This is a genomic window from Devosia aurantiaca (assembly GCF_011058215.1).
GTDB classification, from domain to species: domain Bacteria; phylum Pseudomonadota; class Alphaproteobacteria; order Rhizobiales; family Devosiaceae; genus Devosia; species Devosia aurantiaca.
This window is the reverse complement of the sequence record NZ_JAALFG010000002.1, coordinates 113,231-170,149: the sequence shown is the minus strand read 5'-3', so window position 1 is coordinate 170,149 and position 56,919 is coordinate 113,231. Positions and strand designations below refer to the sequence as shown.

Sequence of the window (56,919 nt, the reverse complement as noted above, 5' to 3'; positions counted from 1 at the left end):
GGCGCGGCTCCAGGTGATGCCGATCGAGCGCAGGCCAGCCGCATAGAGCACGTCGAAGGCGTGAAAGTTCGTGTCGATGGCCTCGGCGCCTTCGATGTGGAAGATCGCGGCGTGCTTTTCGATGGCGATGGCGTTGCGGATGTCTGCTGCGGACCGGCAGATCGTGAGCGCACCGGCCTGTTCGAGGCGCAGCAGGATCGCGGCCATGCCCATGGTCGAGGGCGTGGCATCGGCGTTGCTGAGTTCGGGTGGGAGTTCGCCATTGCTCATGGGATTGGTGGCGACGCTTGCGAGATTGCCCTTTAGCGGCGGTGGGAACATCGCGTAAAAACCGCCAACCATGCCGGCCGCCCGGGCGCGCGGCAGGTCAACATGACCATCCTGCGTGCCCTCGACGAAGAGCGCGACCTTGTCGGCGTTGGCGTGCTCGAGGAGGCGCAGCAGCGTATCGTTGTGGCCGTCAAAAAACGGAATGGTCATGCGGCTTCCTTGTGGGTGAAGACGGTCTTGCCGCCGACAAAGGTGCGCATGACCTTGCCCTGCATGCGTGCGCCTTCGAAGCTGGTGTTGCGTGACTTGGAGCGCAGCTCGCGCTCGGTAACCTGCCAGGGATATTCGAGGTCGACCAGGATCAGATCGGCCGGCGCACCGCGCGCGATGCGACCACTGGCAAGACTGAGGATTTCGGCCGGCCGGCTGGTCATGGCGCGAAGGATGGTCAGGAGGTCGACATCGCCGGAATGAACGAGGCGCAAGGCCGCGGCGAGGAGGGTTTCGAGCCCGATGGCGCCGTCGGAGGCTTCAGCGAAAGGCTGGCGCTTGACCTCGGTGTCCTGCGGATCGTGATCGGAGTGGATGGTGTCGATGACGCCGGTTTTCAGCGCTTCGATCATGGACTGCCGGTCATCCTCGCTTCGCAGCGGCGGGTTGAGCTTGAAGTAGGTGCGATAGCGGCCGATGTCGTTTTCGTTGAGGCAGAGATTGTTGATCGAAATGCCGGCTGTAACCTGCGGGTTACGCGATTTTGCTGCCTTCAGCAGCGCCGCCGAGCCTTCGGTGGAGATTTGGGCGGCATGGTAGCGGACGCGGGTGAGCGCCGCGAGTTGCATGTCGCGCGCAAGGGGTATGGTCTCGGCTTCGCGCGGAATGCCGCGCAGGCCGAGCACGGTGGAGAAGAGACCGGCATTCATGACGCCGTCGCCGACCAGCTCGCTATCGGAGGGTTGATGGACGAAGGGCATGTCGAAATTGGCGGCGTAGTCCATGGCGCTGCGCAAGAGCGCAGTCGATTGGATCGAGTGCGATCCGTCGGTGAGGCAGACCGCGCCAGCTTCCTTGAGGAGACCGAACTCGGTCATCTCCTTGCCATTGAGGCCGCGGGTGATGGCGGCAGCGGGAAGAATGCGGGCAAGGGACTGCGCTTCGGCGCGGCGGATCAGGAAGTCCACCAGGGCGCCGTCGTCGACCACGGGGTCGTATCCGGCATCATGACGAAGCTTGTGACGCCGCCGGCAACGGCTGCAGCCCCGGCGGAGGCGAGGGTTTCGCGATATTCCTTGCCGGGCTCGCCGACGAAGACGCGCATGTCGATCAGGCCGGGTGCCAGGACGTGGCCCTTTGCATCAACGACTTCGGCGTTGTCAGGCACGCCGACCGGGCCACACCCAGCGCCAAGTCGACGATCTTGCCGTCTTCGACCAGCACCGCACCGCGACGGTCGGTGCCCGATGCCGGGTCCACGATGCGGGCATTTTCGATCAGCAGCGGACGGGTCATGGCTCGTTCCTCGGCGGCAGGAGGGCATCAAGGACGGCCATGCGCACGGCGACCCCCATTTCCACCTGGTCGGTGATCACCGAGCGTTCGCTGTCGGCAATGGCCGGGTCGATCTCGACGCCGCGGTTCATCGGGCCCGGATGCATGACGATGGCGTCGGGCTTGGCATGGGCGAGCTTTTGTTCGTCGAGGCCGTAGAAGCGATAATATTCGCGCACGGACGGGATCATCTTGCCATTGGCGCGCTCGTGCTGAAGCCGCAGCATCATCACCACGTCGGCGCCCTTGAGGCCCTCTTCCATATCGGTGAAGACTTCGGTGGCAAGATTTTCTATGCCCGGCGGCAGCAGGGTTTTTGGGGCGATCACCCGGGTGCGGACATTGAGCGCGCCGAGCAGCAAGAGGTTGGAACGGGCGACGCGGGAATTGGCGATATCGCCGCAGATGGCGACGGTCAGCCCGGCGAGGCGCCTCTTGTGATTGCGGATGGTCAAGGCATCGAGCAGCGCTTGCGTCGGATGTTCATGGGCGCCGTCGCCGGCGTTGCACACCGAGCAGCCGACCTTTTGCGCCAAAAGCTCGACCGCCCCGGCGGCCGAGTGCCGTACGATCAACACGTCCGGGCGCATGGCGTTCAGCGTTGCGGCCGTGTCGATCAGCGTCTCGCCCTTGCTCACCGAGCTGGTCTTGACCGACATGTTGACCACCAGCGCTCCGAGCCGCTTGCCGGCGATTTCGAAGGACGATTGCGTACGGGTCGACGGCTCGAAGAAGAGATTGATCTGCGTCTTGCCGCTCAGCGTCGGCAGGGATTTTCGCTCCTGCCGGCTGATCTCGATCATGCGCTCGGAGCGATCCAGCAGGTCGAGGATCTCGTGCTGCTTGAGGTCGGCAATGGAGATCAGGTGGCGCTGGGCGAACGGGGGAAGTCACCGGCAAGGCCGGCTGGAGAAACATGGGGCATGTCGCATCCCTTGCGATTTGCTGCGGTGTAGAGGAGGGGGCGGACGGGGCAAGCGCGAAGTGCCCTCATGCGGCAATGCTCCCCGGTTGAACGCCTGGCCGGGTCAGCGCATTGCTGAGGCATGTGCAACGATTACGAACAGCATGTTCGCGAGGCGGCCTATCGCAAGGCGCTGGAGGCGCTCGAGCTTGGTGGATCCGATGGAGATGAGGCGGCGCTGATCATCGCCGACGACATCCGGATCGGCGATTTCGGCCCGGTGCTGCGTGCGGCTGGCAACGGCGTCGAGCTCAAGCAGATGCGCTTTGGTTTTCCGCCGCCGCGGGCCAAGGCGCCGCCGGTGTTCAACTTCAAGAGCGATAAGCGCAGTTTTGCCGATAGCCAGCGCTGTGTCGTGGTGCTTTCGGGCTTTTTTGAATTTACCGGCAGCAAGTATCCCAAGACCAAGCATCGCTTTTCGCTCAGCGGATCGCCGATCATGGGGATTGCGGGGCTCTGGAGCGAGGACGAGGACGGCGGGCTGAGTTTTACCATGCTGACCTGTCCGCCAGGACCTGATGTTGAGCCGATCCATGACCGGCAGGTCTGCGTGCTAAAGCCGGAGCAATGGGTGGAGTGGTTGTTTCTGACGCGGCCGGAAGCAGAACTGCTGCGGCCGCTACCGGCGGGGACGCTGGATGTCGACGTGGTACGGGAGGGCAAGCAATGAGCGTGGCATTTACCAAGGAAGACAGCGCCGAGACAGCTGCCGAGACCATGCTGCCGGAACGGCCGATTCCCGAGGGTCCGAACCTTGTCACCGCGGAGGGGTTGGCGGCTCTGGAGCGGCAGCTGGAGGCAGCGCGTGCTGCCTATGAAGCGGCGTTGCGAATCGAGGACGTCAACGAGCGGCGGCGGCAGGCGGCTAATCCTTATCGGGATCTGCGGTATTTCGACGAGCGCTTTCGGACAGCACAGGTTATGGCGGCGCCGCAGGAAGCGGGTGTCGTTGCCTTCGGCAGCACGGTGACCTTCGAGCGTGACGATGGGCGGGTGCAGACCTACCGAATCGTCGGTGAGGATGAGGCTGATCCGAAAGCGGGGACGGTGTCGTTGGCGTCCCCAGTTGCGCGGGCTCTGATGGGCAAGAGCGTCGGCGACGTGGTGACGGTTGGCGGTTGCGAGGTTGAGGTCGTGGACATTGGGTGATGGGATCTAGGCGAGGGATCTTGCCAGAATTTCTTCGACCACCTCCCAGAGGGGCCGCGTAGAATCCACGCTGATTGCCGTCTTGGGGAGGTCTTGTCGCGTCTCGTGCAGCTTGCGTGTCATTTCGCGTTCTGCGGGTTCGGAGCCCCATTCGTCGCGGCGCAGCAGCAGTCGGCTTTCGATTGTGGGCCAGTCGGCATCGAGCACGAAGATGGCGTCCATGAGGTGGCCGAAGAGGTGATGGTTGCGCGAACCGCCGCAGAAGAAGGTCACCCCGTGGGTCCGGTCGGCGACGATGGCCTTGACCGCGTCGAGTGGCCAAATGTGGTGATCGTTGATGAAGACGAGGTCGGCACCGGCTGAGGCTGCAGGATTGAGCGGGGCGCCGGTTTGCGGATCGCCTTGGTAGGCGAGGCTGCGGTCACCATGCACGACATGGAAGCCGCGGCGCTCGAGTTCGGTCGCGACCGTGGTCTTGCCTGCGCCGGAAACGCCTTCGATCAGGATGTTGCGCAGGCCCATGGCTCAGTCCGTTGCGCGCAAGCCGCGCCTTTGCCCGAGCATAACCCAAATGGGCGAGCGCGCCATGCAGTCGAATAGGAAAGCGTAGGAATAATAGAGCGCGAGAAAGCGGTGCAGCGGGAGCAAAGGTCTGGACATGGCCGCATTTCCATTACAGAACGATAGGTGAATAACCCTGCCCAAGCGCCGGGTCAACGTGTTTCAGAATGATCGGTTTGTAATGGCGCGGCCACGGCTTTATGTGCGGGACGAGGTGATCGACAAAGCGATGGAGCTGTTCTGGCGACAGGGCTATGAAGGCGCGCATTTGCAGGCGCTGGTCGAGCATACGGGGCTTAACCGCTTCAGCCTCTACAAGGAATTCGGCGGTAAGGCGGGCCTCTTCGAGGCGGCGCTGGAGCGGTTCTTGGGATTTCTGCTGGCGCAGTATCGGCAGGTGCTGACGCAGGCGCCGCTTGGGCTCGAGAATATCGAGGCGGTGCTGAAGAGCCTGCAATATGGCAGCCAGTATTATGGCTGCTTCATGCTCAACACGTTGACGCAGAAGGATACGGTGCCGCCGGGGGCGTTCGAAAAGGCCGTGGCGGCATCGGAGGAAATCGAGGCGCTCTACCATGGCAATTTGGTCAACGCCGCGGCGCGGGGGCAGGTCAACGCCGGAGCGAGCCTGTCGGGCTTGGGCAAGATGCTGCAGACGCTCGACCAGGGGCTGCACATCCAGGGTCTGGCCGGCACCAGCGATGCGCAGAAGGACCGCGTCATCGCGGCGGCAATGAGCTTGCTGCGGGCGACTTAGGCGCTTTCGCTTTCCATAAGGCTTTCCTGCTCGCCTTCGAGCGCCTTCTGCTGCGCCGGGTAGAGGCCGAAGCGCGCAGCGACGTCGGGCGCGTAACGCAGGAGGTCGGGCCGGAGCTTGATCAGCGCCAGGTCCTTGGACTTGGCTTCGAGCATGACGTCGAACTCCAGGCCGTCGGCGATGCGCATGAAGGAAATGAACTCAAACGGCTGAACGAAATCGGCGTGGCCGGTCCAGACGGGAGCGACATTGACGGTTTCGGCCTTGCCGGTCTTGCGGTTCTTGCGCGCCAGCTGGCGGAGCTCGGTGCGGGGCGAGGAAAAATGGATTTTCGGCCGCACGTCCGACGGCCAGGTCGCCAGCATGCTGGAGAGCGCGTCGCGCAAGTCGAGGCCTTCAGGGTTGAGGCACCAGAAATGCTGGTGATCGAAGATCAGCCTTACGCCGGTGTGTTCATGCACATAGAGCGTGTCGGCACAGGAAAAGCGCAGGTCGTCGTTTTCAAGCACGAGGCGGCGGCGCACCGGCTCGGGGAGGGTGGGCCAGGTCTCGACCCAGCGCTGCCGAGCCGCGATTTTATCGTCATAGACGCCGCCGACATGGACAACCATGACCGCTTCGGGTCCGAGCTCCATGAGGTCGAGCATTTCGGCCTGGCTCGTTAGGTCCCAGATGCTTTTGCGCACCAGCTCAGGATCGGGGCTGTTGAGGACGATGAACTGGCTGGGGTGAAAGGAGAGACGCAGGCCAAGCTCACGTGCGCGATTGCCGATGGTGGCAAGGTCGCCAGCGCAGTCTTGCACCATGGAGTGGAACTGCGGCATATCGGGGTGGGTGGCGTAGGGCGCAAGGTCGGAGGACATGCGGTACATGCTGATCTGGTGCTTCACCAGATAGTCGAAGATGTCCGAGAGGTACCCGAGCGACACACGAAGATGCGGGTTGGATTGCGAGCGACGCGCGTCGTTGCTTTTGAGCGCAGGATTGCCCAGCACCTTGACGGGAAAGCCGAGCTTGAGGGGATTGGACATTCACATTGCCTCCGGGGAGGGAATGCACGACCCCTGCGCCGTTCCGAAATGAAAGAGCCGGGCGAACCCGGCTCAAAGCATTCTAGTATTTGCGCAGAAGGCCGATGAGACGGCCCTGAACCTTGACCCGATCGGGTGGGAAGATGCGGGTCTCGTAGGCGGGGTTAGCCGCCTCCAGCGCCACCGTATTGCCCTTGCGGCGCAGGCGCTTCAGCGTTGCTTCCTCGTCGTCGACAAGGGCAACGACGATCTCGCCGGTGCCGGCCGTGTCCTGGCGCTTGATGACCACGGTGTCGCCATCGAAGATGCCGGCTTCGATCATCGAGTCGCCGCGCACTTCGAGCGCGTAATGATCGCCGGCGCCCAGCATTTCAGGCGGCACCTGGATGGTGTGGGTGTGTTGTTCGATGGCCGAGATTGGCGTACCGGCCGCGATCCGGCCCATGACCGGGATAGAGACGGGGCGGGCATATTCTTCTGCCGCAACGCCGCGGGCCGGCGGCGTGCTGAGCTTGCCCAGGCTGCCTTCGATCACCGACGGCTCGAAGCGCGCCTTGCGGCCGCCAAGCGAAGGGTTCATTGAATCGGGAAGCTTTACCACTTCCAAGGCGCGGGCGCGGTTCGGCAGGCGTCGGATGAAGCCGCGTTCTTCGAGCGCCGTGATCAGCCGGTGAATGCCGGATTTGGACGCCAGATCAAGCGCATCTTTCATTTCGTCAAAGGATGGGGGATGCCGCTTTCCTTCATCCGTTCATGGATGAACATGAGCAACTCGTGTTGTTTGCGCGTCAGCATCGGCCCGGCATCCTAGAATCGGAACATAGACAGAACGGTTATAATCGTTCCATTTATGTTCTGCAATGCCACAAATAAAACACAGCCTAGAAGGCGTCGATCGACAGGGCTTCGACTTTCGCGCCGGCTTTCTGACCAGGGTCATGCTCCGGCTGAGTGATGAGCATGTCGGCCTTGGATAGTGACGAAGTGTGGCCACTGTCAGTCTGCGTGATCGGGAGCAAGGTGGGTCCGCCTGGAGAGAAGACCAGCTGCGCGCGCATAAAGTGGCGGCGGGCTGTGTTGGGCGGGGTCGGTGCGGCGAGCGGAAGATGCCAGTGAGGCGGTTCGGCATAGCCAAGCCAGGCGCGCAGTGCCGGCTTGATGAAGACGATGGCGGTGACCATGGCGGATACCGGGTTGCCCGGCAGGCCAAAGACCAGGGTCTTGCCGCGCGTGCCGAACATTAGCGGTTTTCCGGGGCGCATGTTGATGCGCCAGAAATCAAGCGAGACGCCGAGGTCTTTGAGCACATCCTGCACGAGGTCATGTTCGCCGACCGAAGCGCCGCCGGTGGTGATCAACACGTCCGGCTCGTCTGCAAAGGCCTCTGCAAGACGGGTGCGGAGCAGGTCGATATCGTCGCCGATAATGCCATGGTCGGTGATGGTTTCGGCATAGGATTTGAGCAGCGCCGCAAGGGCGAAGCTGTTGGAGCCGACGATCTGGTCAGGCCCGAGCGACGTGCCGGGCAGGACAAGCTCATCGCCAGTGGCAACGAGGCCGATGCGGGGACGTCGGGCGACGGTGAGTCCGGCGGCGTTGGCTGCTGCCGCGACGGCGATATGCATTGGCGTCAGCAGTGTGCCGGGCTCGAGAAGTGTCTGACCCGTAGCGAAGTCGTTACCCTTTGGCCGGACGCTATGGCCCAGCCGGGCAGGGGCGGTGAAGCGGACGACATCGCCATCGCGCTGCGCTTCTTCCTGCATGATCACCGTGTCCGCGCCAGCAGGAGCGGCGCGCCGGTGAAGATGCGGACGGCCTCTCCCTCAGATACCGTGCCTTTGAAGGCAGTTCCGGCCTGGGACATGCCGATGACCTTGAGCGCATGTCCCTCGACAACGTCGGCGGCACGCATGGCGTAGCCGTCCATGGCGCTGGCGTTGAAGGGAGGCTGATCGTGCGTTGCGATCAGCGCAGATGTCAGCACGCGGCCCAGGCCGTCGGTCAGCGGCACCGTTTCGGGGGTGACCGGAGGCACGCGCGCGAGAATGGCCTTCAGCGCCTCGTCGACGGGCAGGAGGCTCATGGCGCGCGCATGAAGTCGCCGGACTTGCCGCCGGATTTTGCGACGAGCCGCAGGTCGGTAATGGTCATGCCGCGATCGACGGCCTTGCCCATGTCATAGAGCGTCAGCGCTGCGACCGAGGCTGCCGTTAGCGCTTCCATCTCGACGCCGGTCTGGCCATTGGTTTCGGCGGTGGCGACGATGTGCAGGCCCGATCGGTCGCTCAGCGGATCGATGTCTACCGTGACTTTGGTCAGTGCCAGCGGGTGGCACAGGGGGATCAGATCGGATGTGCGTTTGGAGGCCATGATGCCGGCGATACGGGCCGTGGCGATGGCATCGCCCTTTTTCAGCCGGTCTTCGACAAAGGCTTCGACGGTCGTGGGAAGTGCCAGCACAGTGGCCTCGGCGACGGCACGTCGGCGCGTAACGGCCTTGTCGCCAACATCGACCATCTGCGCGCGGCCCTGCGCGTCGACATGCGTCAGGCGATCGCTCATCCGCGGACGGTCTCGGGCTGGCCCATCAGCAGGGCGCGAGTGGCGGCGACGACATCGTCCTGCCGCATCAGCGCCTCGCCGACAAGGAAGGTGCCGACGCTGCAGCGGCGTTCGAGCATCTGCAGATGGTCGTTGGATACAATGCCGCTTTCGCTGACCAGGAGCACGTCGGAGGGGACGCCGGCCGCGAGGTTCACCGTGGTCTCGAGCGTCGTCTCGAAGGTGCGCAGGTTGCGGTTATTGACGCCGATGAATTTTGCATCGAGCGCCAGGGCGCGGTCGAGTTCGAGTTGATCGTGCACTTCCACCAGCGCGTCCATGCCCCATTCCTCGGCAGCATCGAGCAGGAAGCGCGCCACGTCGTCGCCGACGGCGGCCAGGATGATGAGGATGCAATCGGCGCCCCAGGAGCGGGCTTCGGCCACCTGATAGGTTTCGAACAGGAAGTCCTTGCGCAGCACCGGCAGGCGGGTGGCGGCGCGGGCTTCGATCAGGTAGCTGGGCGAGCCCTGAAAGCTCGGGCGATCGGTCAGCACCGAAAGGCAGGCGGCGCCCGCGGTTTCGTAGGCGCGGGCGATCTCGGCGGGATTGAAGTCGGGACGGATCAGGCCCTTGGATGGGCTGGCCTTCTTGACCTCGGCGATCAGGGCGAATTGACCCTGCGCGCGCTTTGCCTTGATCGACCGGATGAAGCCCCGCGGCGGCGGCTGGTCATGGGCTTGTGCCACGACTTCGGCCCAGGGCCGCATGGCCTTGGCCGCGGCGATTTCTTCGCGCTTATAGGCTTCGATCTGCTTGAGGAAATCTATCATGGCGCTCGTCCGTTCGAGACCGCAACAAGGCGGGCGAGAGTGTTCTTGGCGTCGCCATTGTCGATGGCGCGCGCGGCGGCTTCCGCACCATCGCGGAGCGTTTCGACATTGTCGGCCACAATGAGGGCGGCGGCGGCATTGAGCAAGACGATATCGCGGTAAGCGCCAGGCGCGCCGTCAAAGAGCGCGTGGATGGCTTGGGCGTTCTCTTCCGGCGTGCCGCCAAGGATTTCCGCCAGATCGTATTGCTTGAGGCCGGCATCTTCGGGCCGCACTTCGAAGCTGCGGAGATCGCCATTGGCTATCTGCGCCACGAAGCTCTTGCCGGTGACGGTCAGCTCGTCGAGGCCGTCGCAACCATGGACGACCCAGGCCTTCTTCACCCTATTGGCCTGGAGGGCTTGGGCGATTTTTTCGACCCATTCTTCGGCAAAAACGCCAAGGAGGTAGCGGCCGACGCTGGCCGGATTGGATTGCGGTCCGAGGAGATTGAACATGGTGCGCACGCCCATTTCGGTGCGGGCGGGGCCGACATGCTTCATCGCCGGATGATGGGAAGGCGCGAACATGAAGCCGATGCCGGCTTCGCGAATGGTTTGGGCGATCGCATCCGGGCCCAGATCGAGCTTGACGCCAAGCGCTTCGAGGGCCTGCGAGGAGCCGGATTTTGAGGAAAGTGCGCGGTTGCCATGCTTGGCCACGGGGACGCCGAGCGAGGCGACCACGATTGCGGCCGCGGTCGAAATATTGAGCGTGCCGTGACCGTCGCCACCGGTGCCGACGATGTCGATGGAGTCGGCAGGCGCTTCGACCGGCACCATCATTTCGCGCAGGATCGACACCGCCGCAGCAATTTCACCCGCCGTTTCGCCCTTGAGGCGCATGCCCATGAGGAAGGCGCCGGTTTGGCTGGCGGTGGCTTCGCCGGCCATGATGATGCGCATGACACCGCGCATTTCCTCGCCGGTCAGATCGCGACGCTGCGCGATCTTGTTGAGAGCCTGCTTGATCTCCATCACGCGGCTTTCCGGGCGTTGAAGTCGCGGGCAATGTTGAGGAAGTTCTGCAGCAGTGCGTGGCCGTTTTCCGAGGCGATGCTTTCGGGGTGGAACTGCACGCCATGCACCGGCAGCGTCTTGTGCTGCATGCCCATGATGAGGCCATCGTCGGTCGAGGCGGTGACTTCGAGCGTCTCGGGCAGGGTGTCCTGCTTGACGATCAGCGAATGGTAGCGCGTCGCCTCGAAGCCGGCATTGAGGCCGCGGAAGATGCCTTTGCCGGTGTGGTTGATCTTGCTGGTCTTGCCGTGGAACAGCACCGGCGCACGCACGACATCGCCACCCAGAGCCTGGCCTATTGCCTGGTGTCCGAGACAGACGCCGAGCATCGGGAACTCGCCCTTGAAGCGATCGATGGTGGCGAGGCAGATGCCGGCTTCGTTGGGGGTGCAGGGGCCGGGAGACAGGACGATTGCTTCGGGCGCCATTTCGGCGATCTGGTCGAGAGTGATCTTGTCGTTGCGGCGGACGGTGATGTCGGCGCCGAGCTCGCCCAGGAAATGGACGAGATTGTAGGTGAAGCTGTCATAGTTATCGATGACGAGGGTCTTGGTCATGGGGCGGTCCTAAACGGGTTCTAGAAATGGCGATCAGAACCAGCTTTGCCATCGAAACTTTGGAGTAGACCTCATCCTGACCCTGTCGAAGGACGAGGTCGTGGCGAGATCGGCGTACCCGACCTCGTGGTTCGACAGGCTCACCATGAGGTCTCTTAGAGATTTGCTCATTGCCCCACTCCCGCTTCGCCGGCGTATCGTAGCGCTTCCTCGGCGGCGCTGAACAGGGCGCGGGCCTTATTTTCGCATTCGAGCTGCTCGAGCTGTGGCTGGCTGTCCGCGACGATGCCGGCGCCAGACTGCACGTAAAGCTTGCCGTCCTTGACGATGCCGGTGCGCAAGACGATGCAGGTGTCCATGGTACCGTCGGCGCCGAAATAACCGACGCAGCCGCCATAGATCCCGCGGCGTGTTTTTTCGAGGCTGTCGATGATCTCCATGGCGCGCACCTTTGGTGCGCCGGAAACGGTGCCGGCAGGGAAGCCGGCGGAAAGCGCATCGACGAAGTCGTATTGCGGATCCAGCACGCCGACGACGTTGGAGACGATGTGCATGACGTGCGAATAGTATTCGAGGAAGAACTTGTCGGTGACCTTGACGGTGCCGGTTTGGGCGACGCGGCCGACATCGTTGCGGCCCAGATCGAGCAGCATCAGGTGCTCGGAAAGTTCCTTGGGGTCGCTGAGAAGTTCGGATGCCAGCTCCTGGTCGCGGGTCGGCGTGGCACCGCGCTTGCGGGTGCCGGCAATGGGCCGGATGGTGACTTCGCCATCCTGCACCCGAACCAGGATTTCCGGGCTCGATCCGGCCACGGCAAAGCCGCCAAAATCGAGGAAATACATATAGGGGCTGGGATTGGTGCGGCGCAGCGCGCGGTAGAGCGCGGTCGGGGGCAGGTTGAAGTCGGCTGAAAAGCGCTGGCTCAAGACGACCTGGAAGATATCGCCAGCGGTAATGTAGTCCTTGGCCTTGGCGACCATCTCGAAATATTCGTCACGCGAGGTGTTGCTGGTGACGCTGATGGCTTCCAGGTCGGGCAGGGCAGGGGTTGCCGGTGTTGCGCGCGAGAGCCGCGCAATCGCATCGTCGATGCGGCTCTCGGCGGAGGCGAGGGCCTGGCCGCCAGAAACGCCCTCGCGCACGTAGACGGGCGCTGTGAGATAGAGCTCATCCTTGAGCGTATCGAAGATCGCCAGCAGCGATGGGCGCATCAGCACGGCTTCGGGCGTGCCGAGTTCGTCGGCACGATCGGTCGGCAGGTGCTCCATGTAGCGCACCATTTCGTAGCCGAGATAGCCATAGACGCCCGCCGATTGGGGCGGCAAGCCGTGCGGCACTTCGATATGGCTCTCGGCGACTAGCGCGCGAAGGGCGTCGAGCGGCTTTTCGTGCATCGGCTCGAAGGCGTCCGGGCTGGCTTGTGCCGTGCGGTTGATCGAAGCTGTGCCGTCATCGACCTTGAGGATCAGGTCGGGCTGGAGGCCAATGATCGAATAGCGACCGCGGGTCGTTCCATCCTGCACGCTTTCGAGAAGAAAAGTGTGCGAGCGACCCTCGGCAAGCTTGAGATAGGTGCCGACCGGCGTTTCAAGATCCGCCACGATGCGACGCCAGACGATCTGCGACTTCCCGGCAGCATATTGCTCGGTAAAGCGCTTCGAAAAGTCGTCGTCCATGGTGGCGTTCCGGTGGAGTTACTGGCCGTAATTGTTGACGAGCAGGGTGGTGAGCGCCTGCTGGTTGATGCGCAGCCCGGCATCGTCGCGCACTGCGCCGACGAATTCGTTCTCGAGGCCGGTACGCGCATCGTCTTCGAGCCCGGCCAGCACTTCGGGTGCGAGTGCTTCGGCAGGTTCGGCATTGTCGGTGACGTGGAAGACGATGAACTCGCCGGTTTCGCTGACGGCCGAACCGTTGTGGTCGGGACCACCGGCAAAGGCTGCGGCTGCGACAGTGGCATCGATCGTGCCGTCTTCGGCACCGAAGCGCGTGAACGGCGCGCTGATCTGCGGGAAGAGGGTCAGCTCGGCAGCGATGGTTGCAAGATCTTCGCCGCCATTCAGACGCGTCACGATGCTGTCGCCAAGGGCGAGCAGCGCATTGTTGGTGCGCTCTTCGGTGATGGTCGTGATCAGCTGGTCGCGCACTTCGTCGAGCGTCTGGTCACGGGCCGGATTGATCGATTCAAGGTCGAACCAGAGATGGGCGTTGCCGGCGAGCGGCACGGAGGGCGTGAGGCGGCCTTCTTCGGCACGGTAGATGGCTTGGGCCACCTTCTGGCGCTCTTCGGCGGCCAGGTTTGGCAGCACCGAAAGCTCAGAACCGGTCTGCGTCACCGCGACTTCGTAGACGTCGAGGCCGTAGCGAGCGGCGATGTCCTCGATCGGGGTGAAGGCCGCGCGCAGTTCCTCTATCTGGTCAAGGATCTCGTTGATTTCGTTGCGGGCAGCGGTGGTGCCGAGGCGGGTGACAATGTCGGTGCGAGCTTCTTCTAGCGTGGGCTGACCGGCCGGCTCGATGGCCGATACGTGGATGGCGCGTTGGCCGCCAATGCCGGGGATCAGAGCGAAGTCACCTTCGGCGAGACCGAAAGCAGCGGGCGCCAAGGCAGTGTCGGTAATCGCGCTCTGTGCCAGGGTGCCGAGGCTCGATGGGGTTAGGCCGGCCTGCTGCACGAGCGTTGCGAAATCGGTGCCGGCAGCGAGGCCAGCTTCGAACTGGGCCTGGAGCTCGGGCGTGTTCAGCGCCACCTGGTCGATCGTGCGGCGTTCGGGTGTCGAGAGGCTGTCGCGCACCGCTTCATATTCGGCGGCAATTTCTTCATCGGTGAAGGTGTTGGTTGCCGCAAGCGACGCCAGCGACAGATCGAGGAGGCGCACAGTGCGGGTCTCGACCGTGCGGAACTCGGATTGGTGCTCGGTGAGGTAGGCAGCAAGCTCTTCTTCGGTCGGGGCAGGGGGCGTCTCGACGTTCACATCGCTCAGCGCGATGTAGTCGATGGTGCGCGTGGCACCCACATATTTGCCCAAGACATCGGTCGCCACGGCAGGCAGACCGGCATCTGCAAAGAAAGAATCCAGAAGCTGGGTGCGGCGGGCTTCGTCGGCGCGCGCCGTGAAATATTCGGACTCGGTCCAGCCGGCGCGCTGCAGCGTCTGCGTAAAAATCGAAGGGTCGAAGGTCCCGAGCGTGCCGAAGAAGGACGGATCTTCTCGCAGCATCTGTGCCAGCTTTGCGTCGCTGACACCGAGGCCAAACTGGTCCGAAAGCGTATCGAGCGCTGCGCCTTCGGAAAGGTTGAGGAGCACCGCGGTCGGAATGCCATAGGCCTCGGCCTGGCTCGCCGTGGGCACGGAACCGAGCTGCTGCGAAAGCTGGCTGACGCGGCTTTCATAGGCGCGCAGGAATTCGCGCGAAGTGATTTCCTGGTCGCCAACGCGGGCAACGGTATTGCTGCCGAGGTCGAGGATCACGTTGTTGATGCCGAAGCCGGCCACGCCAACCAGCAGGAACCCGCCTAGGATTTTTCCAGGCCAGGATTTTGCAAAGCCGCGCAAACCATCGAGCATTTCGAGCGTTCCCGTTCGGGGTCCGAGGCTTTACCGCAGCTGCGAGCCCAGACTAGAAGACAATACCGCAGCCGGGGTTAGGGCAAACCTTTCCCTGGCGCAAGAGGCAGGAGTAGCAAGATTGACGACCATCTCACCGCTGATCGCCGGAAACTGGAAGATGAACGGGCTCACCCACTCGCTTGACGAGATGGCCGAGTTGGCACGGCTTCTGACCACTGGTGCAGCCCCGCGCGCGATTGTCGTCGTTTGCCCGCCGGCAACGCTGTTGTCTGCCGTGGCCGCACAGGGCGCTTCGAGCGGCATTTTGGCTGGTGGACAGGACTGCCATCCGCAATCATCCGGCGCCCATACGGGCGACATTTCGGCCTCCATGCTGGCCGATGCCGGTGCCCAATTTGTTATCGTAGGACATTCCGAGCGCCGCCAGCTGCATGGCGAGACAGATGACGTGGTCCGGTCGAAGGCGGAGGCCGCCATCGGTGCGGGTCTCAAACCCATCATCTGCATCGGTGAAACCGAAGCCGAGCGCGATGCGGGCCAGGCGGAGCATGTGGTTTCGGGCCAGCTCGCAGCCTCCTTGCCAGAAGCGGCAAGCGTCCACGAGGTCGTGGTTGCTTATGAGCCGATCTGGGCCATCGGCACGGATCGCACGCCGAGCCTTGAAGATATCGCGGCCATGCATGCTTCGATCCGCACCTGCCTGACGGAACGGTTCGGAGAGCGCGGCGAGAGCATCCGGATCATCTATGGCGGCTCGGTCAAGCCGCACAATGCCCGCGAAATTCTAGACGTCGACAACGTCAATGGCGCGCTGGTAGGCGGCGCTAGCCTCTTGGCAAAAGACTTCTATACGATTATCTCCGCCGTATAGTTCGAACGGCATGCTTCCGGTCGCGGCGAAATTCGCCCCGACCGGCTGGTATTTGCCGTTTGGCGGGTGTAAGACCCCGCATCCTTTTGACACCGGGCCCCGCCGTGGCCGGACCCGGATTGACGCGAAGACAAGAACTCCATGGCCAACGTCCTCCTAGTCGCCTACCTGCTGATCGTGCTGGCGCTGATTGTCGTCATCCTGCTGCAGCGGAGTGAAGGTGGCGCGCTGGGCATCGGCGGTGGCGGCGGCGGCCTGATGACGGCGCGCGGGTCGGCGAACCTGCTGACGCGCACCACGGCGATCCTCGCCACCTTGTTCTTCGTTTCTGCCATTGGCCTCACGGTCATCAACGAACTCGATCGTGGCACTTCCGGCATTCTCGAAAACGCCGTGACGACGCCGACCGGCGAGCAGCCGTCGACCGTTCTCGATGCGCTCAATGCTCTCCAGGGCGAGGAAACATCGGATCTGCCGTTACCGGCCGAGGCCCAGACGCCGGTGACGTCAACGGACACCGATCTGCCCGTTCCTGCGGCTCCGGCGACGGAAACGACAACCGCTCCTGCGACCGAGAACACAACCGCACCGGCGGCTGATGCGACGACCACAGCTCCGGCGAACGAAGCACCGCTTCTGGCTCCGAGCAACGAGACTGCCGCGCCTGCTGCAAGCAGCAGCGACCTGCCGGTGCCCGCGGCCCCGGCCGAACAAACACCCGCCGCTCCGGCGAACTGACAAGCCGCAAGGCACCTGAGAAGGGGATGGAAACATCCCCTTCTTCTTTTTGTAGAACGCGAAGGCGCTCTGCGAATCGACAACTATTTGCTTATGGTGATCGCCCATGGCTCGGTACGTATTCATCACCGGAGGCGTGGTTTCCTCCCTTGGCAAGGGTCTGGCTTCGGCAGCACTCGGCGCTGTGCTGCAGGCGCGCGGCTACAAGGTGCGCCTCCGCAAGCTCGACCCCTATCTCAACATCGATCCCGGCACGATGTCGCCGACTCAGCACGGCGAGGTGTTCGTCACCGATGACGGCGCCGAGACCGATCTCGATCTGGGTCACTACGAGCGCTTCACCGGACGTGCCGCCAACAAGCGCGACAACATCACTTCGGGCCGCATCTATTCCGACCTTCTGGCGAAAGAGCGCAAGGGCGAGTTTTTGGGCGCGACCGTGCAGGTCATCCCGCACGTCACCGACTCGATCAAGAATTTCGTTCTCGACGGCAATGAGGATTTCGACTTCGTGCTGGTCGAAATCGGCGGCACGGTCGGCGACATCGAGGCGTTGCCGTTCTTCGAGGCCATCCGTCAGCTCGGCAACGAGTTGCCGCGCAACCATACGGCTTATCTCCATCTGACGCTGATGCCCTACATTCCTTCGGCGGGCGAGCTCAAGACCAAGCCGACCCAGCACTCGGTCAAGGAACTGCGTTCCATCGGCATTGCGCCCGACGTGCTCCTGGTGCGTTGCGACCGGCCGATTCCGGAAGGGGAAAAGAAGAAGCTGAGCCTCTTCTGCAACGTGCGCGAAAGCGCCGTTATTCAGGGTCTTGACGTCGCCTCGATCTATGACGTGCCGCTTGCCTATCACAATGAAGGCCTCGACCGCGAAATCCTCGCGGCCTTCAACATCACCGACGCACCGGAGCCGGACATGGCGGCCTGGGACGAGGTCAGCCGCCGCTACCACAATCCCGAAGGCGAAGTGAATATCGCCATCGTCGGCAAATATACCGGCCTCAAGGATGCTTATAAGTCGCTGAGCGAAGCGCTGACCCATGGCGGCATCGCCAACAAGGTCAAGGTGAACCTGGCCTGGATCGACTCGGAAGTGTTCGAACGCGACGACCCGGCGCCCTATCTCGAGCATGTCCACGGCATTCTGGTGCCCGGCGGTTTTGGCGAGCGTGGCTCGGCCGGCAAGATCGAGGCGGCGCGCTTTGCCCCCGCATCAAGGACGTGCCCTATTTTGGGATTTGCTTCGGCATGCAGATGGCCTGTATCGAGGCGGCGCGGAATACGGCCGGCATCAAGAATGCCTCGTCTACCGAGTTCGGGCCGACCAAGGAACCGATCGTCGGCATGATGACCGAATGGGTCAAGGGCAACGAGAAGGAAGCCCGCTCGGCGGAGGGCGACCTCGGCGGCACGCTGCGCCTCGGCGCGTATCCGGCGCAGCTGACCCGCGGGTCGCGTGTCGCCGATATCTATGGCTCGACCCGCATCAGCGAGCGCCATCGTCACCGCTATGAGGTGAACATGGATTACCGCAAGCTGCTGGAAAAGAACGGGCTGCTGTTCTCCGGCGTTTCGCCGGACGGCACCTTGCCGGAGATCGTCGAGCGCACGGATCACCCGTGGTTCATCGGCGTGCAGTTCCACCCGGAACTGAAATCGAAGCCGTTCGAGCCGCATCCGCTGTTCACCAGCTTCATCGCCGCTGCGATGGAGCAGAGCCGCCTGGTCTGATGGCTGGGGCCGTTAGACGGCTGGCTGCCTATGGCACGCTGCAGCCGGGCCAGCCTAACCATCATCAGATGGCGGGCATGGCCGGCACTTGGCGGCCGGGCAGCGTCCGGGGTCACTTGCACCAATCCGGCTGGGGCGCCGCGGTCGGTTTTCCGGGCCTAGTTGCCGATCCGGCAGGTCCGGAAGTTCCGGTCAGCCTCTTTAAAAGCGATGATCTGGTCGACCATTGGCCGCGGCTAGACGCCTTTGAAGGCGAAGGCTATGTGCGCACCACGATCGACGTGGCGACCGCAGAGGGCATGGTCCAAGCGCAGATCTATCTGCTGGCGCCGCAAGTCACCTGACACTTTCGCGCCAATCTGCTAGCGTCGCCCCATGGCCGACATCATCAACCTTCGCAATGTTCGCAAACAAAAGGCCCGCGCCGACAAGGACGCAAAGGCCTCGGAAAACCGCGTTCTCTTTGGCCGCACAAAGGCTGAAAAGCTCAAGGACGCAATGGAAAAGGCGCGGGCGGACAAGCATGTCGAGGGCCACAAGCGGGACGAATAGCGGTCCGCTACTGCACTCCGGCCTTAATCTCCGAAATGATTTCGCCCAGCAAAGCGTGAAGTGCGTCGCGATGGCCGTTGCCTGCTGACGGCGAAAGCTCGTCCGAAGTCATGGCGACGGTCAGGTCCAAGTTTGGCACGATGTAGAGCATCTGCCCTCCATAGCCCCAGGCATATTTCACGTCTTCACCGGCGATGTTGCGCAGGAACCAGCCGTATCCATAACCGTCGCCTGAAAAGCGCGAATTTGTTCGCTCGGTCCAGCTCTCGTTGATCCAATCTTGCGAGATCAGCCTGGTTCCGTCTTCCGCCGATCCTCCGGATCGAAACACTTCACCAAAGGCCAGCAGCGACAGAGGCGACATCGCCATCTGGTTGCCGCCGAGATAGATGCCCTGCGGGTCGCGCTCCCAGCCGCCTATGCTGAATTCGTCGACCGGTGCAAACCAGTCCTCCGCCAGGTCTCGGGTTGACTGGCCAGAAACCTCTGTGAGGATGGCGGACAAAAGATGCGTTGAGCCGGTCGAATATTGCATAGCGCCGCCCGGATCGGTTTCGAACGGCTGTGCCAGCGCCGATCTTACCCAATTGCTGCTTGTGACCCAACGGCCATAGTTGGGGCCCGAAGTGCGGCCGAGACCCGCCTGCATGGACAAGAGGTTGCCAACGGTCACCTCGCTAAGACGGGGATCCGCGTCATCTGGGAAATCATCAGCGAGAAAATCCGCAATTGGCTGATCCACACTTTCAATCAGCCCTTTATCGATCGCCATGCCCACCAAAGCCGAAATGATGGTCTTGGATGCGGACTTGATGTTGGTTGGCTCGTCTACCGAATGACCATCGAATCCGCGATCGGCGACGATCCTGCCGTCGATCGCGATAAAGACGGTTTCAAGAGTCTCAAGTCGTTGGGCATCCTCCAGGATCGTGGAAAAATCCTGAGCAGCGACAGGCAGCGGCAAAAGAAGGGCGAAGGTGAAGAGGGCGGGGTGCTTGAACATGTTTCATGCTTCACCGCGACATAAGGCAAAATCGTGGGCATCACTAACGAGTTAGAGACACCTGGCTGTTTCTACCAATCCACTTGGCAGTCTACGCCGTCGGGCCCGAATTGCATCGAGTCCGTGGTGTACTGGAAAATCTCGAGCTTGACGCCGCTTGGGTCTGCCAGCCAGCACTGCCAGGTGTGATCGACGCCCAGCTTCTTGTCGGTTACCGCCACGCCCTTGGACTTGGCATTAGCCATGAAGGCATCGATGTCGTCGGTTTCAAAGCAGATGTGGTTGATCTGGTTGCTTTCTTCGAAGCGGCTTTCGCCCTTGAGGAAGACCTCGACGAAGGTGCGGTGGCCGAAGTCGAGATAAAAGCCGATCCGGTCCTCGCCGCGCTTAAAATCGAATTTTGGAGCCACGCCGCAGACGTCGCGGTAGAAGGCTTCCACGGCATCGAGGTCGCGCGCGAAAATGCAGGTATGGGCCACCTGTTTGACGAGGGGTGTGGTCACGAAAATCTCCTCCAAAAGAAAGCGTTCAGACGCCTAACTGACATGTTAGGGCAGGGCATGGGGACATGCTAGAGCCCGGAACAATCGTTTCCAGCAGCGCACAGCCGCTTTTTGCCGCTGCCCTCTTTTCACTGTCACACGGCGCGTCTAGGAGAAGCGCAACTCGCATCGAAACCCGGGAAGAACAGGCATGTCCTCCATCATCCACGTCATGGGCCGTCAGATCTACGACAGCCGCGGCAATCCAACTGTCGAAGTCGATGTGGTTCTGGATGACGGCAGCTTCGGCCGCGCCGCCGTCCCGTCCGGCGCCTCTACCGGCGCGCATGAAGCGGTTGAACTGCGCGATGGCGGCACGCTTTATTCCGGCAAGGGCGTGACCCAGGCTGTCGAAAACGTCAACACCGTCATCGCCGATGAGATCGAAGGTCTCGATGCCCTCGACCAGCTTGGCGTCGATGAAGCCATGATCGAGCTCGATGGCACGGCCAACAAGAGCAAGCTAGGCGCCAACGCCATTCTCGGCGTGTCGCTGGCCGTCGCCAAGGCCGCTGCCGAGTCCAGCGAGTTGCCGTTCTACCGCTATATCGGTGGGCCGAACGCCCATGTCCTGCCTGTGCCAATGATGAACATCATCAATGGCGGCCAGCATGCGGACAACCCGATCGACATGCAGGAATTCATGATCCTGCCGGCCGGCGCAGAGTCGATTGCCGACGCCGTCCGCATCGGTTCGGAAATCTTCCACACCCTCAAGAAGGGTCTCGCTGCCGAAGGTCACAACACCAATGTCGGCGAGGAAGGTGGTTTTGCGCCAAACCTTGGCTCGGCCGACGAGGCGCTCGGCTTCATCATGCGCTCGATCGAAAAAGCAGGGTACCGTCCGGGCGAGGACGTGTTCCTCGGTCTTGATTGCGCGGCCACCGAATATTTCAAGAACGGCCGTTACGAGATGGAAGGCGAGGGCAAGTCGCTCGGCTCCGACGAAAACGTGCGCTTCCTCGAAGACCTCGCCAATCGCTTCCCGATCATCACCATCGAAGACGGCATGGCCGAGGACGATTGGGATGGCTGGAAGGCGTTGACCGACGCCATTGGCAAGAAGGTGCAGCTGGTTGGCGACGACCTTTTCGTCACCAATACCGAGCGCCTGCGCTCCGGCATCAAAATGGGCACGGCCAACTCGATCCTGGTCAAGGTCAACCAGATCGGCTCGCTCTCCGAGACGCTCAACGCCGTCGATACCGCGCACCGCGCTGGCTATACTTCGGTGATGTCGCACCGCTCGGGCGAAACCGAGGATTCAACCATTGCCGACCTCGCCGTGGCGCTCAATTGCGGTCAGATCAAAACCGGCTCGCTTTCGCGCTCCGATCGTCTGGCCAAGTACAACCAGCTGATCCGCATCGAAGAGCAGCTCTCGCTCGTCGGCACGATATGCTGGGTATTCGGTGGTCAAGGGCCGCTGATCGGTTCGCTTGGACCAATGATAAAGCCCGGTGGTGACACCGGGCTTTTTTGTGCGCTGAGGTGAATGAGACCCCATGGTCAGTATGTCGAACCATGAAGTCGGCAGCATTCGTTCGGTGCCTGCGACCTCGTCCTTCGACAGGCTCAGGATGAGGTCTAGGAAACTATTGGAACGCCGTCTCGGCGAAGCTTCTGAGCTTGCGCGAATGGAGGCGTTCGGCTGGCTGGTCGCGCAGGATTTCCATGGCCCGCAGCCCGATCTGCAGGTGCCGATTGACTTGGGTCCGGTAGAAGTCCGAGGCCATGCCGGGAAGCTTGAGTTCGCCATGCAGCGGCTTGTCGGAGACGCAGAGCAGGGTGCCGTAGGGTACGCGGAAGCGGAAACCGTTCGCCGCAATCGTAGCCGACTCCATATCCAGGGCCACGGCACGTGACTGGCTGAGCTGGCGCGTGACCTGCGTCTGGTCCCACAACTCCCAATTGCGATTGTCGAAGGTCGCCACCGTGCCGGTGCGCATGATCTTCTTGGTCTCGACGCCCTCGGTCTGGGTCACCTCTTCGACCGCCTGCTCGAGCGCCACCTGCACTTCGGCGAGGGCGGGAATCGGCACGCTCAGCGGCAGGTCGGCGTCGAGGACATGGTCTTCGCGGACATAGGCATGGGCCAGCACGTAATCGCCGAGCTCCTGCGAATTGCGGAGACCTGCGCAATGCCCCAGCATGATCCAGGCGTGCGGGCGCAACACGGCGATATGGTCGGTGATAGTCTTGGCGTTGGACGGACCCACGCCGATATTGACCATGGTGATGCCGCGTCCGCGCTCACCCACGATGATAGGCCGGCATCTGCGGCATACGGGCCGGCGGCTCGCCGGTAATCGTGCCACCGGTCAGCATGTTGTCGGTCGAGACGTTGCCGGGCTCGATGAAGCGCTCGTAGTGGGGATGGCTTTCGCTCATCCAGCCCTTGGCGATGCGGCAGAATTCGTCGATGTAGAACTGATAATTCGTGAAAATCACGAAGTTCTGGAAGTGGTCTGCATCGGTGCCGGTATAGTGGGCGAGCCGGAACAACGAGTAGTCCACTCGCGGCGCGGTAAAGGCCGAGAGCGGGTAGGGCCCGCCACGTGGCGGCACATAGGTGCCGTTGGCGATCTCGTCATCCGTGTTGCCAAGATCGGGCGCGTCGAACACGTCCCGTAGCGGCACGTCCAGCGCATTGATGGCCCTGCCATCGAGATGATCGCGCGGACCGAGCGCAAAATGCAGCGGGATCGGCGTTTCCGATTCGCCGATATCGATGGTGCCGCCATGATTCTTGAGGATTACGGCAAACTGTTCTTGAAGATAGCCCTTGAACAAGTCAGGCGCGGTGACCGTCGTGCGATAGATGCCCGGGGAATGAAGATACCCGTAGGGCAGGGTGCTTTCGCCCTTGGAATAGCTGGTCGAGCGCACTTCCACCTGCGGGTAATAAGCGCGGACGCGGCCGGCTGGAATCTTTCCCTCCATCAGGCCCTGCAGGTGTTCGCGGATGAAGTCGCAGTTGCGATGGTAGAGGGTCGTCAGATGCGCCCAAGCCTCATGTGGATCGGTGAAGGACTGCTTTTCGACACGGGGCGGGGAGAGGATCGTCATCTTGTTCTTTCAACGGCCCGCGTATCGGGCCGACCTTTGGCTTGGCTCTTTCCCCCAACATAGGGGGTGCGTGAAGCCTTCTCAACGCGGTCTTCACAGATCGGTGACCCGCTCTTTTCTCGCCGCAATTGCTGACCATCTTCGAGCCTGTTCGTTGGATACGCATCGACCCATGCCCGATGAACCAGAAGCGGTTTGCCGCATGTCCCCCAAGCCCTCAACAGCGCGGCGGGCCGTTTCCATAGAGGCCGCCCGGCAGCGATGCCGAGGCGGCCTTCTTATTCGGTGTAATCGACGACGTTCTGCGGATTGATCTCACCATCATAGCTGGCGTCGATATCGAACCGCTTGAGGGTAAAGTCGCCGTCGACGAACATCCACGTTCCCTGCGAACTCGCGTCTCCCAACCCGCGCCACGGTGCGTCCGAGGAGATGGTCAGGGTGTCCGGGTCGAACGAAGAATTGGTCAGGACATGGGAAGCGCTCATGCCGGTGACTTTTAGATCCAGCAGAGTACCATCCAGCCCGTCGTCGTCGGCATAAGTTGCCTTGAAGGTCGGCTCCGCCAGCGACAGCGGCATCAGCCCCTCATATTCCCGGTGCCAGTAATAGGCGTGGGTAATGTTGTAGGCCCCGGCGAAACAGAACAGGCGGATGACCGTGATGTCCTGGACGTTTTCGCTGTCGTAGGACGGAGCATAGCTGAAGGTCCATTGCTCAGGATCCGCACGCTCCTTGTCCCAACCGGTCCAGCCCCCATCGCACCATTGGCCTGCCGCCAGGGCATGAAGCTTTTCGGCCTGTTTGAGCAACGAGGCCTCCTGCGCCACGACCGGTGTCAAACAAAGCGCCGCGACCGGCAGCCAAAGCAATGGACGGATCATCCCTCATCCCTTAAATCGAAGCCCAAATTCGAGAGGCACTATGACCGCAAAAATCATCGACGGAAAAGCCTTCGCAGGGGCCTGCGCGCCCGCATTGCCGGTCATGTCCAGCGCCTTCAATCCGAGCATGACATAACGCCAGGGCTTGCCGTCGTTATTGTCGGTGAAGACCCGGCCAGCCAGGTCTATGTGTCCTCCAAGGCCAAGCAGACGGCTGAAGTCGGGATGAACTCCTATAAGCACGAACTCCCGGCCGAGGTGCCGGAGGCGGAGCTGCTGGCGCTGATCGGCAAGCTCAATGCCGACCCGGCGGTGCACGGCATTCTCGTGCAAATGCCGGTTCCCAAGCATATTGATCCCAACAAGGTCATCGAAGCAATCGACCCAGCCAAGGACGTCGACTGCTTTACGCCGGCCAATGTCGGCAAGGTACAGATCGGCCTGCCGGGCCCAGTGTCCTGCACGCCACTCGGCTGCCTGATGCTGTTGCGTGAGGAGCTGGGTTCGCTCGAGGGCAAGAACGCCGTGATCGTCGGGCGCTCAAACCTCGTCGGCAAGCCGATGATGCAGTTGTTGCTGCGCGACAACTGCACGGTCACTGTTGCCCATTCGCGGACCAAGGACCTTGCCGAGGTGGTGCGGTCCGCCGACATTGTCGTTGCCGCCGTCGGCCGACCGCAGATGATCAAGGGCGACTGGATCAAGCCGGGCGCTGTCGTCATCGATGTGGGCATCAACCGCGTGGATGCGCCGGAGCGTGGCGAGGGCAAGACGCGGCTTGTGGGCGATGTCGATTTCGCCGGGGCTGCCGAAAACGCTGCCGCCATCACGCCGGTGCCCGGTGGCGTCGGCCCCATGACCATTGCCTGCCTTCTCGCCAATACCATCACCACGGCATCGCTGATCAACGGCCTCGTGCCGCCGAGTGACCTCACCGCATGAGCGAGCACGATCCTGGCGGCAAGGTCCGCCTGCGGCTCGGGGAGGCGTGCGCGGCGATGTCGTCATCAGCGCCGACGGCAAACACCGCCAGATCATGCGGCGCTGGCTCGGGGAGACTTTTCCCGAGCGCTACATCGTCTTTATCGGCATGAATCCCTCCACGGCCGACGCCACGGTTGATGACCCGACCTGCGCTCGCGAATGGACCTTCGCCCGCCGCGAGGGCTTCGAGGCCATGGTCAAGTGCAATGTCGGCGACTATCGGGCGACAGACCCCAAGGCCCTGCTGCAGCCTGGGGTTGAGGCCGTGTCCGCCGCCAATTTGCCAGCTATTCGCAGGGCCGCGGCCGGAGCCGAGAAAATCGTGCTTTGCCATGGCAAGCTCAACAAGGCGCTAGCCCCAGCCGGTCGCGAACTTGTCGATGCCTTGCGCGCAGACGGGCGTGAACTGTGGTGCTTCGGCATCAATGCCGATGGATCGCCAAAGCACCCGCTTTATTTACGCGCCGATACGCCGCTGATGCGGTATCAACCCTAGACCGCAGCGGAACTTCGTTTTCGACGCGGCGTTAGGGCAGCGGATTTTACGGGACTGATCTATATGCGCGGAACGGTTTTGGCGGTCGTCGCTCTCTCTGCAATCAGCCAGCCTGTTTTTGCCGCCGATCAGAATGTTTTCGGTTTTGCCGGTCGTTTTACCGACCGCTTCATCGAGCATGCGCTCTTTCCGTTCACTGCTTCTTATGAGGACAATTACATCCTCGGCGCCGGCTATCAGATGTTTTTTCTGGGCGAGGACGGCGGGTTGAAGCTTGGTGCTGAAGTGGGCACGGCTTTGCGTATCGGGTCCCCGGTATCTCCGGCGAAGTCTGGGTGGGGCCAGTGCTTCGCTACGACGGCCTGATCGTCACCGACAACGTCAAATTCTCCGCGGCGATCACTGGCGGCCTTTCTTATGCCACCGATCCGATCGGCATCGAGGCTGAGCGCGAGATCGAGAACAACGGCGATTCGTCTTTGCTGTTCTACATGGCGCCTGAACTTTCGGTGTCGTTTGCCGAACATCCAGATACCGAATTTTTCCTCCGCCTGCAGCACCGGTCCGGTGGCTGGAAAACCCTCGGCAATTTCCAGGACAGCGCCAATGCCGTGAGCCTCGGGGTCCGTCAGTCGTTCTAGTTTAGCCCACGAGAAAGAAAGTCCGCGCCACCGTGTGATCGCGCAGTGCCTGGGCCGGTAGTTTGCCGGTCAGCGCTGCCACGACGTTCGCTACATCCCTGTCTGCACTGGCATCCACCACCACTCGCGAGAAGGCCGGGCGCATGTTGCGCCGAACTTCTTCGGTCAGATTATAAAGCTGCGCCCGTATATCGGTTTGCGCGGCGCAGGCTGGGCAGGTGTCGCCATCGGCGTGGCCATGACCGGTATTTGCGGCCAAGCGGAGCAGGGCGGTGTCCGGCGAAAGCGGCACCAGCTGGTTGGGCATCGTGATCAGGGTGACGGGGATCATTTCTGTCACTACGCCGCCGCCACGCGGCCGGGCACATAGTTAAGGATCGGTCCGAGCCAGCGCTCGACTTCTTCAATGGCCATGCCCTTGCGGCGCGCGTAGTCTTCGACCTGATCCTGCTCGACCTTGGCAACGCCGAAATAATAGCTGTCCGGGTGACTGAAATAGAGGCCCGACACAGACGAGCCGGGCCACATGGCGTAGCTTTCCGTCAGCGTCACGCCGACGGCGTTTTCCGCGTCGAGAAGCCTGAACAGCGTTGTCTTTTCCGTGTGATCGGGCTGCGCGGGATAGCCGGGGGCAGGGCGGATGCCTTGGTAGCGTTCTTCGCTCAGCTCAGACACGGCAAAGGTCTCGTCCGCGGCATAGCCCCAAAGTTCCTTCCGGACCTTTTGGTGCATCATTTCGGCCATGGCTTCGGCGTAGCGGTCGGCCAGGGCTTTGACGAGGATCGAGGAATAGTCGTCGTTGGCGCGCTCGAAGCGTTCGGCGATCGCCACTTCTTCAAGGCCCGCGGTGACGACGAAGCCGCCGAGGTAGTCCGGTGTGCCGACTGGCGCCACGAAATCGCTCAAGGCCATGTTGGGCTTGCCGTCGCGCTTGCTCAGCTGCTGGCGGAGGGTGAACAGGGTTGCCAGTTCAACGGAACGATCTTCGCCGGTAAACAGTCGCACGTCGTCGCCGACGGCGTTGGCGGGCCAGAAGCCGACGACGGCCTTAGGGGCAAACCATTTCTCGTCAATCACCTGCGCCAGCATGGCCTGCGCATCGGCCCACAGAGCGCGGGCGGCTTCGCCTTGTTTTTCGTCTTCGAGGATGGCGGGAAAGCGGCCTTTTAGCTCCCAGGTTTGGAAGAAGGGGGTCCAGTCGATATAGGTGGCGATTTCGGCGAGATCGAAATCGGTGAACACGCGTGTACCCAAGAAGGTCGGCTTTGTTGCCTTGAATGAAGACCAGTCTGGTTTGAACGCGTTGGCTCGCGCCACCGACAGCGGCAATCGCTTCTTCTCAGCCTCGGCACGCTCGTGCGCTGCTGCGGCTTTGGCATATTCGGCTTTAACGCCCTCGATAAACGTCACCTTGGTGTCGTCGGACAGCAGGTTGGACACCACGCCGACGGCGCGGCTGGCGTCGTTGACGTGGACGGTCTGGCCGCGATGGTAGCGTGGGTGGATCTTGACGGCGGTGTGCACGCGGCTGGTGGTGGCGCCACCGATCAGCAGCGGGATGTCGAAGCCCTCGCGTTCGAGCTCGGCGGCAACATGGACCATTTCGTCGAGGGACGGCGTGATCAGGCCCGATAGACCGATGATGTCGACGTTTTCCGCCTTGGCGGTCTCGAGGATTTTCTGGCTCGGCACCATGACGCCGAGGTCGATGATCTCGTAATTGTTGCAGGCGAGAACGACGCCAACGATGTTCTTGCCGATGTCGTGGACGTCGCCCTTGACGGTGGCCATCAAGACCTTGCCGGCGCTCTGGCGGCCGGAGGCGTCGCCATTGAGGCGCTTTTCTTCTTCCATGAACGGCATGAGGTAGGCCACGGCCTGCTTCATGACGCGGGCAGATTTCACCACTTGCGGCAGGAACATCTTGCCTGAGCCGAACAGGTCGCCGACGACGTTCATGCCGGCCATCAGCGGGCCCTCGATCACATGGAGCGGGCGCTCGGAGGCTTTGCGGGCTTCTTCGGTGTCGGCTTCGATGAACTCGGTAAGGCCGTTGACGAGCGCATGGGTGATGCGGTCATTGACCGGAAGCTCGCGCCATCTCGTGTCCTTACCCTTGGCTTCGCCGCCGGCCTGGCCTTTGTAGCGTTCGGCCAATTCCAGCATGCGATCGGTCGCGTCGGCGCGACGGTTGAGGATCACGTCCTCGCAGGCATCACGCAGTTCCCGGTCGATGGTCTCGTAGACGGCGAGCTGGCCGGCATTGACGATGCCCATGTCCATGCCGTTCTGGATGGCATAGTAGAGGAAGACGGCGTGCATGGCCTCGCGCACCGGCTCGTTGCCGCGGAACGAGAAGCTGAGGTTCGAGATGCCGCCCGAGATGTGCACATGCGGCAGTTGCCCGGTGATCTCCTTGGTCGCCTCGATGAAGTCGACGCCGTAATTGTTGTGCTCTTCGATACCGGTGGCCACGGCGAAGACGTTGGGATCGAAGATGATGTCCTCGGGCGGGAAGCCGACGACTTCAGTCAGGATCTTGTAGGCACGAGCGCAAATCTCGACCTTGCGCGCCTTAGTGTCGGCCTGTCCGGTTTCGTCGAAGGCCATGACCACGACGGCCGCGCCATAGGCTTTCACAAGCCTGGCGTAGCGGATGAACGATTCTTCGCCTTCCTTGAGCGAGATCGAATTGACCAGGGCTTTGCCCTGAACGCACTTCAAGCCGGCCTCGATGACCTCCCACTTGGAAGAGTCGATCATCAGCGGCACCTTGGCGATGTCGGGTTCGGCCGCCAGAAGGTTGAGGTAATCGACCATGACCTGCTGGCTGTCGATCAGGCCCTCGTCCATGTTGATGTCGATGACCTGGGCGCCGTTTGCCACCTGGTCACGGGCAACGTCGAGAGCGGCGGTGTAGTCGCCGGCCGTGATCAACTTGCGGAAGCGGGCGGAGCCGGTGACGTTGGTGCGCTCGCCGATGTTGACGAAGGGGATGTCCTTCGTGAGCGTGAATGGTTCAAGGCCGGCGAGGCGCAGGAGACGATCGGCATGCGGCACCGGACGCGGCTTGAAGCGCGCGGCGGTCTGGGCGATGGCGCGGATGTGGTCAGGCGTTGAGCCGCAGCAGCCGCCGACGATGTTCAGCAGCCCATCCTGGGCAAAGCTTTCCAGCTGGCTTGCCATGTCCGAGGGCGTCTCGTCATAGGCCCCCATTTCATTGGGCAGGCCAGCATTCGGATAAGCGCAGATGAAGGTGTCGGCGACCTTCGAGAGTTCGGAAATATGGTCGCGCATCAGGTCGGCGCCGAGCGCGCAATTGAGACCGATCGTGATCGGGTTGGCGTGGCGCACCGAATACCAGAAGGCCGTCGGCGTTTGGCCGGAGAGGGTACGGCCGGAAAGATCTGTAATCGTGCCCGAAATCATGATCGGCACATCGATGCCGCGTTCTTCGAACAGGCGCTGCGCCGCGAAAATGCCGGCCTTGGTGTTGAGCGTGTCGGTAATGGTTTCGAAGAGCAGCAGGTCGGCGCCGGCATCGATCAGTCCAGTGATCGCCTCGCCATAGGCCACGACGAGCTCGTCGAAGCTGATAGCGCGATGTCCGGGATTGTTGACGTCGGTCGACATGGACGACGTCTTGTTGGTTGGCCCGACGGCGCCAGCGACAAACCGCCTGCGCCCGTCCTCGCGCTCGGCGCGGATGGCTGCTCGTCGCGCAACCACGACGCCCTGGTAGTTGATGTCATAGACTGCGCTTTCGCAGGCATAGTCGGCCTGGGCCACGGAGGTCGCCGAAAAGGTATTGGTTTCGACGATGTCGGCGCCGGCCATATAGTAGGCGTAGTGAATGTCTTCGATCTGCTGAGGCTCGGTTAGCACCAAAAGATCATTGTTGCCCTTGAGCGGGTGGCTCCAGTCCTTGAAGCGGTCGCCGCGGAAGTTCTCTTCTTCGAGCCCCAGCCGCTGGATCATCGTGCCCATGGCGCCATCAAGGATCAGGATGCGGTCCTGCATCGCGGCCGTCAGCGCCGCGCGAACCTCGTTCCAATCGGGAATGATCGTATCGGTGGGGGAGGGGCTCATCGCCATCCTCTCTTTCATCAAAGACCGGCGCAGGCACGCGCTCGCCAATCACATAAAGATATCTTTATATCACTTCAAGCCGCGTCTTCATGTTCGCCGCTGGCTAACAGGGTGTGTGAATTAACTCGCGATAAAGCATAAAATTGTTCCTTTCTGTGCACTGCCCATTGTCGCCTCTATGATTCCGCTCGAGTGTTTCTGTTCGAGTAGCGCATACCGTGACGACAACCTGGCGAAGTGCCGTCCGTTTCCTCCTTCTCGGTGCTATCGTTGCACCCATGATCGCAGCCTGTGCGACCGGCGGCGGCCTTGGAGCGACCGTCAAGCGCGGCGCCTTTACCTCAGGCGAGTATGGGGTCGCTGTCTCCCCGCGGGTCACCAATCATCCCAATCCGCCGCGCGGGGGCGGGCGCTATCAGGTGGGAAAACCCTATACTGTCAGAGGGGTTACCTACGTTCCGCAGGAAAATCCGCAAGGCTATTCCGCGACCGGCAAGGCCTCCTGGTACGGCTCGGACTTCCACGGCCGCCAAACCGCGAACGGCGAAATCTTTTCCGCCAATGCCATCACCGGCGCCCACGCAACCCTGCCGCTGCCGTCCTATGTCCGCGTCACCAACCAGGAAAATGGCCGCTCGATCGTCGTTCGCGTCAACGATCGCGGCCCCTATCTTCCCGGCCGGGTCATGGACCTTTCTTACCGTGCTGCGGCGATGCTGGGCTATGTCACCAAGGGTTCTGCTGCGATCAAGGTCGACTATATGGGTCCGGCGCCGCTCGAAGGCGACGACACTCGCACGCTTGTCGCCAGCTATAATGGCCCTGCCGATTTCGACACCGGTGGCAGCCGCACCCAATTTGCCGATGCGGGCGAAAGCAATCGAAGCCTTCTGGGCATGACGCAGAATTTCCTGGGCGGGCTCTTCTCCTATACCACGCCCCAGCAAGCGGACGCGGCGATCGGTAGCGCCCACGCTGCGGTCAATGCCATGGCCGAGGGAAACAGCGAGTTGGCCGCCTGGGCAGCAAGTGTCGATGCCGACCAGCGCGCCGTCCGGATCGGTCTCGGCGTCTACGCCGATCCCGGCAATGCCGCCCTACTGGCTCAACGCTTCGCCTTGCTCGGCGCTGTGCGCGAAGAAGCGGTCACCTATGCCGGAAAGCCTGCAACCCAGCTTACTCTCACACAATTGAAACCTGGCGCCGGCAAAGAAGACGTCTTGAACCTGGCTCGGGAACTTGGCCTCGCCGACATAATCCAATACTAATTAGCTATCCCGGTTCAGGGACAGGGGAGGCGCCAAGTGAGACTGCTGATTGCCATTGCAACACTGCTGGGTCTGGTGGCGCCATCCTTCGCTCAGGCCGATTTTTCGACCAATGCAAAATTTGCGGTTCTGATGGACTACGAGTCCGGCACGGTGATCTTCCAGAAGGACGCCGATGCCCGGCTCGAGCCGGCCAGCATGACCAAGCTGATGACGGTTGCGGTTGTTTTTAACGAGATCCGCGCGGGCCGCCTGAGCTTTGACGACCAGTTTTTCGTTTCCGAAAATGCCTGGCGAACCGGTGGCGCCTCGTCGGGCGGTTCGACCATGTTTGCGGATCTCAATTCGCAGATCCGTGTCGAAGATCTGGTTCGCTCCGTAATCATCCAGTCCGGCAATGATGCGGCCATCGTTTTGGCTGAAGGCATCGCCGGGTCTGAGGGCACATTTGCGCAGATGATGAACGAGTTGGCGCGGCAGATCGGTCTTGACGGGTCGAACTTTACCAATTCGACCGGCCTTCCAGATCCCAACGAATATTCGACGGCGCGGGATCTGGCCGAGCTCGGGCGCTATCTGATCCGCGAGTTTCCGGAATATTACCACTACTTCTCCGAACCGGAGATGGAGTGGAACGGCATCAAGCAGCCCAACCGCAATTCGCTCGTCGAAATGGGCATCGGCGTCGATGGCCTCAAGACCGGGCATACCGAGGCTGCCGGCTATGGTTCGGTAACCTCGACCGACCAGGGCGACCGGCGTCTTGTGGCCGTGGTGCATGGACTGACCTCGATGCGCGAGCGCACCGAAGAGGGCCGCAAACTACTGACCTGGGGCGCGCGGGCTTTTGAACGCTTCACGCCCTATGCAGCGGGCGCTGTCGTTGCCGAAGCCGATGTTTATGGTGGCGAGGCGGCAAAGGTTGGCTTGGTGGGACAGGGTGAGATTGCGCTCTATTTGCCGCGTGGTTCGCGCCAGTGTCTCTCCGCCACCGTCAATTACTCGGGCCCGCTGATGCCGCCCATCGCACAGGGCGATAAAATTGCCGAGCTGCGCGTGTTCTGCAACGATCAGTTGGTGCAATCGGCGCCGCTCTATGCCGCGCAGGACGTGCCGCAGGGCGACCTCGTGCGCCGGGCGACCGATGCGTTGAAACAGCTGGCGCTTGGCTGGCTCTAGGGCGCAGTTTCGGATACCAGAGCGACCATGCTTGAAGCGCCCAGCCGACGTTCCGCCCGATTCATCACCTTTGAAGGGGGTGAAGGCGTGGGCAAATCGACCCAGGTGCGGAGGCTTCTCAACAATCTCGGGCGCCAGTCGATCGACGCGGTGCGCACGAGAGAGCCGGGCGGCACGCCCAAGGCCGAGGCCATCCGGTCCTTTATTCTCCAGGGCCGGTCGGAAGCCTGGGGGCTGGCTCGGAAGCAGTGCTTTTTGCTGCAGCTCGTCTTGACCACGTCCATGAGCTGATCGCGCCCAATCTCGACAAGGGCGTGTGGGTCATTTCGGACCGGTTTTGCGACTCGACCCGCGCTTATCAAGGGCTGACTGGCGGCGTCGATGACCGGCTGATCGATGCGCTCGAGACTTTGGCGCTCGATGGACATACGCCCGATCTGACCATCATCCTCGATATGGATCCGGAGGCCGCTTTCCGCCGCGTGGAGCAGCGCGCGATTGAGGATGGCCTGCAGGCCACCGGCGATCGCTTCGAGAAGGAAGAACTCGACTGGCATCAGCGGCTGCGGCAGAATTTTCTCGATATCGCCCGCGCCAATCCTGACCGATGCAAGGTCATCTCCGCGGAGCAAAGCGAAGAAGCCCTGGAAGCGGCGATCTGGTCGCTGGTAAGCGACCGCTTTCCGGAACTGCAGGGCAGGGCGGCCGAGTGAGCGATCCGAACGCGCTCGAAGGGCTTCCGCTGCCGGAGCAGCGGCAGTCCGCGATCGGTCATGACTTGGCTCGGGGCGCTGTTCTGGCGCAGCTTGCCGAGGGTCGGCTGCCGGGCGCCATCATGCTGCATGGTCCACAGGGCATCGGCAAGGCAACGCTGGCCTTCGAACTCGCTACCGCGATCCTCGTCGCCACCGGCGATGAGCCGCCGCATCGCGTGCATGAGCAGGTTGCGGCGCTGTCGCATCCAAATCTCTCGCTGCTGCGCAGGCGCCCCAAGGACAGCAAGAGCTTTTATTCGGTCATTCGGGTCGAGGACGTGCGCGAGCTGCGCGACGCCCTGCACCATACGCGGGGCAGGGCCGGTCACCGCATCGCAATCCTCGACAGTATCGACGACTGCAATCCGTCGGCGGCCAATGCGCTCCTGAAGACCCTGGAAGAACCACCCACCGAGACCACCTTTTTCCTGATCTCGCATCGTCCGGGTCAGCTCCTGCCGACCATCAAGTCGCGATGCCACAATCTGGCTCTGCGGCCGCTGAGCGAGAACATTTTGCGCTCAGTGGTGACCGCGAGCCTGCCGGATCTCGATGCCGAAACCCTCAGTCGCGCCGTTAGCCTGGCCGGCGGTCGACCGCGTCGCGCTTTCGAAACGCTGGCTCTGGGTGATGCTTCGCCGGTGGCATCGCTTTTGCTGTGGCTGCAACGGCCGGACGCCATGCCGATCAGCGCCCAGTTGCAGCTGGCCGATGCGTTGGGTGCCGATGCGCAGGGGCCGACCATGTCCTTTGCCCGCGAAATTCTTGCCGATTGGATGGTGGCTGAGACGCGCGAGGCCGCGACTGCTTCGGCCGATCGCAGGCGGCTTGCCTCGGCCACCGAGCTATGGGACAAGGCCAATGCTCTGCTTACAGAAGCCGACAGCGTCAATCTCGATATGAAGCAGACGCTTGTCGTGATCTTTGATTCCATTCGCAAGCATTGCGCCCTGTCCACGCCCGCCGAGCCAGCATGACCAAGCCCTTTTACGTCACGACCGCGATCTCCTATCCCAATGGTGCGCCCCATATCGGGCATGCCTATGAGATGATCGCGACCGACGCGATTGCGCGCTGGAAGCGGCTCGAAGGTCGCGAGGTCTATTTCCTCACCGGCACCGACGAGCACGGCATCAAAATGGTGCAGACGGCGGCCAAGGAAGGCATCCCGGTCCGCGAGCTTGCCGACCGAAATGCAGCCGAGTTCCGCAAACTGGCGGCCGAGCTTAACCTTTCCAACGACGACTTCATCCGTACCACCGAGCAACGCCACCATGAGGCGTCGCAGGCGATCTGGCGCAAGATGGAGGCGAGTTCGAACGGCGACATTTTCCAGTCGACCTACAAGGGCTGGTATTCGGTTCGCGACGAGGCCTATTTCGACGAAGACGAGCTGACCGAAAAAGACGGCAAGCGCTTTGCGCCGTCGGGGGCCGAGGTCGAATGGGTGGAAGAGCCGACCTATTTCTTCCGTCTTTCGGCCTATGGCGACAAGCTGCTCGAGCTTTATGAGCAGAACCCCGATTTTATCGCCCCCAAGGAACGCCGCAACGAAATCATCTCCTTCGTCAAAGGCGGGCTGCAGGACCTTTCGATCAGCCGCACCACCTTTGACTGGGGCATTCCGGTGCCGGGTGCCAATGGGCATGTCATGTATGTCTGGGTCGACGCGCTGACCAATTACATCACCGGCGTCGGTTATCCGGACGAGGAGAGCGAGCTCTTCAAGAAATTCTGGCCGGCGGACCTTCATGTTATCGGCAAGGATATCATCCGCTTCCACACCGTTTATTGGCCCGCTTTCCTGATGAGTGCGGGCCTGCCGGTGCAGCATCGCGTCTTTGCGCATGGTTTTTTGACCGTCGACGGGCAGAAGATGAGCAAGTCGCTGGGCAATGTCATCGACCCGTTCGAACTCGTCGAAATGTTCGGCGCGGATGCGGTGCGCTACTTCTTCCTGCGCGAAGTGTCGTTCGGCAATGACGGCGACTATGCCCACGAAAAGCTGGTGAACCGCGTCAATGCCGATCTGGCCAACAACCTGGGCAACCTGGCGCAGCGTTCGCTGTCGATGATCAACAAGAACTGCGACGGCAAGGTGCCAGCCTTTGGGCATGCGACGCCGGCCGATGAGCAGCTCGAAAAGGAAGTGGGCGAAGCGATCCAGACGGCGCAAAAGGCCATGGACGAACAGCTGATCCACGAGGCCACGGGCGCCCTGATCGTTGCGCTGAGTTCTGCCAACAATTACTTTGCCGCGCAGGAGCCCTGGGCGCTTAAAAAGACTGATCCGGAACGCATGGCCACGGTGCTCTATCGCACGGCCGATACGGTGCGCCGCCTGGCTATCCCGATGCTGGCCTTCGTTCCGGCCTCCGCTGCGCGGCTGCTTGAGCAGCTGGCTGTGCCGGAGGAAGATCGCATTCTGCCATTGGCGATCGTGCCGCATCGCCTGCAGCCGGGTACGGAACTGCCGGTGCCGCAGGGCGTTTTCGCGCGGTTGGAAAAGCCGGCGGAATAGATGCTGATCGACAGCCATTGCCATCTGGACTTCGAGGCTTTGTCCGCCGATCTCGACGGCGTCATGGCCCGCGCTGCAGCTGCGGGAGTAACCGGCATGGTGACGATTTCCACAAGGGTAGATAACTTTTCCACCTATGCCGGGATTGCGGAACGCTTCGAGAACGTCTGGTGCTCGGTCGGCACGCATCCGCACAACGCGGATCAGGAATTGCACATCCAGACGGACGACCTAATACGGCTGAGCACCCATCCACGCTGCGTTGCCATCGGTGAAGCAGGCCTCGACTATTTCTACGACAATGCGCCGCGCGAAGCTCAAGCATTGGGCCTGCGCCGCCATATCGCGGCATCTCGGATCACCGGTCTTCCACTGGTTATCCACAGCCGCGCCGCCGACGACGATATGGCGGCGATCCTAGAAGAAGAGGCCGGGCAGGGGCCTTCCCCTTTGTTCTCCACTGCTTTACGGCCGGCATGGATCTCGCGCAGCGGGCTTTGGCTTTGGGTGGCTATGTGTCCTTTTCAGGCATAATCACCTTCAAGAATGCCGAGGAAATCCGCGAGGTCGCCAAGCTCGTGCCCGCCGATCGCTATCTGGTTGAGACCGATGCACCTTATTTGGCGCCGATCCCACATCGCGGACAGTCCAATGAACCGAGCTTTGTCCGGCATACGGCGGAAAAGCTTGCCGAGGCGCGCGGCATCACGCTCGAGCAATTGGGCGCCGAAACGACGGCAAATTTCGGTCGACTGTTTTCCAAGACTGGTTTGAGTTGAGCCATGGCAGCGCCGGACCGGATCATCGCGACCATCCTGGGCTGCGGATCATCCGGTGGCGTGCCGCGGCTCGGCAATGATTGGGGCGCTTGCGATCCCAACGAGATCAGAAATCGTCGGCGTCGCTGTTCGCTGCTGATCGAAGGCTGGACAGATGGCGTGGCCGATCCGACTCGCATCGTCATCGACACGGGCGCTGACCTCCGCGAGCAATTGTTGGATGCGCTTGTCGATCGCGTCGACGCGGTTTTTTACAGCCACGAGCATGCCGATCATACGCATGGCATCGATGACCTTCGGGTCCTGGCGCTTCATAACCGACGCCGGGTCGATGTGTATTTTACGGCCGAATGCGGGGCGCGGTTGCGGGAGGCATTTGGGTACTGTTTTTCGACGCCGCCGGGCAGTTCGTATCCGCCGATCCTCAACGCGCATGAGATTGTCGCCGGGGACACGATTCTGGTCTCAGGGCCCGGTGGCGAGATCGAGATCGGCACCTTCGACATGATCCATGGCGATATACGGTGCCTTGGCTTCCGGGTGGGAAACTTTGCCTACAGTTGCGATCTTTCAGCTTTGCCGAACAGTTCGCTAGACGCGGTGCGCGATCTTGATCTCTGGATCGTCGACGCACTGCGACCAACTCCGCATCCGAGCCATCTAAGCTTGCCCGAGACGCTGGCATTGATCGAACAGATGTCGCCGCGGCAGGCGGTGGTGACAAACATGCACATCGATCTCGATTATGCCGCTACGATCGAGGGAACGCCCGACAATGTCACCGCCGCCTTCGACGGCATGCAGATCGATGTCAAAAGCGGGTCGATTCTCAATATATAAGCATGATGACGGGACTCTCATATCGCATGGCCAATGATGGGCTCACCAGCGAAAAGGTTTTCGACCCAAGGCTTGCTTTGTCAGGGGATTAAACGTGCGGCTTGAACGGTTGGAGTGGGGCGCTTAGTTGTCTGCCAGCATGCAGGGCAGGGCGCTCGACACGGAGGCGACCCGCTAATGGCGACATATTACGTGCTGTATGCGCTCAGACAGGACCTGATCAACCTCGAAATATCCTTCCCATGCGTTGGGCCCGCTTGCACGTTCGGCAGCCGCAAAGATGTCGAAGCCATTCGCGTGGTCAAGGCCGTCAAGCTCTGACCATGTTACTGGGACTGCCACGGTGCCACCCGCACGAGCCCGCGTTGACCAAGGGCAGATAGCGGTGCTGCCTTGGCCGTTGCGGAGGTAATCTAGGAACATTCGGCCTTTCCTTCGGGCCTTGCTCATGTTGGCGACGAACCTTTGCGGTTCCGTCTTGGCGAGCAGTTCCGCAAAGTTCTGGCAGAAGGATTTCACCGCGTTCCAACTAGCTTCCGAACCCAACGGCACGACCACATGCACGCCCTTGCCGCCGGATAGCAGCGGCCATGACGGAAGGCAAAGGGCGCCGAGAATGTCCGGGAACAGCCAGGCGGTTACAGCGTTTGCGGTTGATCAAAGGGAGGCACGGATGGCAGTTCGACCGTATTGGAAGGGGTTCCTCAAGCTTTCCCTTGTGACATGCCCCATTACCCTGACGCCCGCGACCACCGAGGGCGAAAAGGTCAAATTCCACACGCTGAACCGTAAGACCGGCGATCGCATCTACACCCGCTATGTTGATGCCGAGACCGGCAATACCGTCGACAAAGACGATCAGGTCAAAGGCTATGAACGAGCGGAAAACGAATATCTCGTCCTCGAGGATGAGGAGCTCGAATCGGTGCATCTCGAAAGCGTCAAAACGATCGACATCGGCGAGTTCGCACCCCTCGACACCGTCGAATGGACTTACTTCGACACCCCGTACTTCGTGGTCCCCGACGCCGAGATCAGCGAAGAGGCTTTTATCATCATTCGCCAGGCAATGGCCAACAAGGGCGTAGTCGGCCTCTCTCGTCTCACCATCTCCGGAAGGGAGCGTCCAGTGCTGCTGCAGCCCTGGGAAGACGGCATCATTCTTTGGACGCTCCGTTACGGCAACGAGGTCCGTGATGAAGACGAGTATTGGGAAGAGATCGACGACCAGCCGGTCGACAAGAAGATGATGTCGATGGTCGAAAAGCTGATCGCGGATCGGACCGTCGACTGGTCAGATAAGATGGCCAGAGACCCAGTCCAGGACAACATCAAGGAAATCATCAAGGCCAAGGACAAGCCAAAGCCGAAGCGCAAGAAGGCAGCCAAGGACGAAGAGGATGAGGCACCGGCTGCGAGCAATGTCATCGATCTGATGGCTGCGCTCAAGAAGAGCCTGGAATCCAATCCTGATGCGACGCCAAAGAAGAAGCGCGGCAGCTAACTCGCTTTGCGCCGTGCCGGCTTTTCGGCTTCAGCAGCGTCCTTTTTCGCTGGAGCCTTGCGGGTTCGGGGCTTCTTGGTGGCCTTGGCATCATCATTGCCAGCCGACATACGCAGCGCCTCAAGCAGATCGTTCTTCTTGGTCGGCTCAGGACGCTTGAGCGGCACGACCTTGCGGCCCTCGATCTTGGCTTTGACGAGCTCCGCAAGCGCTTCCTCGTAGCGGTCTTCAAACTTCTCAGGATCGAACTTGCCAGCCTTTGTGGTGAGGATGTGCTCAGCCAGTTCAAGCATTTCCTGATCGATCTTGAGCTTGGGAATGTCCTTAAACACCTGCTTGGACGATCGCACTTCGTAGTCGAAGTTGAGGGTTGTGGCGATCAAACCCTTCTTGTGTGCACGGATGAGAACCGGCCGCAGGCGTCGGAACAGGACGGTATGCGCGATGGCGGCTGCTTTGCCCTTCCGCAGGGCTTCCCGGACCAGCACAAATGCCTCTGCGGAAGCATCGGACGTAGGAAGCAGGTAATAGGGCTTGTCGAAAAAGGTGGTCTCGATCTCGCTGCAGGTGATGAAGTTGTCGACCTTAAGCACCTTGTCGCTGTCCGGAACGGCGGCAGCAATTTCTTCTGGTTCCAATACGACGTAATGGCCGGCACTGGTTTCGTAGCCCTTGACCTGGTCCTCGCGCTCCACGGGCTTATCGGTCTTCTCGTCCACATAGATGCGCTTCAGCCGATTGCCTGTTTCCCGGTTTACGAGGTTCAGGGAGATACGGTCCGATGTCGTGGCCGCGGTGTACATTTTGACCGGACAGGTGATTTCCGCGATCTTGATAACGCCTGACCAAACAGCGCGATGTGCCATGACAAACCTCCATGTGACTCGTGAACGTGGCCTTCGCGTTGGCGTTCCAAGATCGTTGGGCTGGATTGACATTGCTCCTAGTGGCAAATGCGCTTGATACGCTGTTAGGGTACGCTGCCGTCAACTCGTCGCGATGGAAGCCAGCCATTTTGTGAGTTCTCGTCGCCAGTCATGAATCCCGAAAAAAACCAACAAGACTGGAAGTTCTAAAACACAAAAGTTCCATAATATATATTATGCGAACGATTGGTGTGCGGTGATGACGAGCATTGTAGCCCCTATATGTTCGTGCTGGATAAGATGCGCCCAGCGATTCCTTCCAACCAAGGTCAGACCATGCAGCCGTCTCGCGATATTTCCCGCCTGATCGAGATCATGGCGGCGTTGCGCAATCCTGTCGGTGGATGCGCGTGGGATCTGGAGCAGGATTTCCGTTCGATCCGGAACTACACGATCGAGGAAGCCTATGAAGTGGCCGACGCGATAGAGCGCGAGGATTTTGCGGATCTGCGCGAAGAGCTCGGCGACTTGCTGCTGCAACCGATCTTTCACGCGCAGATGGCAAAGGAAGCTGGGCACTTCGATATCGGTGATGTCGTTTATGCGATTACCGAGAAGCTGATCCGCCGGCATCCGCATGTGTTTGGCGACGTCGTTGCCGATGGTGCCAGCGACGCGCAGGACCGGTGGGAAGCGATCAAGGTCAAGGAGCGTGCTGCCAAGGCCGAGCGCAAGGGCGATGCCGAACCGTCTGTGCTGGACGACGTGCCGCAAGTGCTCCCTGCCCTTGCCCGGGCCGAGAAATTGACCAAGCGGGCGGCCAAGGTCGGCTTCGATTGGCCGGACTTGCCAGCGGTGCGCGCCAAGATCGAAGAAGAGCTGGCGGAAGTTGGCGAGGTGGAAAACGCTGGCGACCATGCGGCGCTCGAGGAAGAGATTGGCGATCTTCTCTTTGCCGTGGCAAACCTCGCCCGCAAGGCCGGCGTCGACCCGGAAGCGGCGCTGCGCAACGCCAACAGCAAGTTCACGCGCCGCTTTCATTATGTCGAGGCGCGCTGCCGCGAGGACAATATCGATCCGGCCGACGCCGGTCTCGAGCGTCTCGACGGTTACTGGAACGAAATCCGGGCCCGCGACAAGGCCTAGCTTTCGACGCCCTCGATGCGGCCGTTGAAGCGCTCGAGAAATTCCGTCTTGTGCCGCGGATCGACGCGAACGACGAAGCCGGAGCCTTGTTCGGTCGGCTCATCGCGCGAGATGACTTCCGCGTGGCTATGAAGCCAGCCGATGTCCGATCCGGCGCTGTGCGGCACGTGCACCTGATAGGTACGGCTTTGTTCGCCCAGCGTTTTCTCGATCAGCAGCAGCAGGTCTTCGACGCCTTGCCCGGTGACCGCTGATACCGGCATGGCGGCGGCAACGCGGCCGACGGGCGAAGCGCTCGCCAGAGCCTGACCCTGATCGCCAAGGAGGTCGATCTTGTTCCAGACTTCGACGATCGGCGTCGTTTCGCCCGAGACGCCGAGTTCTTCAAGAACCTTGAGGACATCGTGGCCCTGGGCCAGGTTGTCGGGATTGGCGATATCGCGAACGTGGAGGATGATGTCGGCGTCGGTGACTTCTTCGAGCGTTGCGCGGAAGGCGGCGACAAGATCGTGCGGTAGATCGGCCACGAAGCCCACCGTGTCGCTGAGCATGACTTCGCGGCCATGCGGCAGCGTGATCTTGCGGACCGTGGTGTCCAGCGTTGCGAAGAGAAGATCCTCGGCGAAGACCCCTGCCCCGGTCAGCCGGTTGAAGAGGCTCGACTTGCCGGCATTGGTGTAGCCGACGAGCGCCACAACCGGGATGGCGGCTCGGGTGCGCTGTGCACGCTGCTGGGCGCGTGTCTTTTTGACCTTATCGAGGCGATCTTCGAGCAGGACGATGCGGTCGGTGATCTGGCGCCGATCGCTTTCGATCTGCGTTTCGCCAGGGCCGCCCATGAAGCCAGTGCCACCGCTGCCGCGTTGTCGTTCGAGGTGGGTCCAGGAGCGGACGAGCCGGCCCTTTTGATAATTGAGATGCGCGAGTTCGACCTGCAGAACGCCTTCGCGAGTGGCGGCGCGTTCACCAAAAATTTCTAGGATCAGCGCGGTGCGATCCAGCACTTTCGTGCCGGTTTCGCGCTCGAGGTTGCGCTGTTGGATCGGAGTCAGCGGCGCGTCGACCAGCAACAGGTCGAGCTTGTCGGATTTTACCCGGTCGGCAATGGTCTGCACCTGACCGCCGCCGAGATAGGTCGCTGGGCGGACTTCGCGGACGCGGAGTACTTCGGAGAAAATGACGTCGAGATGGATCGCTTCGGCCAAGCCTTCGAACTCGGCCTGACGCGCCTCGATGCTGTGCGAGGACAGATTGCCGCGAACATCCGGGCAGATGAGGCCGACCCGGGTCGGCTGTTCCTGTCTGTCGATATAGGGCTTGGGGCCACCGGCGTGGTGGCCATCTTCCTCGTCAAAATCGTCCATATGATCCGTCAGTCGTGGTCTTGGTTTTGCTCGGGGTCGAACAACTGGATCGGCGCGCCAGGCATGATGGTAGAAATGGCGTGCTTGTAGACAAGTTGCGACTGAGCATCGCGACGCAGCAGCAGACAGAAATTATCGAACCAGGTGATCACGCCCTGAAGCTTGACGCCGTTGACCAGAAAAATGGTCACCGGCACCTTCTGCTTGCGGACGTGATTGAGAAAGGAATCCTGCAGATTTTGCTGTTTTTCAGCGGGCATTTTGGCCTCGTTTTCGCGGCATTGATTGTCGCTGTTTTCGTCGCAATCGCTTGCGCCCGGGCGGAGAGAACTGCCGCCCAGTCCCTAACGTCCGGAATTATCATATGTAATGGAGTATGGCACACCTGCCCCGGGCTGCCTACCCGCGCCAGGCGCATGGCTCCAAGCTATTTTCATCCCGGTTTTCAGAGGCCCAAGGACTTGATCTTGCGGTGCAATGCGCTGCGCTCCATGCCTACAAATTCTGCGGTCTTGGAGATATTGCCACCGAAGCGCTCGATCTGCGCCAAGAGGTATTGCCGCTCGAAAACTTCGCGCGCGTCACGAAGCGGCAGACTCATGAGGTGAGCGGAGGCGTCGGTGTCGCCCACCGTTGGCAGCACTTCGCCGATGTCCGAGGGGAGCATCGGCGCAGTGATGACGCCGTTTTTTTCGGCTGCTGATCCTTCATCAGGATCAGGAGGCGCTCGATGGAGTTGCGGAGTTGGCGAGCATTGCCCGGCCATTCCTGCGCCTGCAGCACGGCCATGGCGTCGTCGCCGATGGTGACGCGCTGCAGATTGTGCATGCGGCAGACCTGCTCGATGAAGACCTGCACCAGCGGCGGCACGTCCTCGCGGCGCTCGCGCAGGGGCGTCAGGGGCAGCGGCACGATGGAGAGCCGGTGGAAGAGGTCGGAGCGGAATTCGCCGGCTTCGATCTGCGAGGCAACGTTCTGCGAGCTCGAAGCGATGATGCGGACATCGATCGGCACGGCTTGGGTGCCGCCGACGCGATTAAAACGGTTCTCGACCAGGGTGCGCAACAACGTGGTCTGCACCTGCTGCGGCAGGGTGGTGACTTCCGAGAGGTAGAGCGTGCCGCCATGGGCGCGTTCGAGGGCGCCGACCTCGACCTTGAGCAGGCCGTTTTTCTCGCGGGCTTCGCGGCCGAAGAGGACAACGGAGACTTCGTCCGGTGCATAGAGCGAGGCGTTGATCTCGACGAAGGGCGCGTTGGTACGCGGGCTGCGCTGGTGGATGAGGCGGGCGACAAGCCCCTTCCCTGCGCCAGACGGGCCGGAGATGAAGATGCGTGAATTGGTGGGCGCCGACTTGTCGATGACGCCGCGAACTTGCTGCAGCGCCGGCGAATTGCCAACCATTTCCGAGCTTTTGCTGGCGGCCCTTTCCTTGAGCTCGGCGACTTCGGTGCGAAGGCGCGTAGCTTCCATGGCGCGCTGCGTGATGTGGAGCAGGCGGTCGATCTTGAACGGCTTTTCAATATAGTCGTAGGCGCCGCGGCGGATGGCCGAGACGGCGGTCTCGACATTGCCGTGACCGGAAATCATCACCACCGGCATGTCCGGGTGCTGGCTCTGGAAGACGTCGAGCAGTTGCAGACCGTCGAGGCGGGAGCCTTGCATCCAGATGTCGAGGAACACCAGGGTCGGACGGCGGCGCGCGATTTCGTTAAGGCCGCTATCGGCGTCATGCGCCCGGCGGGTTTCGAAGCCTTCGTCCTCGAGAATGCCCGCGATCAGGTCGCGGATATCGTCCTCGTCGTCGATAATCAGAATGTCCAGTGCCATTAGTAACGCACAATCGCAGCGAGCCGCGATTCCTCCTGGTGGGGTTGGTTTTCGGGAGCCGCGGGGCCCTCGTCATTGGTCGCCGTCTTCGCGGGAGACTGCAAAGGCAGGGTGAAGGTGACGCAGGCGCCGACGCGGCCCGTCTCGTCGGGCTCGGCATCGATCAGTTCGACGATGCCGCCATGTTGCTCGATGATGCGGGCGACGATGGCGAGACCAAGGCCCGTGCCTTTGTCGCGTGTGGTCATATAGGGCTCAAGCAGGCGCTGACGGTTTTCCTTGGGCCAGCCCTTGCCGTTGTCGGAGATCGAGACGCGGGCGGCGTTGCCTTCGTCATGGGCTTCGACGGTGATGGTCGGTTGCCAATCGGGTGACATCTGGACGTCTTCGAAGGCCTCGACGGCGTTCTTGATCAGGTTGGTGAGCGACTGCGCGATGAGGCGGTTGTCGAACCACGCGTAAATGTTTTCTTCCGGTAGCTGGGTGACGACCTGGACTTCGGGCAGGCGCACGCTTTCGAGGAACACGGCCTGGCGAATTGTGTCGCTGAGATCGGCGATCTCCGGCGCTGATTCCGGCATGCGCGCAAAGGCGGAAAATTCGTCGACCATGCGGCCGATGTCGCCGACCTGACGCACGATGGTGTTGATGCATTTGTCGAAGACTTCGCGATCGTCCTCGAGCTTGCTGCCGTAGCGGCGGCGGAGGCGTTCGGCGGAAAGCTGGATAGGGGTCAGCGGGTTCTTGATCTCGTGGGCGATGCGACGGGCGACGTCAGCCCAGGCGCTGGTGCGCTGTGCCGATTCGAGATCGGTGATGTCATCGAAGGTCAGCACATAGCCTTTGGATTCGGTGATCGAGCCTTCGCGGGTGAGCTGCACCTGGTAGATACGGCGGTCGGTTTCGTTGCCGAGCTGGATCTGGTCGCGCACCTGGCCGCGGCGGGCGGAGCGGGCCTTTTCCATGGTTGGCGCGATCTCGGGCATGATGATTTCCATGCGTTCGCCCATCAGCTCGATTTCGGTGCGGCCCAGCATTTCGCAGGCGCGCGCATTGACCAGGGTGATGGCACCGAAGGGATCGAGACCGATGATGCCGGCGGACACGCCTTCCACCACGGCTTCGGTGAACTGGCGGCGCTTTTCGTTGACCTCATTGGCCTTGAGCAGTTCTTCGCGCTGGCTGCGCAGCTGTAGCGTCATGCGGTTGAAGCCATTGGAGAGATCGCGCAGATCGCCCCTGCCCTCCTGCACCGGAACCTGCACATTGAGGTCGCCGCCGCTGACCCGGCGCGAGGCAACCATGAGGTTTCGGATGGGGTCGACGAAGCGGTTCGCAAGCGCGATGCCGATCCAGAGAGCCGCCAGAAGCAACACCACGGCCAGACCGACATACATAATGGTGAAGGTGATTTGGAAGACGAGCCGGTTTGACGCGTATTCGCGATATTCTGTTATATTTTCGTCGGTTAGCCGCATGTATTGAAGCACTTCGGCATCGACGGGACGGGCGACGAAGAGGAAAAGGTCGTCGTAGCCGCGGAGCTTTACGACGGAACCCACGAGGTTGGTCGTGCCCGGCGCGATAGCGGTTGGGATGCCTTCCACCACGCCCTGGGTGATGTTCTCCGGAAGCTTGGGATAAGTGCCGGCGACGTTGATCTGCGCACGGATGATGGTTTCGCCGGTGGAATTGATCAGCGATGTAAAGGGCAGCGAGCGGGTCACCGCCAGCGCTGTCAGGATGCGGCCAAAACGGTCGGGGTCGCTTTGATAAGTTGCCAGCGCTTGTTCGAGCTCAGTGGCGACCCAGATGATGTCGTCGCGCAGCACCTGGGCATGTTCGAGCATGTAGGAGCGCGCAACGAGACGTGAGCTTTCCACCATAGCGCGCGTGCGGTCCGAGAACCACTGATCGAGGCCCTGGTTCAAGGCAATGGTGGCAATGACGGCCACCAAGGCCGCGGGAACGGCAGCGACGAAGGCGAACATGGCCACCATGCGCACCTGCAGCCCTGCCCCGGCTGGCGCTTGATGCGCGCCTGGATCAACAGCACGGCTTCGGTGACGACCAGGGCGAACACCAGAAGGACCAGGATACCGGTGACGATCCAGATGATCGTCCAGACCTCGGTCGACGGCTCGATGTTGGTGAACCCGGAAAGGATCAGGAAGGACAGCGACGACATCAACACCGAGGCGAAGACGACGACGAAGCCCAAAACGCGCAAGGACTGGTGCTGGCCGAAGTGCAGCAAGGAACGCGCCGGCCGCTTTTCAGCCGTGCGATCTTCCATGCTCGTCTCGTTGGAGACCAGATCGGTCATGCGCCCCCTAGAACTGCCTCGCTCTTCCGCCCGGCCTGCAGCCAGTGGCGGAACACAAAGCGTGGCCTAATTCGGCTGACCCTTCAAGATAAATGTTGCCAAAATGTGACACTGGTATGTGACAGGCTCTTTAGAAGCTCTGGACAAGCCTCTAAGCCGGGAGCATGGACGGTATTCTCCTACCGAGTTCACCGATGACTTCTTTTCCAGCCGAGCGGATCGAAACGGCCAGTCTTAAGGGCATGGCGCTTGGCATCTTCGCCCATTCCTGCTTTTCCCTGCACGACGCCATGGTCAAAAGCGTCATTTCAGATTTGCCGGCGCCGCAGATCCTATTCGTCCGCAGCCTTGTCATCCTCGCCATCTGCTTCATGGTCGGGCGCCGAAACCTCTTTGCCGATCTTGTGGCATCTCCCAATCGCATGCTGATCTTGGGCCGAGGGCTGCTGACCCTTGCGGCGTGGACCATGTATTACAGCGCCGGTCGCGAGCTGCAGTTGGCCGAGATGACGACGCTCTATTATTTCGCGCCGGTGCTGACGACAATTCTTGCGGTGATCTTCCTCAAGGAGCAGTTGACGCTGGCGCGGATCGGGGCAGCGTCGATCGGCTTCTTCGGCGTGCTTGTGGCCGCCAATCCGGCTGGCTTTTCGCTCAGCCTTCCCGTCATCATGGTTCTGGCTGCGGCGCTATCCTGGGCCGTGGCGATGATCCTGATGCGCACGATTTCGAAAAGCGACAGCACTCTGGTTCAGGTTTTTGCTCAGAATCTGCTGCATGCCTTGGTGATGGGCGTCATTTCGGTGCCGCTTTGGCAGGCGATGGAAAGCTGGCACATCGCGCTTTGCATCGGTGCTGGCCTTGTAGGCGGGTGCGGACAATTCACCTTGGTGGAGGCCGCAAGGGTCGTGCCCGCCAGCGTGCTCGGAACGGTGGAATATGGAGCCCTGATGTGGAGCTTCATTTTTGGCTATCTGTTCTGGGCCGAAATGCCGGCGCCGACGGTCTATGTCGGCGCCTTCCTGATCGTTGCCGCAGGCCTGACGCTGGCGCTCAGCGAGCGGCGCAACCGCAGAGAAGTCGCGCAGGTGCCCTAGTTGCGGCGGCTGTGCTTGACGATCTCGATCGAATGCGTGCGGATCTTCTTGCGGAGCGTGTTGCGATTAAGGCCTAGCAAGTCTGCAGCCTTGATCTGGTTGCCGCCACAGGCGTTGAGCGCCATGGCGATCAGGGGCGCTTCCACCTTGTCGATCACGGCCTGGTACATGCCGTTTGGCGGCAGGTTCGGCTCATACTCGCGCAAAAGCTGGCCGACATGCGTTTCGACAGCCATCGAAATGTCGACGGGCCCTGCCCCGCCGGTGACCGCCGGGCGGTCGGCAATGTTGAGTTCGTTCTGAACGATTTCGGCGGAGATCTGCTCGTCTGCGTAAAGCGCGGAGAGGCGGCGGACGAGGTTTTCGAGCTCGCGGATGTTGCCGGGCCAGGAATAATTCTGCATCAGCCGAATGGCTTCGGGCGTCACGCTCTTGGCTGGTTCACCCTCGCGCTGCGCCATGCGCATGAAGTGCTGGACGAGATCGGTGATGTCATCGATACGCTCGCGCAGCGGCGGCAAGCGGATCGGGACGACGTTGAGGCGATAGTAGAGATCCTCGCGGAAGAGGCCTTGGCGGATCATTTGGCTGAGGTCGCGGTGCGTTGCCGCCACGATGCGAACATTGGTCTTGATGGCGTTGCGGCCACCGACCATGGTGTATTCACCTTCCTGCAGCACGCGCAGGAGACGGGTCTGGGCGTCCATCGGCATGTCGCCGATTTCGTCGAGGAACAACGTGCCGCCTTCGGCTTGTTCGAAGCGACCCGAGGAGCGGGTATTAGCGCCGGTAAAGGCCCCCTTTTCATGGCCGAAGAGCTCGGCTTCGATCAGGTCGCGAGGAATGGCGGCCATGTTGATGGCTACGAAGGGCCCGTTGCGACGCTTGCCGAAGTCATGGAGGGCGCGGGCGACCAGTTCCTTGCCGGTTCCGCTTTCGCCGGTGATCATCACCGTGAGGTCGGTCTGCATCAGGCGCGCCAGGGCGCGGTAGATGTCCTGCATGGCGGTCGAGCGACCCACCAGCGGCATGGTCTCGCCCGGCTCTTCCGCTTTGCGATCGGCGACAGTTGGCTTTTTGGCGTCGGCCAGAGCACGCGAAACGACGGAAAGCACTTCGGTGATGTCGAAGGGCTTGGGTAGGTATTCGTAGGCGCCTACTTCGGAGGCCCGGATGGCGGTCATGAACGTGTTTTGCGCACTCATGACGACCATCGGCAGGTCCGGCCGGATCTTCTTGATCTTGGCCATGACCTCGAAGGCATTGCCGTCGGGCATGGCCACGTCGGTGATCAGGATGTCGCCCTCGCCGCGGCTCACCCAATTCCACATGGTAGAGATGTTGCCGGTGGGGCGAACTTCGTAGCCGGCGCGCGTCAGCGCCTGGTTCAGCACCATGCGGATGGCGGCGTCGTCGTCAGCCAGCAAAACCACGTGACTCATTTGGCTGAACTTTCTTCGTCTTCGGAAGGTGTCTGGAAGGCGCCGCTCGCGACCGGCAGCAGAATTCGGAACCGGGTGCGGCCGGGGCGGCTGTCGCTGTCGATCACGCCGCCATGGTCGCCGATGATCTTGGCGACAAGCGCAAGTCCGAGGCCCGAGCCATTTGTCTTGGTTGTGACGAACGGATCGAACAGGAACGGCAGGATGTCGGGTGGCACGCCGGGGCCATTGTCCTCGATGACGATCTCGAGCGGCAATGAAATACGCTCGGAGACGCCAGCGACGCTGATGCGAATGCCAGGGCGGAATGCTGTCGAGATGCGAATTTCGGGTTTTTGTGTGCGCTCAAGGGCTTCGGAGGCATTCTTGATCAGGTTCAGGAAAACCTGGATGAGCTGGTCGCGGTTGCCATAAACCGGCGGGAGCGACGGATCGTATTCCTCGTAGAACGAGATGCCGCGGGCAACACCGTTGCGGGCGAGCAGCTTAACGCGATCGAGGATGACGTGGATATTGATCGGTTCGCGCTCCATCGGGCGCTCGTCGCCGAAGACTTCGACACGGTCGATCAGGTGCACGATGCGATCGGTTTCATCGCGGATAAGGCGGGCAAGCGGCACTTCTTCCGCGGGGACCGATTGCTCCAGAAGTTGCGCGGCGCCACGGATACCGGAGAGCGGGTTCTTGATCTCGTGGGCGAGCATGGAGGCGAGCCCGGTGACGGAGCGGTGTGCGCCGCGCGACACCATCTGCCGGTCTATCTTGTCGGCCATGGTGCGCTCCTGGATCAGGACCGCAACACGTCCATCCGTGTCGGAGATGGGGCTGGCAAAGACGTCGGCAATGCGTTCGTCGCCGAAGCGGGAGGAGCCGACGCGGACGCGATATTCGGTCATCGGTGCGCGACGCTGCACGACGCTTTCGACGAGGCTGATGATGGGCGAGCCGAAGGCGATGAGATCATCGAGCGTCTGACGTGTGAGGACACTGAGCGAGGCGCCGAAGAAGGCTTCTGCCGCGTAATTGACGAATTGGACCTGCCGGTCCTCACCGAGCACCAGAATGGGTTGCGGCAAGGCCTGCAGCACGGCACGGGCCGGAACCGAGTCGATGTCCATCAGCATCGCCGTATTCATGCGGCGGCACTCCATTCGCCTGAAAAGAGCGTGCCGATCAGGGCGAGCACGGCTTTGGGATCTTCGTTGTCGAGCAGTTGCCGACGGGTGGGTTTGTCGAGGTTGAGGTTGGCCGCCTCGGCATACCAATCGAGATGCTTGCGGGCGGCGCGGAGGCCGACTTCCTTGCCGTATTCGATCAGCATGTCGTCGTAGTGCTGCTGGATCAGCTCAGCAAGCTCAAGGCCTTGGGGAGCCTGGGATGGCTTTTGTCCGTCCAGCATGGCGCCGATCTGGCCAACGCGCCAAGGCTGGCCTTGAGCGCCACGACCGAGCATGACGGCAGCAGCACCAGACTCCTGCAAAGCCGTAGCAGCATCCTCGTGATCAAGAATATCGCCGTTGACGACGACCGGCACATCTACCGCTTCAACGACTTGCCGCACGAGGGACCAGCGAGCGTGGCCCTTGTAGAACTGCTGGCGGGTGCGGCCATGGACGGTGATCATCTGCGCGCCGGCGCTGACCGCGAGCTGTGCGATTTCCGGTGCGTTGAGGCTGTCGTCGTCCCAACCGAGCCGCATCTTGACGGTGACCGGCTTGCTGGTCGCGCCCGAGACTGCCTCGACGATCGCGAGCGCCTGGTCTGGCACGCGCATCAGGGCGGAACCAGCATAGCCGTTGGTGAGCGCTTGGCGGGGCAGCCGAAATTGATGTCGATGATGTCGGCGCCGCCCGCTTCCGCGATGCGCGCGCCTTCCGCCATCCAGACCGGTTCGCAACCGGCAAGCTGGACCATGTGCGGCAGAGTGCCGGACTTGCCGAGCTTGCGAACCATGTCCTGGTGACCGGTGGTGAGGGCCGCGCTGGCGACCATTTCCGAAACCACGAGGCCGGCACCGAAGCACTCAGCGATCTCGCGGAAGGGCCGGTCGGTGATGCCAGCCATGGGTGCGAGAATGGCTCGGTTGCGGAGGGCGTGACCGCCGATGCTCAATGTGCGGGCATTCACTGCCAACGACTGCCCCAGAATTGTTCAGCGATTAAGTTCTGCCCGCACAATAATCATTTGGTTGATTGGTGCAACGGGTTCTCCAGCGTTCGGCGGTGGAAATCAGCCCTGCTCTTGCCGCATGCCGAGGCGGCGGTTAGAGCATGAGCCTTACGACATTTCGATGCGAGTGCCCAAGTTTATGCCAGCCAGGTCGATAGCCGTGATCATTGTTGCGGCGGGCAAGGGCGAGCGTGCCGCTGGCGGCCATGCTGATCCCAAGCAGTATCGGAAAGTCGGTGGGCGTGCGGTGTTGCAACGGACCATCGAGGCGTTCCTCGCGGTCGAGGCGGTGACGCAGATCGTTCCCGTGATCCATGCGGACCATGCCGAGAAGTATAGAGCTCTGGGCCTAGATGATCCTCGGTTGCTGGCGCCGGTGACGGGTGGCGCAAGCCGGCAGGCTTCGGTGCTCGAGGGCTTAAAGGCCTTGGCGCCGTCGCGGCCGGACCGGGTGCTTATCCAGGATGCGGCACGGCCGTTTGCGTCGGCCAAGCTGATCGGCGAGGTCATTGCGGCGCTCGATCAGCATGATGGCGCCCTGCCCGTTTTGCCGGTGACCGATACGATCAAGCGATCGCTCGATGGCATCTCTGTAAGTACGACGGAAGATCGCCAGCAGCTTTTTGCCGCGCAGACGCCACAGGGGTTCCGCTTCGGACCGATCATTTCGGCCCATATGCGCAGCGGCACGGTGCGGCGGGAGTTTACCGACGATGCCGAGATCGCCGAATGGGCGGGATTGAGGGTGGCCATGGTCGAGGGCGAACGGGACAATATCAAGATCACCCATCCCGAGGATTTTGCCCGGGCCGAACGCATTCTTCAAGGACAGAGCAGAATGGAAACCCGCATCGGCACCGGCTATGACGTGCATCCATTCGAGCCGGGCGATGGCGTGTGGCTTTGCGGGGTCAAGATCCCGCACCATGCCAAGCTGCAGGGCCATTCGGATGCCGACGTTGCGCTGCATGCGCTAACCGACGCCATTCTCGGGTCGATCGGCGAAGGCGATATCGGCATGCATTTTCCGCCCAGCGACATGCAGTGGAAAGGGGCGGCGTCGAGCGTCTTCCTGCGCCATGCCGGCGAGCTGGTGAAGCAGCGGGGCGGTCGGATCGTCAATCTTGACGTGACAATCGTTGCGGAAGCGCCGAGAATTGCAAAGCATGTGCCCGCCATGTGTGCAGCGATCGCTGAAGTTCTCGGTGTTTCTGCAAGCCGCGTGGCGGTAAAAGCAACAACAAATGAAAAGCTCGGGTTCATCGGGCGGGAGGAAGGGATCGTGGCCATAGCGAGTGCAAGCGTGGAAGTGCCGGGGCTCGACTGATGACCATCAAGACCCAGGCCGTGCCGCCTCTCAACCAGCAGATCATCGACCTTCTCGCCGAGCGCAATTTGACGCTGGTCACTGCCGAAAGCTGCACTGGCGGCATGATCGCCGCCGCGCTGACGGATGTGGCGGGTAGCTCGGCCGTGTTTTATGGCGGCTATATTACCTATGCCAACACGGCCAAGTCGCGCATGATCCAGGTGCAGCCACGGCTGATCGGCGACTATGGCGCAGTCAGCAACCAGGTGGCGCGGGCGATGGCCGATGGCGCGCGCAACACGGCAAAGGTCGACTTGGCGGTTGCGGTGACCGGCATTGCCGGTCCGGATGGCGGCACGGAGAAGAAGCCGGTCGGCCTCGTCTATGTAGCGGTGTCTTCGGACCTTGCGACCGTGGTGATCGAGCATCGGTTCGGCGATCTAGGCCGCGATGCGATCCGGCGCGCGACGGTGGATGCGGCGCTTGACCTGGTCATGCAGGTGCTGACCAGCGAGCCGGACTGAAGGGTTCAAAGAACGTTCCGCCTGCCTCTAGGCAGGCCGAAGCGCCGGTCGGGGCTGGCGCCGGTTGATGATCAGGTGATGGAGCCCCGAGACGGCTTTCGCCTCGTGAATAGTTTTATATGTGAGACGCAAGACGTCTCGGAGCGCCGGGTTTTCTGGCAGGCAGCGTCTTAGGGGAAGATTTCGCCTCCCCGTCCACGGACCCAGACTCCGTAACGATACAGAGTCCTCCCGGCTGTCGCCGGACGGTTGATCGTTGCAACCCCATCTCCACCCGGCTGATGGGGTGAATGTAGCGGAGGAGTCTGGGGGAGAGGACAAACGGGATAGATTGAGTTCGTGAAGAGGCCGACACCCCCTTCCGAGCTGCGCTAAGGCGCGGGGTGCCTAAGCTTTGCTTGCCTTCCCCTCAAGGGGAAGGTGAACGGGGTGGCTGTGGCACTATCGTGGACAATGCACGATGCCCACCTTCCCCCTCAGAGGGGAAGGCAAGCATAGCTTGGCGACGGAGGAGCCTAGCGGCGCTAGGAAGGGGTGTTTTGCTCGTATCAGGCGCCAAACCGTCGATCGGCCTCGTCAATAAAAGCCTGCATAATTTCTTCCTGCTTCATGGCGAAGGCCGGTTCGGCAATGGCGGCGATGAAAGGGTTGGAAATCTTGAAGTCGATCTCGAAGCGGACGCGCGTGCCCTGCCCTTCGGGGTCGAAGCTCCAGACGGAGTCGAGGTAGCTGAAGGGGCCGTCGACCGCCTTGGCGCGAACGGTGCGCGCCACCGGGTCTAGGGTCACGCGGCTGGTATAGGCCTGGGTGATGGGGCCGAAATAGAGCGTCATCTTGGCGAGCTTGACGTTCGTGCCGGCAGGCGCCGCCGGCTCCGGACGGAGGTCCATTGCCCGGCAGTTGGGGATGAAGCGCGGATAGTCTTCCATGTCCGACACGATCTCGAACATGCGTTGCGGCAGGTGCGGCACGTGCCGCTCGAAAAAACGCTTCATTCAGTGGCCGAGCCTTGCCATACGGGCCGCTCGCAGCTGGGCGAAGTCTTCGCCGGCATGGTGGGACGAGCGGGTCAGCGGGCTCGAGGACACCAGAAGGAACCCCTTGGCCGTCGCAACGGTGGCAAAGGACTTGAATTCTTCCGGCGTCACAAAGCGCTGCAGCGGATAGTGCTTCTTGGTTGGCTGCAAGTACTGGCCGATGGTCAGGAAATCGACTTCTGCGGAACGGAGGTCGTCCATGAGCTGGAGCACTTCGTTGCGCTCTTCGCCCAAGCCCACCATGATGCCGGACTTGGTGAAAATGGTGGGATCGAGTTCCTTGACCCGCTGCAGCAGGCGGATCGAGTGGAAGTAGCGGGCGCCGGGGCGGACCTTCAGGTACTTGCTCGGGACCGTTTCGAGATTGTGGTTGAAGACGTCGGGCTTGGCGGCGACGACGATTTCGAGGGCGCCATCCTTGCGCAGGAAGTCCGGCGTCAGGATTTCGATCGTGGTGCGCGGATTGCGGGCGCGGATGGCCCGGATGACGTCGGCAAAATGCTGCGCGCCGCCATCGGCCAGGTCGTCGCGGTCGACCGAGGTGATAACGACGTGTTCAAGACCGAGCTTTTCGACGGCCTTGGCGACGTTTTCGGGTTCGTTCGGATCGAGCGCGGTCGGCAGACCGGTGCGGACGTTGCAGAAGGCGCACGCGCGAGTGCAGATTTCGCCCATGATCATCATGGTCGCGTGCTTCTTGCTCCAGCACTCGCCGATATTGGGGCAGCCGGCTTCCTCGCAGACGGTGACGAGGCCGTTCTCGCGCACGATCTGCTGGGTTTCCTTGTAGACCGGCGAGCCGGGCGCCTTGACGCGAATCCAGTCCGGCTTGCGCAGGACGATGCTGTCGGGGCGGTTGGCCTTTTCGGGATGCCGCGGGCGGGCATCGATGTCGATGAGCGTGACCATGAAAGTCCTTGCTGGGCAGGTGCCCGTTATATCGCTCCCTTGGGTGGCCGGTTCAACCCGCCCTACCCTCGTGCTTACGTTCTATGCGTCAGCCGATGACCTCGGCGACCTCGACCCAATCGCCGCCGCGGGAGGCCGAAAGGATCGATGCCTGCACGAGGGCCAGCGAGCCGAGATTGTCTTCGCCGGAGCTGAAGCCGACCGGGATTTCGCCGGTTTCGATAACACGGGCGATGGTGGACAGCGTGCCGGTGCGGTCCGGGTATTGGATTGCGTCGAGCGCGACCGGTTCGACCTCGCCGTCGAGCGGACGCAGCGCCAGCTTTTCGGGGCCGCGCTTGTCGCGGAAATGATGCGGGAGGTCCAGGAGATGGTGCCCTCAGCGCCGTCCATGACCCATTCGCCGGCCCAGGGGTGACCGGCTGCGAGCTCATCCAGCTGGCGCGATAAGTGACCATGGTGCCCTTGGCAAATTCGATGGTGACGACGCCGGTGGGATCGAATTGGAAGGGGCTGCCGGGCGGGTTCCAGGTGCGGGCGGAAAGGCGCTTGGCCTCGTCCCCGAGCACATAGCGCATGAGGTCGAAATGGTGGATCGACATATCCGCAAGCAGGGGGTCGGGCATATCCCAATAGCGGTAGCCCTGGCTCGGACCGTGGCGGCGGAAATCGATGGACACCATGCTGAGCGGGCCGAACTTTCCGGACGCCACGAGCTTGGCGGCAGCGATCGGCGCCGGCTGGTGGCGATAGTTCTGGCTGACCATCAGGAGCTTGTTCTGCGCCTTGGCGAGCGCCACCAGCTCCTTGCCCTGGGCAATGGTGGTGGTGAAAGGCTTTTCGACCAGAACATGGAGGCCGAGCTCGAGGCAGCGCTTTACGACCGGGTAATGCGCCTCGGTGCGCAGGGTGCAGATGGCGAGGACAGCCCCTGCCCTGTGGGCCGCGTCTTCAAGGCTCGAATAGCAAAGCTTGGGGTCGATGCCGAGTTCGGTCTGGACGCGCTGCTGCGCCTCGGGGCTCGTATCCACATAGCCCACCATCTCGACACTGGGAACATTGGGGATAACGTCCTTGGACCAGCTAAAACCCCAGGCTCCGAGCCCGATCTGAATGGCTTTGACCATGTGGATAACTCCTTTCGGAACACCTCATTAGACCTCATCCTGAGCTTATCGAAGGACGAGATCGTGGCAGGATCGGTGTGCCCAACCTCGTAATTCGACGGGCTCACAATGAGGTCTAATCGGCTAGATATTCAATGCCCGTCCATAGGCATCGAGGACGCTTTCCTTCATCGTTTCAGAAAGCGTGGGATGCGGGAAGATGGTGTGGATCAACTCTTCCTCGGTGGTTTCGAGGTTCATGGCCACCACGAAGCCCTGGATCAGCTCGGTGACTTCGGCACCGACCATGTGAGCGCCGAGAAGCTCGCCGGTCTTGGCATCGAAGATGGTTTTCACGAGGCCATCGGGTTCGCCCAGGGCAATGGCCTTGCCGTTGCCGACGAAGGGGAAGCGGCCGACCTTGATCTCGCGACCGAGTTCCTTGGCCTTGGCTTCGGTGAGGCCGACGGAGGCCACCTGTGGCTCGCAATAGGTGCAGCCGGG

49 protein-coding genes and 11 pseudogenes (2 of these 60 only partly in view) are annotated in these 56,919 nt (G+C 61.8%); 26 read left to right on the top strand and 34 right to left on the bottom strand.

The window, feature by feature from the left end:
- The 3 genes and pseudogenes from G5575_RS08290 to G5575_RS08280 form a co-directional block, all read right to left on the bottom strand.
- Positions 1–480, bottom strand: partial view of a dipeptidase gene (locus tag G5575_RS08290; RefSeq protein WP_164533926.1) — the 5' end (the start) only. 564 nt of this gene lie to the left of the window's left edge; only the first 480 of its 1,044 coding nucleotides appear in the window; its start codon is at positions 478–480; its stop codon lies off the left edge, out of view.
- Positions 477–1,776: pseudogene (gene pyrC / locus G5575_RS08285) on the bottom strand (dihydroorotase). The gene G5575_RS08290 and the pseudogene pyrC overlap by 4 nt, the downstream one beginning before the upstream one ends.
- Positions 1,773–2,678: an aspartate carbamoyltransferase catalytic subunit gene (locus G5575_RS08280; protein WP_328766074.1), complete on the bottom strand. Its 906-nt coding sequence runs from the start codon at positions 2,676–2,678 to the stop codon at positions 1,773–1,775. Before G5575_RS08280 ends, pyrC begins: the two are co-directional and overlap by 4 nt.
- A gap of 183 nt (positions 2,679–2,861) precedes the next feature.
- Between G5575_RS08280 and G5575_RS08275 the strand changes: the two genes are divergently transcribed.
- Both G5575_RS08275 and greA read left to right on the top strand, forming a co-directional pair.
- A complete protein-coding gene (locus tag G5575_RS08275) occupies positions 2,862–3,449 on the top strand; it encodes an SOS response-associated peptidase (protein ID WP_164533925.1) in 588 nt (195 codons plus the stop codon).
- The gene (gene greA / locus G5575_RS08270) at positions 3,446–3,928 is read left to right on the top strand and encodes a transcription elongation factor GreA (protein WP_164533924.1); all 483 of its coding nucleotides are present in this window, start codon (positions 3,446–3,448) and stop codon (positions 3,926–3,928) included. The genes G5575_RS08275 and greA overlap by 4 nt, the downstream gene beginning before the upstream one ends.
- Before the next feature lie 6 nt (positions 3,929–3,934).
- Here greA and G5575_RS08265 read toward each other — a convergent pair whose 3' ends face one another.
- Complete coding sequence (locus G5575_RS08265; protein ID WP_164533923.1) at positions 3,935–4,450, bottom strand: nucleoside kinase; 516 nt, start codon at positions 4,448–4,450, stop codon at positions 3,935–3,937.
- 220 nt (positions 4,451–4,670) lie between these two features.
- Between G5575_RS08265 and G5575_RS08260 the strand changes: the two genes are divergently transcribed.
- Positions 4,671–5,246 carry a TetR/AcrR family transcriptional regulator gene (locus tag G5575_RS08260; protein WP_164533922.1) on the top strand — a complete coding sequence of 192 codons (576 nt, stop codon included), beginning with the start codon at positions 4,671–4,673 and terminating at the stop codon, positions 5,244–5,246.
- Here the strand turns inward: G5575_RS08260 and uvsE are convergent.
- The 10 genes and pseudogenes from uvsE to G5575_RS08210 all read right to left on the bottom strand — a co-directional run bounded on the left by uvsE (position 5,243) and on the right by G5575_RS08210 (position 14,835).
- The gene (gene uvsE, locus G5575_RS08255) at positions 5,243–6,277 is read right to left on the bottom strand and encodes a UV DNA damage repair endonuclease UvsE (protein WP_164533921.1); all 1,035 of its coding nucleotides are present in this window, start codon (positions 6,275–6,277) and stop codon (positions 5,243–5,245) included. The two genes, G5575_RS08260 and uvsE, sit on opposite strands and share 4 nt — an antisense overlap.
- A gap of 82 nt (positions 6,278–6,359) precedes the next feature.
- Positions 6,360–7,072: pseudogene (gene lexA / locus G5575_RS08250) on the bottom strand (transcriptional repressor LexA).
- An 86-nt stretch (positions 7,073–7,158) separates the two neighbouring features.
- Positions 7,159–7,458, bottom strand: a complete 300-nt coding sequence (locus tag G5575_RS21050) for a MoeA family protein (RefSeq protein ID WP_268904420.1) — start codon at positions 7,456–7,458, stop codon at positions 7,159–7,161.
- Positions 7,432–8,360: pseudogene (locus G5575_RS20225) on the bottom strand (molybdopterin molybdotransferase MoeA); the annotation flags it as partial. The pseudogene G5575_RS20225 and the gene G5575_RS21050, both read right to left, overlap by 27 nt.
- Positions 8,357–8,839 (bottom strand): cyclic pyranopterin monophosphate synthase MoaC, encoded by a 483-nt coding sequence (gene moaC, locus G5575_RS08235; RefSeq protein ID WP_164533918.1) that lies wholly within the window; start codon positions 8,837–8,839, stop codon positions 8,357–8,359. The pseudogene G5575_RS20225 and the gene moaC, both read right to left, overlap by 4 nt.
- Positions 8,836–9,651 carry an indole-3-glycerol phosphate synthase TrpC gene (gene trpC, locus G5575_RS08230; protein WP_164533917.1) on the bottom strand — a complete coding sequence of 272 codons (816 nt, stop codon included), beginning with the start codon at positions 9,649–9,651 and terminating at the stop codon, positions 8,836–8,838. Before trpC ends, moaC begins: the two co-directional genes overlap by 4 nt.
- Positions 9,648–10,670 (bottom strand): anthranilate phosphoribosyltransferase, encoded by a 1,023-nt coding sequence (trpD, locus tag G5575_RS08225; protein ID WP_407924850.1) that lies wholly within the window; start codon positions 10,668–10,670, stop codon positions 9,648–9,650. Before trpD ends, trpC begins: the two co-directional genes overlap by 4 nt.
- Entirely contained in the window at positions 10,667–11,266 is a 600-nt protein-coding gene (locus tag G5575_RS08220) for an anthranilate synthase component II (protein ID WP_164533916.1), read from the bottom strand. Before G5575_RS08220 ends, trpD begins: the two co-directional genes overlap by 4 nt.
- Before the next feature lie 167 nt (positions 11,267–11,433).
- Positions 11,434–12,942, bottom strand: coding sequence for an anthranilate synthase component I (gene trpE / locus G5575_RS08215; RefSeq protein ID WP_164533915.1), 1,509 nt, complete (start codon positions 12,940–12,942; stop codon positions 11,434–11,436).
- 18 nt (positions 12,943–12,960) lie between these two features.
- Entirely contained in the window at positions 12,961–14,835 is a 1,875-nt protein-coding gene (locus tag G5575_RS08210) for a peptidylprolyl isomerase (RefSeq protein ID WP_164533914.1), read from the bottom strand.
- A 121-nt stretch (positions 14,836–14,956) separates the two neighbouring features.
- Between G5575_RS08210 and tpiA the strand changes: the two genes are divergently transcribed.
- From tpiA to G5575_RS08185, 5 genes and pseudogenes are all read left to right on the top strand, one after another.
- Positions 14,957–15,709 carry a triose-phosphate isomerase gene (gene tpiA, locus G5575_RS08205; protein ID WP_268904406.1) on the top strand — a complete coding sequence of 251 codons (753 nt, stop codon included), beginning with the start codon at positions 14,957–14,959 and terminating at the stop codon, positions 15,707–15,709.
- A gap of 141 nt (positions 15,710–15,850) precedes the next feature.
- Positions 15,851–16,447 (top strand): preprotein translocase subunit SecG, encoded by a 597-nt coding sequence (gene secG, locus G5575_RS08200; RefSeq protein WP_164533912.1) that lies wholly within the window; start codon positions 15,851–15,853, stop codon positions 16,445–16,447.
- 106 nt (positions 16,448–16,553) lie between these two features.
- A pseudogene (locus G5575_RS08195) lies at positions 16,554–18,184 on the top strand (CTP synthase).
- Positions 18,184–18,528, top strand: a complete 345-nt coding sequence (locus G5575_RS08190; protein WP_164533911.1) for a gamma-glutamylcyclotransferase family protein — start codon at positions 18,184–18,186, stop codon at positions 18,526–18,528. Before G5575_RS08195 ends, G5575_RS08190 begins: the two are co-directional and overlap by 1 nt.
- 31 nt (positions 18,529–18,559) lie before the next feature.
- Positions 18,560–18,736, top strand: coding sequence for a DUF4169 family protein (locus G5575_RS08185; RefSeq protein WP_164533910.1), 177 nt, complete (start codon positions 18,560–18,562; stop codon positions 18,734–18,736).
- 7 nt (positions 18,737–18,743) lie between these two features.
- Here G5575_RS08185 and G5575_RS08180 read toward each other — a convergent pair whose 3' ends face one another.
- Positions 18,744–19,739, bottom strand: a complete 996-nt coding sequence (locus G5575_RS08180; RefSeq protein ID WP_164533909.1) for a serine hydrolase domain-containing protein — start codon at positions 19,737–19,739, stop codon at positions 18,744–18,746.
- Between the two features lie 71 nt (positions 19,740–19,810).
- A complete protein-coding gene (locus G5575_RS08175) occupies positions 19,811–20,242 on the bottom strand; it encodes a VOC family protein (protein WP_164533908.1) in 432 nt (143 codons plus the stop codon).
- A gap of 190 nt (positions 20,243–20,432) precedes the next feature.
- Between G5575_RS08175 and eno the strand changes: the two are divergent.
- A pseudogene (gene eno, locus G5575_RS08170) lies at positions 20,433–21,711 on the top strand (phosphopyruvate hydratase).
- A gap of 165 nt (positions 21,712–21,876) precedes the next feature.
- Here eno and G5575_RS08165 read toward each other — a convergent pair.
- A pseudogene (locus G5575_RS08165) lies at positions 21,877–23,350 on the bottom strand (AMP nucleosidase).
- Positions 23,351–23,628: 278 nt separating this feature from the next.
- Positions 23,629–24,234: a DUF1176 domain-containing protein gene (locus tag G5575_RS08160; RefSeq protein ID WP_164533906.1), complete on the bottom strand. Its 606-nt coding sequence runs from the start codon at positions 24,232–24,234 to the stop codon at positions 23,629–23,631.
- A gap of 40 nt (positions 24,235–24,274) precedes the next feature.
- Between G5575_RS08160 and folD the strand changes: the two are divergent.
- The 4 genes and pseudogenes from folD (at position 24,275) to G5575_RS08140 (ending at position 26,355) form a co-directional block, all read left to right on the top strand.
- Positions 24,275–25,176: pseudogene (folD, locus tag G5575_RS08155) on the top strand (bifunctional methylenetetrahydrofolate dehydrogenase/methenyltetrahydrofolate cyclohydrolase FolD).
- Positions 25,177–25,222: 46 nt separating this feature from the next.
- The gene (locus G5575_RS08150; protein WP_164533905.1) at positions 25,223–25,714 is read left to right on the top strand and encodes a DUF1643 domain-containing protein; all 492 of its coding nucleotides are present in this window, start codon (positions 25,223–25,225) and stop codon (positions 25,712–25,714) included.
- Between the two features lie 63 nt (positions 25,715–25,777).
- Positions 25,778–26,080, top strand: coding sequence for a hypothetical protein (locus G5575_RS08145; protein WP_164533904.1), 303 nt, complete (start codon positions 25,778–25,780; stop codon positions 26,078–26,080).
- Complete coding sequence (locus tag G5575_RS08140; protein WP_164533903.1) at positions 26,059–26,355, top strand: hypothetical protein; 297 nt, start codon at positions 26,059–26,061, stop codon at positions 26,353–26,355. The genes G5575_RS08145 and G5575_RS08140 overlap by 22 nt, the downstream gene beginning before the upstream one ends.
- Before the next feature lies 1 nt (position 26,356).
- On the opposite strand, the gene G5575_RS08135 is transcribed toward G5575_RS08140, so the two are convergent.
- Both G5575_RS08135 and metH read right to left on the bottom strand, forming a co-directional pair.
- Positions 26,357–26,686 carry a hypothetical protein gene (locus tag G5575_RS08135; RefSeq protein ID WP_164533902.1) on the bottom strand — a complete coding sequence of 110 codons (330 nt, stop codon included), beginning with the start codon at positions 26,684–26,686 and terminating at the stop codon, positions 26,357–26,359.
- Positions 26,687–26,694: 8 nt separating this feature from the next.
- Positions 26,695–30,444, bottom strand: a complete 3,750-nt coding sequence (metH, locus tag G5575_RS08130; RefSeq protein ID WP_235935887.1) for a methionine synthase — start codon at positions 30,442–30,444, stop codon at positions 26,695–26,697.
- A gap of 278 nt (positions 30,445–30,722) precedes the next feature.
- Here metH and G5575_RS08125 point away from each other — a divergent pair, with 278 nt between their 5' ends.
- From G5575_RS08125 to G5575_RS08095, 8 genes and pseudogenes are all read left to right on the top strand, one after another.
- Positions 30,723–31,712, top strand: a complete 990-nt coding sequence (locus G5575_RS08125) for a septal ring lytic transglycosylase RlpA family protein (protein WP_164533900.1) — start codon at positions 30,723–30,725, stop codon at positions 31,710–31,712.
- A gap of 36 nt (positions 31,713–31,748) precedes the next feature.
- A complete protein-coding gene (locus G5575_RS08120) occupies positions 31,749–32,891 on the top strand; it encodes a D-alanyl-D-alanine carboxypeptidase family protein (RefSeq protein WP_328765935.1) in 1,143 nt (380 codons plus the stop codon).
- A gap of 27 nt (positions 32,892–32,918) precedes the next feature.
- Positions 32,919–33,182 carry a dTMP kinase gene (locus G5575_RS21665; protein WP_328765934.1) on the top strand — a complete coding sequence of 88 codons (264 nt, stop codon included), beginning with the start codon at positions 32,919–32,921 and terminating at the stop codon, positions 33,180–33,182.
- Entirely contained in the window at positions 33,140–33,604 is a 465-nt protein-coding gene (gene tmk, locus G5575_RS08115) for a dTMP kinase (RefSeq protein WP_328765933.1), read from the top strand. Before G5575_RS21665 ends, tmk begins: the two co-directional genes overlap by 43 nt.
- Positions 33,601–34,623 carry an AAA family ATPase gene (locus G5575_RS08110; protein ID WP_164533899.1) on the top strand — a complete coding sequence of 341 codons (1,023 nt, stop codon included), beginning with the start codon at positions 33,601–33,603 and terminating at the stop codon, positions 34,621–34,623. The genes tmk and G5575_RS08110 overlap by 4 nt, the downstream gene beginning before the upstream one ends.
- Entirely contained in the window at positions 34,620–36,167 is a 1,548-nt protein-coding gene (gene metG / locus G5575_RS08105; protein ID WP_164533898.1) for a methionine--tRNA ligase, read from the top strand. The genes G5575_RS08110 and metG overlap by 4 nt, the downstream gene beginning before the upstream one ends.
- Positions 36,168–36,946: pseudogene (locus G5575_RS08100) on the top strand (TatD family hydrolase).
- Positions 36,947–36,949: 3 nt separating this feature from the next.
- Positions 36,950–37,786: an MBL fold metallo-hydrolase gene (locus tag G5575_RS08095; protein ID WP_164533897.1), complete on the top strand. Its 837-nt coding sequence runs from the start codon at positions 36,950–36,952 to the stop codon at positions 37,784–37,786.
- A gap of 174 nt (positions 37,787–37,960) precedes the next feature.
- Here the strand turns inward: G5575_RS08095 and ligD are convergent, their stop codons facing one another.
- A complete protein-coding gene (gene ligD, locus G5575_RS21660; RefSeq protein WP_407924855.1) occupies positions 37,961–38,371 on the bottom strand; it encodes a non-homologous end-joining DNA ligase LigD in 411 nt (136 codons plus the stop codon).
- An 88-nt stretch (positions 38,372–38,459) separates the two neighbouring features.
- Between ligD and ku (G5575_RS08090) the strand changes: the two genes are divergently transcribed.
- Entirely contained in the window at positions 38,460–39,290 is an 831-nt protein-coding gene (ku, locus tag G5575_RS08090; RefSeq protein WP_164533896.1) for a non-homologous end joining protein Ku, read from the top strand.
- Here the strand turns inward: ku (G5575_RS08090) and ku (G5575_RS08085) are convergent.
- Positions 39,287–40,156: a non-homologous end joining protein Ku gene (gene ku, locus G5575_RS08085; RefSeq protein WP_164533895.1), complete on the bottom strand. Its 870-nt coding sequence runs from the start codon at positions 40,154–40,156 to the stop codon at positions 39,287–39,289. The genes ku (G5575_RS08090) and ku (G5575_RS08085) overlap by 4 nt on opposite strands.
- 336 nt (positions 40,157–40,492) lie before the next feature.
- Between ku (G5575_RS08085) and mazG the strand changes: the two genes are divergently transcribed.
- On the top strand, positions 40,493–41,302 hold the full coding sequence (gene mazG / locus G5575_RS08080; RefSeq protein WP_164533894.1) for a nucleoside triphosphate pyrophosphohydrolase: 810 nt from the start codon (positions 40,493–40,495) through the stop codon (positions 41,300–41,302).
- Here the strand turns inward: mazG and hflX are convergent.
- From hflX to G5575_RS08055, 5 genes and pseudogenes are all read right to left on the bottom strand, one after another.
- On the bottom strand, positions 41,299–42,666 hold the full coding sequence (gene hflX / locus G5575_RS08075; RefSeq protein ID WP_164533893.1) for a GTPase HflX: 1,368 nt from the start codon (positions 42,664–42,666) through the stop codon (positions 41,299–41,301). The two genes, mazG and hflX, sit on opposite strands and share 4 nt — an antisense overlap.
- Positions 42,667–42,674: 8 nt before the next feature.
- Positions 42,675–42,926: an RNA chaperone Hfq gene (gene hfq, locus G5575_RS08070; protein ID WP_164533892.1), complete on the bottom strand. Its 252-nt coding sequence runs from the start codon at positions 42,924–42,926 to the stop codon at positions 42,675–42,677.
- Positions 42,927–43,111: 185 nt separating this feature from the next.
- Positions 43,112–44,496, bottom strand: a pseudogene (gene ntrX / locus G5575_RS08065) (nitrogen assimilation response regulator NtrX).
- The gene (locus tag G5575_RS08060; protein WP_164533891.1) at positions 44,496–46,496 is read right to left on the bottom strand and encodes a sensor histidine kinase NtrY-like; all 2,001 of its coding nucleotides are present in this window, start codon (positions 46,494–46,496) and stop codon (positions 44,496–44,498) included. Before G5575_RS08060 ends, ntrX begins: the two are co-directional and overlap by 1 nt.
- Complete coding sequence (locus G5575_RS08055) at positions 46,424–46,822, bottom strand: hypothetical protein (protein WP_164533890.1); 399 nt, start codon at positions 46,820–46,822, stop codon at positions 46,424–46,426. The genes G5575_RS08060 and G5575_RS08055 overlap by 73 nt, the downstream gene beginning before the upstream one ends.
- Positions 46,823–47,016: 194 nt before the next feature.
- Here G5575_RS08055 and G5575_RS08050 point away from each other — a divergent pair, with 194 nt between their 5' ends.
- Positions 47,017–47,919, top strand: a complete 903-nt coding sequence (locus G5575_RS08050; RefSeq protein WP_164533889.1) for a DMT family transporter — start codon at positions 47,017–47,019, stop codon at positions 47,917–47,919.
- Here the strand turns inward: G5575_RS08050 and ntrC are convergent.
- The 3 genes and pseudogenes from ntrC to dusB all read right to left on the bottom strand — a co-directional run bounded on the left by ntrC (position 47,916) and on the right by dusB (position 51,425).
- Positions 47,916–49,361 (bottom strand): nitrogen regulation protein NR(I), encoded by a 1,446-nt coding sequence (gene ntrC / locus G5575_RS08045; RefSeq protein ID WP_164533888.1) that lies wholly within the window; start codon positions 49,359–49,361, stop codon positions 47,916–47,918. The genes G5575_RS08050 and ntrC overlap by 4 nt on opposite strands.
- A complete protein-coding gene (locus tag G5575_RS08040) occupies positions 49,358–50,497 on the bottom strand; it encodes a two-component system sensor histidine kinase NtrB (protein WP_164533887.1) in 1,140 nt (379 codons plus the stop codon). Before G5575_RS08040 ends, ntrC begins: the two co-directional genes overlap by 4 nt.
- Positions 50,494–51,425, bottom strand: a pseudogene (dusB, locus tag G5575_RS08035) (tRNA dihydrouridine synthase DusB). Before dusB ends, G5575_RS08040 begins: the two are co-directional and overlap by 4 nt.
- A 226-nt stretch (positions 51,426–51,651) precedes the next feature.
- On the opposite strand from dusB, the gene G5575_RS08030 reads away from it, so the two are divergent.
- Both G5575_RS08030 and G5575_RS08025 read left to right on the top strand, forming a co-directional pair.
- Positions 51,652–52,857 carry a bifunctional 2-C-methyl-D-erythritol 4-phosphate cytidylyltransferase/2-C-methyl-D-erythritol 2,4-cyclodiphosphate synthase gene (locus G5575_RS08030; RefSeq protein WP_164533886.1) on the top strand — a complete coding sequence of 402 codons (1,206 nt, stop codon included), beginning with the start codon at positions 51,652–51,654 and terminating at the stop codon, positions 52,855–52,857.
- Positions 52,857–53,363 (top strand): CinA family protein, encoded by a 507-nt coding sequence (locus tag G5575_RS08025; protein ID WP_164533885.1) that lies wholly within the window; start codon positions 52,857–52,859, stop codon positions 53,361–53,363. Before G5575_RS08030 ends, G5575_RS08025 begins: the two co-directional genes overlap by 1 nt.
- A 548-nt stretch (positions 53,364–53,911) precedes the next feature.
- Here G5575_RS08025 and G5575_RS08020 read toward each other — a convergent pair.
- The 4 genes and pseudogenes from G5575_RS08020 to lpdA form a co-directional block, all read right to left on the bottom strand.
- The gene (locus tag G5575_RS08020; RefSeq protein ID WP_164533884.1) at positions 53,912–54,358 is read right to left on the bottom strand and encodes a type II toxin-antitoxin system RatA family toxin; all 447 of its coding nucleotides are present in this window, start codon (positions 54,356–54,358) and stop codon (positions 53,912–53,914) included.
- Positions 54,359–55,309: a lipoyl synthase gene (gene lipA, locus G5575_RS08015; protein WP_164533883.1), complete on the bottom strand. Its 951-nt coding sequence runs from the start codon at positions 55,307–55,309 to the stop codon at positions 54,359–54,361.
- A gap of 74 nt (positions 55,310–55,383) precedes the next feature.
- The gene (locus tag G5575_RS08010; RefSeq protein WP_164533882.1) at positions 55,384–56,436 is read right to left on the bottom strand and encodes a Gfo/Idh/MocA family protein; all 1,053 of its coding nucleotides are present in this window, start codon (positions 56,434–56,436) and stop codon (positions 55,384–55,386) included.
- A 123-nt stretch (positions 56,437–56,559) separates the two neighbouring features.
- Positions 56,560–56,919, bottom strand: a pseudogene (gene lpdA, locus G5575_RS08005) (dihydrolipoyl dehydrogenase); it runs 1,079 nt beyond the window's last position.

Bases quoted from the DNA above. Each gene is read 5' to 3' on its own strand.
- G5575_RS08275 (WP_164533925.1), top strand. From the start codon at position 2,862: ATGTGCAACGATTACGAACAGCATGTTCGCGAGGCGGCCTATCGCAAG.
- greA (WP_164533924.1), top strand. From the start codon at position 3,446: ATGAGCGTGGCATTTACCAAGGAAGACAGCGCCGAGACAGCTGCCGAG.
- G5575_RS08265 (WP_164533923.1), bottom strand. From the start codon at position 4,450: ATGGGCCTGCGCAACATCCTGATCGAAGGCGTTTCCGGCGCAGGCAAG.
- G5575_RS08260 (WP_164533922.1), top strand. From the start codon at position 4,671: ATGGCGCGGCCACGGCTTTATGTGCGGGACGAGGTGATCGACAAAGCG.
- uvsE (WP_164533921.1), bottom strand. From the start codon at position 6,277: ATGTCCAATCCCCTCAAGCTCGGCTTTCCCGTCAAGGTGCTGGGCAAT.
- G5575_RS21050 (WP_268904420.1), bottom strand. From the start codon at position 7,458: ATGGTCACCGCCATCGTCTTCATCAAGCCGGCACTGCGCGCCTGGCTT.
- moaC (WP_164533918.1), bottom strand. From the start codon at position 8,839: ATGAGCGATCGCCTGACGCATGTCGACGCGCAGGGCCGCGCGCAGATG.
- trpC (WP_164533917.1), bottom strand. From the start codon at position 9,651: ATGATAGATTTCCTCAAGCAGATCGAAGCCTATAAGCGCGAAGAAATC.
- G5575_RS08220 (WP_164533916.1), bottom strand. From the start codon at position 11,266: ATGACCAAGACCCTCGTCATCGATAACTATGACAGCTTCACCTACAAT.
- trpE (WP_164533915.1), bottom strand. From the start codon at position 12,942: ATGGACGACGACTTTTCGAAGCGCTTTACCGAGCAATATGCTGCCGGG.
- G5575_RS08210 (WP_164533914.1), bottom strand. From the start codon at position 14,835: ATGCTCGATGGTTTGCGCGGCTTTGCAAAATCCTGGCCTGGAAAAATC.
- secG (WP_164533912.1), top strand. From the start codon at position 15,851: ATGGCCAACGTCCTCCTAGTCGCCTACCTGCTGATCGTGCTGGCGCTG.
- G5575_RS08190 (WP_164533911.1), top strand. From the start codon at position 18,184: ATGGCTGGGGCCGTTAGACGGCTGGCTGCCTATGGCACGCTGCAGCCG.
- G5575_RS08185 (WP_164533910.1), top strand. From the start codon at position 18,560: ATGGCCGACATCATCAACCTTCGCAATGTTCGCAAACAAAAGGCCCGC.
- G5575_RS08180 (WP_164533909.1), bottom strand. From the start codon at position 19,739: ATGTTCAAGCACCCCGCCCTCTTCACCTTCGCCCTTCTTTTGCCGCTG.
- G5575_RS08160 (WP_164533906.1), bottom strand. From the start codon at position 24,234: ATGATCCGTCCATTGCTTTGGCTGCCGGTCGCGGCGCTTTGTTTGACA.
- G5575_RS08145 (WP_164533904.1), top strand. From the start codon at position 25,778: ATGCGCGGAACGGTTTTGGCGGTCGTCGCTCTCTCTGCAATCAGCCAG.
- G5575_RS08135 (WP_164533902.1), bottom strand. From the start codon at position 26,686: ATGATCCCCGTCACCCTGATCACGATGCCCAACCAGCTGGTGCCGCTT.
- metH (WP_235935887.1), bottom strand. From the start codon at position 30,444: ATGAGCCCCTCCCCCACCGATACGATCATTCCCGATTGGAACGAGGTT.
- G5575_RS08125 (WP_164533900.1), top strand. From the start codon at position 30,723: ATGATCGCAGCCTGTGCGACCGGCGGCGGCCTTGGAGCGACCGTCAAG.
- G5575_RS21665 (WP_328765934.1), top strand. From the start codon at position 32,919: ATGCTTGAAGCGCCCAGCCGACGTTCCGCCCGATTCATCACCTTTGAA.
- metG (WP_164533898.1), top strand. From the start codon at position 34,620: ATGACCAAGCCCTTTTACGTCACGACCGCGATCTCCTATCCCAATGGT.
- G5575_RS08095 (WP_164533897.1), top strand. From the start codon at position 36,950: ATGGCAGCGCCGGACCGGATCATCGCGACCATCCTGGGCTGCGGATCA.
- ku (WP_164533896.1), top strand. From the start codon at position 38,460: ATGGCAGTTCGACCGTATTGGAAGGGGTTCCTCAAGCTTTCCCTTGTG.
- ku (WP_164533895.1), bottom strand. From the start codon at position 40,156: ATGGCACATCGCGCTGTTTGGTCAGGCGTTATCAAGATCGCGGAAATC.
- mazG (WP_164533894.1), top strand. From the start codon at position 40,493: ATGCAGCCGTCTCGCGATATTTCCCGCCTGATCGAGATCATGGCGGCG.
- hflX (WP_164533893.1), bottom strand. From the start codon at position 42,666: ATGGACGATTTTGACGAGGAAGATGGCCACCACGCCGGTGGCCCCAAG.
- hfq (WP_164533892.1), bottom strand. From the start codon at position 42,926: ATGCCCGCTGAAAAACAGCAAAATCTGCAGGATTCCTTTCTCAATCAC.
- G5575_RS08060 (WP_164533891.1), bottom strand. From the start codon at position 46,496: ATGGTGGCCATGTTCGCCTTCGTCGCTGCCGTTCCCGCGGCCTTGGTG.
- G5575_RS08055 (WP_164533890.1), bottom strand. From the start codon at position 46,822: ATGACCGATCTGGTCTCCAACGAGACGAGCATGGAAGATCGCACGGCT.
- G5575_RS08050 (WP_164533889.1), top strand. From the start codon at position 47,017: ATGACTTCTTTTCCAGCCGAGCGGATCGAAACGGCCAGTCTTAAGGGC.
- ntrC (WP_164533888.1), bottom strand. From the start codon at position 49,361: ATGAGTCACGTGGTTTTGCTGGCTGACGACGACGCCGCCATCCGCATG.
- G5575_RS08040 (WP_164533887.1), bottom strand. From the start codon at position 50,497: ATGAATACGGCGATGCTGATGGACATCGACTCGGTTCCGGCCCGTGCC.
- G5575_RS08030 (WP_164533886.1), top strand. From the start codon at position 51,652: ATGCGAGTGCCCAAGTTTATGCCAGCCAGGTCGATAGCCGTGATCATT.
- G5575_RS08025 (WP_164533885.1), top strand. From the start codon at position 52,857: ATGACCATCAAGACCCAGGCCGTGCCGCCTCTCAACCAGCAGATCATC.
- G5575_RS08020 (WP_164533884.1), bottom strand. From the start codon at position 54,358: ATGAAGCGTTTTTTCGAGCGGCACGTGCCGCACCTGCCGCAACGCATG.
- lipA (WP_164533883.1), bottom strand. From the start codon at position 55,309: ATGGTCACGCTCATCGACATCGATGCCCGCCCGCGGCATCCCGAAAAG.
- G5575_RS08010 (WP_164533882.1), bottom strand. From the start codon at position 56,436: ATGGTCAAAGCCATTCAGATCGGGCTCGGAGCCTGGGGTTTTAGCTGG.